Source organism: Marininema mesophilum (genome assembly GCF_900106775.1).
Classification (GTDB): domain Bacteria; phylum Bacillota; class Bacilli; order Thermoactinomycetales; family DSM-45169; genus Marininema; species Marininema mesophilum.
In genome coordinates this window covers 57672-115342 of record NZ_FNNQ01000001.1, presented here as the reverse complement: position 1 = coordinate 115342, position 57671 = coordinate 57672, and the positions used below count along the sequence as shown (strand labels likewise).

61 protein-coding genes (2 of these 61 cut by a window edge) are annotated in these 57671 nt (G+C 45.9%); 52 read left to right on the top strand and 9 right to left on the bottom strand.

Translation table 11 applies throughout. The features are described from left to right. The 6 genes from pknB to spoVM form a co-directional block, all read left to right on the top strand. Nucleotides 1-977 carry the 3' portion of a Stk1 family PASTA domain-containing Ser/Thr kinase gene (pknB, locus tag BLV90_RS00495; protein WP_177167819.1) on the top strand. Its footprint begins 805 nt before the window's first position, so the window shows 977 of its 1782 coding nt (coding positions 806-1782); its start codon lies off the left edge, out of view; its stop codon occupies nt 975-977. 95 nt (nt 978-1072) lie between these two features. Beyond that, nucleotides 1073-1951, top strand: coding sequence for a ribosome small subunit-dependent GTPase A (gene rsgA / locus BLV90_RS00490; protein ID WP_091734605.1), 879 nt, complete (start codon nt 1073-1075; stop codon nt 1949-1951). A 3-nt stretch (nt 1952-1954) separates the two neighbouring features. Then, nucleotides 1955-2632, top strand: a complete 678-nt coding sequence (gene rpe / locus BLV90_RS00485) for a ribulose-phosphate 3-epimerase (protein ID WP_091734603.1) — start codon at nt 1955-1957, stop codon at nt 2630-2632. A 44-nt stretch (nt 2633-2676) separates the two neighbouring features. Further along, nucleotides 2677-3222, top strand: coding sequence for an energy-coupled thiamine transporter ThiT (thiT, locus tag BLV90_RS00480; protein WP_091734601.1), 546 nt, complete (start codon nt 2677-2679; stop codon nt 3220-3222). Then, complete coding sequence (locus tag BLV90_RS00475; protein WP_091734599.1) at nt 3222-3875, top strand: thiamine diphosphokinase; 654 nt, start codon at nt 3222-3224, stop codon at nt 3873-3875. The genes thiT and BLV90_RS00475 overlap by 1 nt, the downstream gene beginning before the upstream one ends. Before the next feature lie 220 nt (nt 3876-4095). Further along, nucleotides 4096-4179 carry a stage V sporulation protein SpoVM gene (gene spoVM / locus BLV90_RS16785; protein WP_091734597.1) on the top strand — a complete coding sequence of 28 codons (84 nt, stop codon included), beginning with the start codon at nt 4096-4098 and terminating at the stop codon, nt 4177-4179. A gap of 201 nt (nt 4180-4380) precedes the next feature. On the opposite strand, the gene rpmB is transcribed toward spoVM, so the two are convergent. Beyond that, nucleotides 4381-4569: a 50S ribosomal protein L28 gene (rpmB, locus tag BLV90_RS00465; RefSeq protein ID WP_091734595.1), complete on the bottom strand. Its 189-nt coding sequence runs from the start codon at nt 4567-4569 to the stop codon at nt 4381-4383. 31 nt (nt 4570-4600) lie between these two features. On the opposite strand from rpmB, the gene BLV90_RS15895 reads away from it, so the two are divergent. The 12 genes from BLV90_RS15895 to BLV90_RS00410 all read left to right on the top strand — a co-directional run bounded on the left by BLV90_RS15895 (nt 4601) and on the right by BLV90_RS00410 (nt 16098). Then, nucleotides 4601-4819, top strand: coding sequence for a hypothetical protein (locus BLV90_RS15895; RefSeq protein ID WP_143034961.1), 219 nt, complete (start codon nt 4601-4603; stop codon nt 4817-4819). A gap of 27 nt (nt 4820-4846) precedes the next feature. Next, on the top strand, nt 4847-5212 hold the full coding sequence (locus tag BLV90_RS00460; protein WP_091734593.1) for an Asp23/Gls24 family envelope stress response protein: 366 nt from the start codon (nt 4847-4849) through the stop codon (nt 5210-5212). Nucleotides 5213-5221: 9 nt separating this feature from the next. Further along, a complete protein-coding gene (locus BLV90_RS00455; RefSeq protein WP_425433846.1) occupies nt 5222-6916 on the top strand; it encodes a DAK2 domain-containing protein in 1695 nt (564 codons plus the stop codon). Between the two features lie 18 nt (nt 6917-6934). Then, entirely contained in the window at nt 6935-7792 is an 858-nt protein-coding gene (locus BLV90_RS00450) for a DegV family protein (RefSeq protein ID WP_091734591.1), read from the top strand. A 57-nt stretch (nt 7793-7849) separates the two neighbouring features. Continuing rightward, entirely contained in the window at nt 7850-8512 is a 663-nt protein-coding gene (gene sdaAB / locus BLV90_RS00445) for an L-serine ammonia-lyase, iron-sulfur-dependent subunit beta (RefSeq protein WP_091734590.1), read from the top strand. A gap of 243 nt (nt 8513-8755) precedes the next feature. Continuing rightward, nucleotides 8756-9646, top strand: a complete 891-nt coding sequence (gene sdaAA / locus BLV90_RS00440) for an L-serine ammonia-lyase, iron-sulfur-dependent, subunit alpha (protein WP_091734589.1) — start codon at nt 8756-8758, stop codon at nt 9644-9646. Beyond that, nucleotides 9627-11696: an ATP-dependent DNA helicase RecG gene (recG, locus tag BLV90_RS00435; RefSeq protein WP_245726200.1), complete on the top strand. Its 2070-nt coding sequence runs from the start codon at nt 9627-9629 to the stop codon at nt 11694-11696. The genes sdaAA and recG overlap by 20 nt, the downstream gene beginning before the upstream one ends. Nucleotides 11697-12261: 565 nt before the next feature. After that, nucleotides 12262-12579, top strand: a complete 318-nt coding sequence (locus BLV90_RS00430; RefSeq protein ID WP_091734587.1) for a hypothetical protein — start codon at nt 12262-12264, stop codon at nt 12577-12579. A 136-nt stretch (nt 12580-12715) separates the two neighbouring features. Continuing rightward, nucleotides 12716-13393, top strand: coding sequence for a hypothetical protein (locus BLV90_RS00425; protein WP_091734585.1), 678 nt, complete (start codon nt 12716-12718; stop codon nt 13391-13393). A 320-nt stretch (nt 13394-13713) separates the two neighbouring features. Continuing rightward, entirely contained in the window at nt 13714-14295 is a 582-nt protein-coding gene (gene rsmD, locus BLV90_RS00420) for a 16S rRNA (guanine(966)-N(2))-methyltransferase RsmD (protein WP_091734583.1), read from the top strand. Then, nucleotides 14292-14774, top strand: a complete 483-nt coding sequence (gene coaD, locus BLV90_RS00415; protein ID WP_091734581.1) for a pantetheine-phosphate adenylyltransferase — start codon at nt 14292-14294, stop codon at nt 14772-14774. The genes rsmD and coaD overlap by 4 nt, the downstream gene beginning before the upstream one ends. A gap of 544 nt (nt 14775-15318) precedes the next feature. Continuing rightward, nucleotides 15319-16098 (top strand): hypothetical protein, encoded by a 780-nt coding sequence (locus BLV90_RS00410; protein ID WP_091734579.1) that lies wholly within the window; start codon nt 15319-15321, stop codon nt 16096-16098. Between the two features lie 208 nt (nt 16099-16306). Here the strand turns inward: BLV90_RS00410 and ylbJ are convergent, their stop codons facing one another. Continuing rightward, a complete protein-coding gene (gene ylbJ / locus BLV90_RS00405) occupies nt 16307-17560 on the bottom strand; it encodes a sporulation integral membrane protein YlbJ (protein ID WP_091734577.1) in 1254 nt (417 codons plus the stop codon). Between the two features lie 143 nt (nt 17561-17703). Between ylbJ and BLV90_RS00400 the strand changes: the two genes are divergently transcribed. From BLV90_RS00400 to BLV90_RS15885, 15 genes are all read left to right on the top strand, one after another. After that, a complete protein-coding gene (locus BLV90_RS00400) occupies nt 17704-18501 on the top strand; it encodes a patatin-like phospholipase family protein (protein WP_091734575.1) in 798 nt (265 codons plus the stop codon). Further along, nucleotides 18491-19561, top strand: coding sequence for a SepM family pheromone-processing serine protease (locus BLV90_RS00395; RefSeq protein ID WP_091734573.1), 1071 nt, complete (start codon nt 18491-18493; stop codon nt 19559-19561). Before BLV90_RS00400 ends, BLV90_RS00395 begins: the two co-directional genes overlap by 11 nt. A gap of 70 nt (nt 19562-19631) precedes the next feature. After that, entirely contained in the window at nt 19632-20159 is a 528-nt protein-coding gene (locus BLV90_RS00390; RefSeq protein WP_091734571.1) for a YceD family protein, read from the top strand. Nucleotides 20160-20200: 41 nt separating this feature from the next. Next, on the top strand, nt 20201-20374 hold the full coding sequence (gene rpmF, locus BLV90_RS00385; RefSeq protein WP_091734569.1) for a 50S ribosomal protein L32: 174 nt from the start codon (nt 20201-20203) through the stop codon (nt 20372-20374). A 156-nt stretch (nt 20375-20530) separates the two neighbouring features. Continuing rightward, the gene (gene fapR, locus BLV90_RS00380) at nt 20531-21088 is read left to right on the top strand and encodes a transcription factor FapR (RefSeq protein WP_091734567.1); all 558 of its coding nucleotides are present in this window, start codon (nt 20531-20533) and stop codon (nt 21086-21088) included. Continuing rightward, the gene (plsX, locus tag BLV90_RS00375) at nt 21089-22078 is read left to right on the top strand and encodes a phosphate acyltransferase PlsX (RefSeq protein WP_091734565.1); all 990 of its coding nucleotides are present in this window, start codon (nt 21089-21091) and stop codon (nt 22076-22078) included. It abuts the gene before it with no gap. Between the two features lie 5 nt (nt 22079-22083). After that, the gene (locus BLV90_RS00370; RefSeq protein WP_218142275.1) at nt 22084-23067 is read left to right on the top strand and encodes a beta-ketoacyl-ACP synthase III; all 984 of its coding nucleotides are present in this window, start codon (nt 22084-22086) and stop codon (nt 23065-23067) included. A gap of 42 nt (nt 23068-23109) precedes the next feature. Continuing rightward, nucleotides 23110-24045: an ACP S-malonyltransferase gene (gene fabD, locus BLV90_RS00365; RefSeq protein ID WP_091734561.1), complete on the top strand. Its 936-nt coding sequence runs from the start codon at nt 23110-23112 to the stop codon at nt 24043-24045. 17 nt (nt 24046-24062) lie between these two features. Further along, nucleotides 24063-24806, top strand: coding sequence for a 3-oxoacyl-[acyl-carrier-protein] reductase (gene fabG / locus BLV90_RS00360; protein ID WP_091734559.1), 744 nt, complete (start codon nt 24063-24065; stop codon nt 24804-24806). A gap of 83 nt (nt 24807-24889) precedes the next feature. Beyond that, the gene (locus BLV90_RS00355; RefSeq protein WP_091734557.1) at nt 24890-25123 is read left to right on the top strand and encodes an acyl carrier protein; all 234 of its coding nucleotides are present in this window, start codon (nt 24890-24892) and stop codon (nt 25121-25123) included. A gap of 91 nt (nt 25124-25214) precedes the next feature. Beyond that, a complete protein-coding gene (fabF, locus tag BLV90_RS00350) occupies nt 25215-26462 on the top strand; it encodes a beta-ketoacyl-ACP synthase II (protein ID WP_091734555.1) in 1248 nt (415 codons plus the stop codon). 21 nt (nt 26463-26483) lie between these two features. Further along, entirely contained in the window at nt 26484-27176 is a 693-nt protein-coding gene (gene rnc, locus BLV90_RS00345) for a ribonuclease III (RefSeq protein WP_091734553.1), read from the top strand. A 349-nt stretch (nt 27177-27525) separates the two neighbouring features. Beyond that, a complete protein-coding gene (locus BLV90_RS00340; RefSeq protein WP_091734550.1) occupies nt 27526-29172 on the top strand; it encodes a PTS transporter subunit IIBC in 1647 nt (548 codons plus the stop codon). A 175-nt stretch (nt 29173-29347) separates the two neighbouring features. Continuing rightward, nucleotides 29348-29656: a hypothetical protein gene (locus BLV90_RS15890; protein ID WP_143034960.1), complete on the top strand. Its 309-nt coding sequence runs from the start codon at nt 29348-29350 to the stop codon at nt 29654-29656. Nucleotides 29657-29708: 52 nt separating this feature from the next. After that, the gene (locus tag BLV90_RS15885) at nt 29709-29990 is read left to right on the top strand and encodes a hypothetical protein (protein WP_143034959.1); all 282 of its coding nucleotides are present in this window, start codon (nt 29709-29711) and stop codon (nt 29988-29990) included. Between the two features lie 36 nt (nt 29991-30026). Here the strand turns inward: BLV90_RS15885 and BLV90_RS00330 are convergent, their stop codons facing one another. Beyond that, the gene (locus tag BLV90_RS00330; protein WP_091734546.1) at nt 30027-30509 is read right to left on the bottom strand and encodes a DUF2975 domain-containing protein; all 483 of its coding nucleotides are present in this window, start codon (nt 30507-30509) and stop codon (nt 30027-30029) included. A gap of 265 nt (nt 30510-30774) precedes the next feature. Between BLV90_RS00330 and BLV90_RS00325 the strand changes: the two genes are divergently transcribed. The 3 genes from BLV90_RS00325 to ftsY all read left to right on the top strand — a co-directional run bounded on the left by BLV90_RS00325 (nt 30775) and on the right by ftsY (nt 35977). Further along, a complete protein-coding gene (locus BLV90_RS00325) occupies nt 30775-31053 on the top strand; it encodes a transposase (RefSeq protein ID WP_091734544.1) in 279 nt (92 codons plus the stop codon). Between the two features lie 324 nt (nt 31054-31377). Further along, a complete protein-coding gene (gene smc / locus BLV90_RS00320) occupies nt 31378-34968 on the top strand; it encodes a chromosome segregation protein SMC (RefSeq protein WP_091734542.1) in 3591 nt (1196 codons plus the stop codon). A gap of 13 nt (nt 34969-34981) precedes the next feature. Next, a complete protein-coding gene (ftsY, locus tag BLV90_RS00315) occupies nt 34982-35977 on the top strand; it encodes a signal recognition particle-docking protein FtsY (protein ID WP_218142271.1) in 996 nt (331 codons plus the stop codon). A 206-nt stretch (nt 35978-36183) separates the two neighbouring features. Here the strand turns inward: ftsY and BLV90_RS00310 are convergent, their stop codons facing one another. The 3 genes from BLV90_RS00310 to BLV90_RS00300 all read right to left on the bottom strand — a co-directional run bounded on the left by BLV90_RS00310 (nt 36184) and on the right by BLV90_RS00300 (nt 40768). Further along, nucleotides 36184-38154, bottom strand: a complete 1971-nt coding sequence (locus BLV90_RS00310; protein ID WP_091734538.1) for a YhgE/Pip domain-containing protein — start codon at nt 38152-38154, stop codon at nt 36184-36186. After that, entirely contained in the window at nt 38151-38795 is a 645-nt protein-coding gene (locus BLV90_RS00305) for an ATP-binding cassette domain-containing protein (protein ID WP_177167818.1), read from the bottom strand. Before BLV90_RS00305 ends, BLV90_RS00310 begins: the two co-directional genes overlap by 4 nt. 173 nt (nt 38796-38968) lie before the next feature. After that, entirely contained in the window at nt 38969-40768 is a 1800-nt protein-coding gene (locus tag BLV90_RS00300; RefSeq protein ID WP_091734536.1) for an ABC transporter substrate-binding protein, read from the bottom strand. Between the two features lie 104 nt (nt 40769-40872). On the opposite strand from BLV90_RS00300, the gene BLV90_RS00295 reads away from it, so the two are divergent. After that, nucleotides 40873-42183 (top strand): MDR family MFS transporter, encoded by a 1311-nt coding sequence (locus BLV90_RS00295; RefSeq protein WP_091734534.1) that lies wholly within the window; start codon nt 40873-40875, stop codon nt 42181-42183. A gap of 53 nt (nt 42184-42236) precedes the next feature. Here BLV90_RS00295 and BLV90_RS00290 read toward each other — a convergent pair whose 3' ends face one another. Together BLV90_RS00290 and BLV90_RS00285 are read right to left on the bottom strand one after the other, a co-directional pair. Continuing rightward, entirely contained in the window at nt 42237-43949 is a 1713-nt protein-coding gene (locus BLV90_RS00290) for an ABC transporter permease/substrate binding protein (RefSeq protein WP_091734532.1), read from the bottom strand. After that, entirely contained in the window at nt 43946-45157 is a 1212-nt protein-coding gene (locus tag BLV90_RS00285) for a quaternary amine ABC transporter ATP-binding protein (RefSeq protein ID WP_091734530.1), read from the bottom strand. The genes BLV90_RS00290 and BLV90_RS00285 overlap by 4 nt, the downstream gene beginning before the upstream one ends. A 220-nt stretch (nt 45158-45377) precedes the next feature. Here BLV90_RS00285 and ylxM point away from each other — a divergent pair, with 220 nt between their 5' ends. The 11 genes from ylxM to BLV90_RS00230 all read left to right on the top strand — a co-directional run bounded on the left by ylxM (nt 45378) and on the right by BLV90_RS00230 (nt 52244). Further along, a complete protein-coding gene (gene ylxM / locus BLV90_RS00280) occupies nt 45378-45707 on the top strand; it encodes a YlxM family DNA-binding protein (RefSeq protein WP_091734528.1) in 330 nt (109 codons plus the stop codon). A 38-nt stretch (nt 45708-45745) separates the two neighbouring features. After that, the gene (gene ffh / locus BLV90_RS00275; protein WP_091734526.1) at nt 45746-47095 is read left to right on the top strand and encodes a signal recognition particle protein; all 1350 of its coding nucleotides are present in this window, start codon (nt 45746-45748) and stop codon (nt 47093-47095) included. A 37-nt stretch (nt 47096-47132) separates the two neighbouring features. After that, complete coding sequence (gene rpsP / locus BLV90_RS00270; protein ID WP_091734524.1) at nt 47133-47405, top strand: 30S ribosomal protein S16; 273 nt, start codon at nt 47133-47135, stop codon at nt 47403-47405. 43 nt (nt 47406-47448) lie between these two features. Next, nucleotides 47449-47676, top strand: a complete 228-nt coding sequence (locus BLV90_RS00265) for a KH domain-containing protein (RefSeq protein ID WP_091734521.1) — start codon at nt 47449-47451, stop codon at nt 47674-47676. Between the two features lie 40 nt (nt 47677-47716). Further along, on the top strand, nt 47717-48235 hold the full coding sequence (rimM, locus tag BLV90_RS00260; RefSeq protein ID WP_091734519.1) for a ribosome maturation factor RimM: 519 nt from the start codon (nt 47717-47719) through the stop codon (nt 48233-48235). A 15-nt stretch (nt 48236-48250) separates the two neighbouring features. After that, the gene (gene trmD, locus BLV90_RS00255) at nt 48251-48991 is read left to right on the top strand and encodes a tRNA (guanosine(37)-N1)-methyltransferase TrmD (RefSeq protein ID WP_091734517.1); all 741 of its coding nucleotides are present in this window, start codon (nt 48251-48253) and stop codon (nt 48989-48991) included. A gap of 121 nt (nt 48992-49112) precedes the next feature. After that, nucleotides 49113-49457: a 50S ribosomal protein L19 gene (gene rplS, locus BLV90_RS00250; RefSeq protein WP_091734515.1), complete on the top strand. Its 345-nt coding sequence runs from the start codon at nt 49113-49115 to the stop codon at nt 49455-49457. 185 nt (nt 49458-49642) lie between these two features. Continuing rightward, entirely contained in the window at nt 49643-50194 is a 552-nt protein-coding gene (gene lepB / locus BLV90_RS00245) for a signal peptidase I (protein ID WP_091734513.1), read from the top strand. Nucleotides 50195-50207: 13 nt separating this feature from the next. Then, nucleotides 50208-51107: a ribosome biogenesis GTPase YlqF gene (ylqF, locus tag BLV90_RS00240; protein WP_091734511.1), complete on the top strand. Its 900-nt coding sequence runs from the start codon at nt 50208-50210 to the stop codon at nt 51105-51107. Further along, complete coding sequence (locus BLV90_RS00235) at nt 51076-51846, top strand: ribonuclease HII (protein ID WP_091734509.1); 771 nt, start codon at nt 51076-51078, stop codon at nt 51844-51846. The genes ylqF and BLV90_RS00235 overlap by 32 nt, the downstream gene beginning before the upstream one ends. Next, on the top strand, nt 51798-52244 hold the full coding sequence (locus BLV90_RS00230; RefSeq protein ID WP_091734507.1) for a YraN family protein: 447 nt from the start codon (nt 51798-51800) through the stop codon (nt 52242-52244). Before BLV90_RS00235 ends, BLV90_RS00230 begins: the two co-directional genes overlap by 49 nt. Before the next feature lie 87 nt (nt 52245-52331). On the opposite strand, the gene BLV90_RS00225 is transcribed toward BLV90_RS00230, so the two are convergent. Then, entirely contained in the window at nt 52332-52898 is a 567-nt protein-coding gene (locus tag BLV90_RS00225; RefSeq protein ID WP_091734505.1) for a hypothetical protein, read from the bottom strand. Between the two features lie 414 nt (nt 52899-53312). On the opposite strand from BLV90_RS00225, the gene BLV90_RS00215 reads away from it, so the two are divergent. The 4 genes from BLV90_RS00215 to BLV90_RS00200 form a co-directional block, all read left to right on the top strand. Further along, the gene (locus tag BLV90_RS00215) at nt 53313-54935 is read left to right on the top strand and encodes an alkaline phosphatase D family protein (RefSeq protein WP_091734501.1); all 1623 of its coding nucleotides are present in this window, start codon (nt 53313-53315) and stop codon (nt 54933-54935) included. 223 nt (nt 54936-55158) lie between these two features. Continuing rightward, complete coding sequence (locus BLV90_RS00210; protein ID WP_091734499.1) at nt 55159-55845, top strand: IspD/TarI family cytidylyltransferase; 687 nt, start codon at nt 55159-55161, stop codon at nt 55843-55845. A 2-nt stretch (nt 55846-55847) separates the two neighbouring features. Continuing rightward, on the top strand, nt 55848-56612 hold the full coding sequence (locus BLV90_RS00205) for an SDR family oxidoreductase (protein WP_091734497.1): 765 nt from the start codon (nt 55848-55850) through the stop codon (nt 56610-56612). An 87-nt stretch (nt 56613-56699) separates the two neighbouring features. Beyond that, nucleotides 56700-57671: the 5' portion of a CDP-glycerol glycerophosphotransferase family protein gene (locus tag BLV90_RS00200; protein WP_091734495.1), read on the top strand. It continues 387 nt past the right edge of the window; 972 of the gene's 1359 nt are visible here — the first part of the coding sequence; it begins with the start codon at nt 56700-56702; its stop codon lies beyond the right edge, outside the window.

The following is a 57671-nucleotide window of genomic DNA, read 5'->3' as shown; positions in this document are numbered from 1 at the left end:
TTTTTAATACAGGAAACTCGATGGATGAGCCACGCTGGCGTACAGTAGATGGAGATGATTTAGCAACAAAGCCGATGAATACAGTAAATAGTGGCATCGGTGTGCGTTCGAGTGAAGAATCCCAACGCTCTCAGGTAGGACAAGAAACGCTGGCAAATTTGGAGCGTTTACGAAATGTTCCTGCAGATAAAGATAAAACCGTACTCGAGCGGACGGTTGTATGGCTAGAAAATGTGCAAACCAACATGCCTTGGTGGCAAAAAGTGCTCTTTGGTCTCTTTACAATGATTGTAATTATATGTCTTGCTTTGCTTGGTTTTGATGCGGTGTGGGGTGTTTTTAATAATAGTGCTGAAGTTCCTGATTTAAAAGGGAGAACGGTGGCTGAGGCGAAAGCGGTCTTAAAAGATGAAGACCTCAATATAGGCAAAGTCGAATCTGTTTTTAATTCAGCCAAAAAAAATACAGTAGTTCGACAGGGTGAAGAAGCAGGCAGAGAGGTCGAGAAGGGGTCCGGAGTGGACCTCTTCGTCAGTTCCGGCTCGAATAGCGGGAAGATGGTTAGCACAGTAGGATTAAAGGTGCGCGCTGCAAAAAAGAAGCTGCGGGAAAAGGGTTTCCAAAATGTTAATATCGCTAGAGAAGGCTATGACTCCAAATATGGAGAAGGCGAAGTATATAAGCAGACCCCTAGTTCAGGGAGCTCCGTAAAAAGTAATGAGTCGATTACGTTGTATGTGAACGATAAAAATGGAACGGTGAAAGTACCTAACTTGGTTGGAAAATTTCAGAGCAGTATAGGGGGTAGTGGACTCCGTACGAAACTGATCTTCTGGCCAAAGCCAGGAACGCCGCGGGGGAAAGTATTTGCCACGGATCCTGCGCCTGGCGAGCGCGTGAAACGAGATGGTGTGGTGAAAGTCTGGATTGCAGATTCTAAAAAAGGGCGGGATGCAGAGCCCCCACCTAATCGGTAACCAGGAATGACAACGTGGTTTATAGAACATCATGTGAACGAGGCGGGAGCCTCGTTTTCCTTTCGTTTTTCAAGCTTAAATCGAGGAGGGATGGTATGCCTGAAGGGCGTATTGTCAAGGCAATCAGTGGTTTCTATTATGTACGGACGCCTAAAGCGGATATTCAGTGTCGTGCACGAGGCGTTTTTAAAAAACGAAAATGGTCTCCGTTGGTCGGCGATCTCGTTACCTTTGAGGAGACGGAGAATGGAGAAGGTTGGGTGACAGATATCCATCCTAGGAAGACTGAATTGATCCGTCCCCCGATTGCTAATGTAGAGCAAGCCGTAGTGGTTGGATCCTTACGTCAACCCGAGTTATCCTTTGATTTACTTGACCGTTTCCTTGTTCATGCGGAGCGAGAAGGATTGGAGATTTTGATCTGCCTTTCAAAAGTGGACCTCGTGGACGACCCAAAAAAACTGATTGATCGTGTGCGAGGGATCTATGATCCAGCAGGATATCCGATTCTCACCACCAGTGTAGAGAAGGATACGGGTATCGATGAATTGAAGAAGGAGCTGTCAGGCAAACTCTCTGTTTTTGCGGGTCAGTCTGGAGTAGGGAAATCTTCTCTTCTTAATTCGATACTCCCCTCCTTGGGCTTAGAGACAGGGGAAGTGAGTCGAAAGCTGGGCCGTGGTCGCCATACGACGCGTCAAATAGAACTACTGGATCTGCCAGGCAGTGGACAAGTGGCGGATACTCCTGGTTTTAGTCAACTCAGTTTTACGGGGATGGAGGAGACAGAGCTTTCCGCTTGTTTCCCTGAAATAGCGTTACGCGCACCCCGATGTAAGTTTCGCAGTTGCCTGCATAAAAATGAACCAAGTTGTGCAGTGTTAGAGGCATGTGATAAAGGAGAGATTGATAAAGGACGGCACCAACGGTACCTTCAGTTTCTTGAAGAAATAAACGATAATCGGAGGTATTAACGAATGACTAAGATCGCACCTTCTATTCTTTCAGCAGATTTTGCTCGCCTCGGTGAAGAGATTAAGGATGTAGAACAGGGAAAAGCAGACTGGATTCATGTGGATGTGATGGATGGGAAATTTGTTCCCAATATCACCATTGGTCCACTGATCGTGAAAGCGATTCGTCCACATACAGAATTGCCTCTTGATGTTCACTTGATGATTGAGGAACCAGATCGATATATTCCAGCCTTTGCCGAAGCGGGAGCAGATTATATTTCAGTCCATATGGAGGTATGCCGTCATCTGCATCGGACGATTCATTTAATTAAAGAATCTGGGGTAAAAGCGGGTGTTGTGCTCAATCCAGCTACGTCTGCGGAAACTCTTGAACCGATCCTAGCTGACTTGGATTACATCCTCTTGATGACAGTAAACCCCGGGTTTGGTGGACAAGCATTTATCCCGAGTGTGGTGGATAAAATCGTGACGGTCAATCGAATGGTAAAAAGTCGTGGTTTAAATGGGATAGAGATCCAAGTTGATGGTGGGGTAGATTCTAAAACTGCGGAGCTGTGTACTGCTGCTGGAGCTACCAATTTGGTAGCGGGTTCGGCTATTTTTGGGAAAGAAGATCGTGGGGCTGCGATTGCTGCGATTCGCCACAGTGCGGAAAAAGGGGTTAAGTCGGCTCTTTAAAGTTGTAGATTAGGGTTGTTCGGTTGGTTTTAAGGGGGATAAAGATGGAACGCGAACGTTTGCTTATCATGATGGAAATTGCGATTATGGCAGCAATCGGTGGGATACTTAGTAACTATGTGGCAATACAGATTTGGCCCCAAGGGGGTTCGGCCAGCTTGGTTATGGTCCCGATTGCTATCCTAGCATTTCGGCGTGGATGGGTTGCGGGTATGGTGACGGGTTTATTAGTAGGACTTATTAATTTGATGATTAAACCATATATAACTCATCCAGTGCAGGTTATTTTGGATTATCCGCTCGCCTTTGCGTTATTAGGTCTAGCTGGTTTGTTTAGCCTGAGCAATAAAAAAGCGGAGATTAACATGAAGAGGATGTCTCTAGGGGTTGTGGTAGCAGGGTTAGCCAGGCTCTCTTCTCATTTTATTTCTGGGGTAGTCTGGTTTGGTAGCAATGCTCCCAAGGGGTGGCCAGTAGCACTCTATTCCTTGTACTACAATGCTACTTATATGGTGATTGATATATCGGTCACGATTGCTATCATGATATTTCTATTAAAGAAAGCCCCTCATTTGGCGGTGCGTCGCTAATGAATGATCGGGTGGTAATCGTGGTTGGTGGAAAGATCGATCAAGGGGATCTTGAGAAGATCCTGCCACAGGATACCGTGATTGGAGTGGATGCAGGTGTCCTTCCCCTTCTAGATGCCAAGATGCCGATCCATCTTGCTGTGGGTGATTTTGATTCTGTTGGGGAGCTTGTTCTGAAAGATCTATCCGATCAGGGAGTCCCTGTAAAACACCTTCCAATGGCCAAAGATGTAACGGATACCTATTTTGCAGTGGACGAAGCTCTTTTGCAATCTCCTAGTGAGCTCCTTCTACTCGGGGCTTTAGGTGGGACGAGGATCGATCATGCCTTGGCAAACCTCGTTCTACTAGAGAAGATTGAAGCAGCAGGTGTGAAGGGAATTATCAGTAATCATGATAATAATATCCGCCTGTTGACGGCGGAGAAGGGAATGATGACCCTCTTCAAGGATCAGCGTTTTCGCTATGTATCACTTCTCGCGCTAACCGATCAAGTTGAGGGCGTGACGATTACGGGATTTGCCTATTCTTTAACCAATGCGATTCTTACACGAGTGGATTCGCTTGGCATTAGTAATGAACAAATTGAAGCAGAAGCTTTTATTCAGATTCGCTCGGGGAAACTGATCATCATCGAAAGCAGAGACGGCTAGACGCATGGGTTAGTCGTTTTTTCGTTTCATGGGCCAACCTACTTTAAGCGTACATAACAAAAGGGGAGTCAAGTAAGGAGGCCAACACAGCCTAAGAAAATCCAATCGCGTCAATTTAGGCCGTGGTCCTTTCCGGTTCTAGGTACACGATCCCACCTATAGAATATAAATAAGTGTGGCGGGATGAGCACGCTTCGACCAAGTTGAAGGAGGGGTAGGGGTGAAATTCTACACCATCAGACTCCCAAAGTTACTCGGTGGGATGGTCAAGGCTCTACTGGGCGTATTTAATAAAGAAAAATGACCCCCATCCGCCGAATCCTTCGGTCGGGAAAAACGGACTGATCTCTAGTGATCATAATTGATCGTCAGCATGATAAAGGCGATCCCCTTTCCCCATTCAACCCGGCGAATGGGATTAAAAACCCGGCCTACTATGAGGCCGGGTTTTGGCGTACCCTATAAGACGAAACGGCAAAAAGCACCAAATGGTGCTTCTCCGGTTTTAGACGCGGGTCACTTTGCCTGATTTCAGGGCTTTGGTGCTCACGTATACACGTTTTGGTTTTCCATCCACAAGGATGCGTACCTTTTGGACGTTAACGCCCCATTTGCGGCGATTTTTCCGGTTGGAGTGGCTTACCTTGTTTCCGGTTTTGCCTACTTTGCCGGTGACGAAGCAACGACGTGACATATTCCCCACCTCCTAAACATCGTTTGGGAGGATGCGATCCGAGGGCGATCCCGCCCGCTCTCCCGAAGCTGAATCCAAACCGGTGGCTATGTACCGGTCGGTTTTCCTGCCAAGGACAGCCCTTGGCGGCAAAATACTTACCCATTTTAGCACACGCATAGATCCCTTGCAAGAACGGAGAGGCTTGAGTATGATGGTTGTGGCACTTTTTTTCCGCAAACTGTTATTGTACAATGGGTTTAATGTATAAGGATACCATTCCGGGGAGGAACTATTGATGACTTTGGATGTTTCTACCAACTATGGCCAGATCGAAGTATCCAATGATGTAATTGCCACGATTTCCGGTGTGGCAGCGATGGATTGCTACGGGCTGGTTGGGATGGCTTCCCGCAAACAGCTGAAAGATGGCATTGCTGAACTGTTGGGAAGAGAAAATTGGAGTAAAGGCATTGAAGTAAAAAACGAAAACGATGAAATGGAAATTGATATGCACATCATCGTTGGTTATGGGACGAAGATCTCAGAGGTGGCTCATAATGTGCAATCAAAGGTGAAGTACACCCTTGGCCAGATGGTTGGGATTACCGTGAATCGGGTCAATATTTATGTACAAGGGGTTAGATTGGTTAGCGAAGAGTAAGGGGGATCTCTGTTGGTACAGCAGATTGATGCAACTCTATTCACAAATATGGTTCGGGCTGGGGCGGAGCGACTAAACGAACATGTCGATATGGTCGATGCTCTAAACGTGTTTCCTGTTCCGGATGGCGATACCGGAACGAATATGAATCTTACGTTAACCTCGGGAGCGCAAGAGCTGGTGCGTAAGTCCGCCTCTACCTCCCATGTGGGAGAGTTAGCTGAAGCGCTTTCCAAAGGACTCCTGATGGGTGCGCGGGGAAACTCCGGCGTGATCCTCTCTCAATTATTCCGCGGATTTGGTAAAGGCGTTGCAGAAAAAGAAGTTCTGACTGCTCGGTTCTACGCAGAAGGATTGAAAAAAGGAGTTGAAACCGCCTACAAAGCGGTGATCAAACCAGTGGAAGGCACTGTTTTAACCGTTGCTCGAGAAGCTGCGGAAAAAGGAGTGGCAAAAGCACGTAAGACAGAAGACATCATCGAAGTAATGGAAACGGTGTTACAGGAGGCACGCATCTCTTTGAGCAAGACTCCCAAGCTCTTGCCAGTTTTGGCCCAAGCGGGTGTTGTTGATGCAGGTGGACAAGGTTTGGTAACGATTTACGAAGGATTTCTCGGTGCTCTTAAAGGAGAAAAGTTACCCGCGCTGACTGCAGAGCCTGCTCAGCCCCAGGCTGTGAAGTCCCTAAGTGAATTGGCGCATCAAAGTGCCCAGTCTCATTTTGATACATCCACCATCGAACATGGATACTGCACCGAGTTTATTGTTCGCTTGGATGCAAAGAAACAGGATAAGGCCGGGTTTAACGAAGAATCATTCCGGGCCGATATGGGTAAATTCGGAGATTCGCTATTGGTTGTGGCGGATGATGATTTGGTTAAAGTACATGTCCATGCTGAGAATCCAGGGGATACCCTTTCCTATGCCCAAAAATATGGAGAGCTAACTCGCATCAAGATTGAAAACATGCGTGAACAGCACTCCACGATCCTGGAACAGGGAGGGAATACATCAGGGCACACAGCACCAGCAGCTCCCAAGGAGAAAAAGCCCTATGGCTTTGTTGCAGTGGCTGCTGGAGAAGGAATTGCTGAGATTTTTAAAAGCCTTGGTGTGGATGCTGTGATTCAGGGCGGGCAGTCGATGAATCCGAGTACCCAAGAAATTTTAAAGATGATCGAAGGGATTCATGCAGATCAACTATTTATTCTTCCTAACAATAAAAATATTATCTTGACGGCAGAGCAGGTAGTAGAGTTGGTTAAGACGCCTGTATCGGTATTGCCCACCAGGACCATCCCACAAGGGCTGGCTGCTCTCCTTTCCTTTAGCCCAGAGGAAGGGGCAGAGGAGAACATGACTCGGATGATGGATAGTGTGCGTTCTGTTCGCTCTGGTGAGGTTACCTATGCTGTGCGCGATTCCCAATATGATGGTGGAGAGATCCATGAAGGTGATTTTCTTGGGATTCAAGAAGGAAAGATCCATCATGTTGGTGGAGAACTGATCACCACCTCACGAAATTTGCTTGAGGAGATGATGGCAGATGAAGCAGACGTGGTCACCATTTTATATGGTCAAGATGCTTCTTCTGAACAGGTGAAAGAATTGACTGATTATCTGGAAAAGCATCATCCCGACGTCGAATGTGAAGTGCATTACGGAGGACAGCCCCTCTATTACTTCTTGTTCGCTGTCGAGTAGAAACCAGGGGTGTCGAGAATGGCAAAAGTGCACGTGATTACCGATAGTACTGCTGATATCCCCGATTCCCTCCGTGACGAACTAGGAATTGGTCTTGTCCCATTGAAAGTACACCTAGGTAATCAATCCTATCTGGATCGAGTGAACATTCATCCCCAGGAATTTTATACACGCCTAAAAGAAGTGGATGATATGCCAACCACTTCACAACCCTCTCCGGTCGATTTTGTAGAAGCTTACCGGGAGGCAGCGAAGGATGGAGATAAGGATATTCTCTCGATTCACTTATCTTCCTCTCTGAGTGGAACTTATCAATCTGCTTTATTGGCACAATCCATGGTTGAGGATGAATTGAAAGTGACTGTGATCGATTCGAAAAAAGCATCCTTTACCATTGGGTTAGTCGTCGTCGAAGTAGCTCGTGCAGCAAAAGCAGGAAAAAGTATTGATGAATGTGTTGAATTGGCTCATCGATTGTTCCAAAGTCAGCAGGTTTACTTCCTTGTAGATACCTTAGAGTATTTACAAAAGGGTGGACGGATCGGTAAAGCTTCTGCTGTTCTTGGTTCTTTACTCAATATCAAGCCGATTCTTTCTCTCAATTCAGAAGGGGTTGTCTACCCAGTCGATAAAGTGCGCGGGAAAAATAAAGCCATGGCAAAAATCCAAGAGCTTCTACGGGAGCAATTTGGTGATCAACAAGTCCAAGCAGCCGTTCTTTGTACGGATAACCTCGCTGAGGGAGATCAGTGGGAAAGAAAGTTAGTGGATGAATTTAATATCCGCGAAACGAATCGTGCAGAGATTGGGCCTGTGATTGGGGCTCATGTGGGACCTGGCACATTAGCCGTTGTTTTTCAACCGATAGAAGGGTAAAATCCCTTCTCTCATCGTCCCGTTTCTGCTTTTGAGAAGACTAAGGAGGGGATTTCCGTGAAGTATCGTTCTGTTTTTGATATTATCGGTCCCGTCATGATCGGACCCTCTAGTTCCCATACGGCAGGTGCGGCACGGATCGGGAGTGCGGCACGTTCCCTTTTCGGACGAAAGCCACAACGTGTCACGATCACTCTCTATGGTTCCTTTGCTAAAACCTATAAGGGTCATGGGACGGATATCGCTATTGCGGGAGGACTTCTTGGATTTGACACCTCTGATGAACGCATCGTGCAATCCTTAGAGATCGCTCGTGAGGAAGGGGTAGAGATTACCTTTATTGAGTCAGAGGAGAAGTCCGATCATCCAAACACGGCTCGTCTTCTATTGGAGGATGAAGAAGGGAGAGCAGAAGTAGTTGGCATCTCCATCGGCGGTGGCAAGATGGAGATCGTCGAACTAAATGGATTTGAGTTGCGTCTATCTGGCTCAGCTCCTGCGCTTCTCATTATGCACCATGATCGATATGGTGCTATTGCCAAGGTGGCAACCGTGTTGGCAGAGAACAAGATCAACGTCGGATATATGCAAGTTTCTCGTAAAGAGCGAGGTTCCCATCAAGCCTTGATGATCATCGAGACCGATCAGTCCGTTGGTGAAAAGGTACAAAGGGAAATTGAACATCTAGAGGATATCACTAGTCTAACGGTTCTTTCCTGAGGGAACACACGACTTTCAAAACCGCTAACCGGCCAGAATGGCGGTTGGCGGTTTTTGTTGTGTACCATATGATACAATGATCCTAAGCCAATGTATACGATAGCATTTAGCAAAAAAACTTCTTTGCCCCAATGGAATGCTGTAGCAGTTGACCACCCGCATTAGTTCACCCCACCTTCTTAACCTGAATTACGTGACAGGTGCGGTGTTCCACTTATATTTTGAAAAAAGGAGCCGGTCCAGATGGATTTTCGTACCATTGCGGAATTGGTCGAGCTGGCTGAATCGAAGGAAATTCCAATTTCCGAAGCAATGATTCAAAAGGAAATGAAGATATTTGACCGTTCGCGTGAAGAAATTATCGCCCAGATGGCAGGTCATCTTGACGTTATGGAAAAGGCTATCGAAAGAGGATTAAACGAAGAAGATCTTCGATCACCAAGTGGCCTATCCGGTGGGGATGCCCAAAAAATACGTGCCTATATTAACGAGGGAGGCCCTCTTCTTTCCGGTGCAGATGTATTGGATACGGTTTCACGATCCATGAGTGTCTCTGAAGTAAATGCTGCGATGGGAACCATTATCGCCACGCCTACAGCAGGAGCCTGTGGAATATTACCTGGTTGCATCTTTACCGCCGCTGAGCGATTAAAGGCGGATCGTGAGGCGATGGTGCGTGCACTCTTTGTTAGTGGTGCGATGGGTTACTGCATCGCCAATAACGCCTTTATTTCTGGTGCAACAGGAGGTTGCCAGGCCGAAGTTGGTTCTGCGACGGCAATGACGGCAGCAGCCGTTGTGGAGATGGCGGGTGGTACGCCAGCTCAGTCCGCCCAAGCCCTGGCAATCGCTCTTAAAAATATGCTGGGATTGGTTTGCGATCCAGTGGCAGGGTTAGTGGAAGCTCCCTGTGTCAAACGAAACGCGATGGGTGGTGCGATTGCTATGGTCGCAGCAGATATGGCGATGGCAGGGGTGGAGAGTGTAATTCCACCGGATGAAGTTGTCGGTGCAATGTTCCGTATTGGTCGAGATATGCCGACAAGTCTAAAAGAAACAGCCTTAGGTGGGCTGGCTGCGACCCCAACGGGTAAGCGAATCGAGAAAGATATTTATGGAGAGTCGGTTGAGTGAGATGGGGCTAGACCAACGAAAGGTCACTGAAGTAGAGGGAGTAGGAGCCAAGAGAGCTGAGGAATTAGCACGACTTGGTATTCATCGTGTAAAGGATCTCTTTGCCCATTTTCCCTATCGATATGATGACTACCGATTGCTATCGCCAGCTGATGCTATACACGAAGAAAAGGCTACCTTTCGTGGGTTGTTGTATGGTGAAGCGAGCAACCGTTGGTATGGAAAAAATAAATCCCGGCTCACCGCTCGTTTGGAAGTAGAAGGGGTTCATATTCAAGTAGTGTGGTTTAATCAGGCTTTTTTGCGCAAAAAATTGATCCCAGGGAAACCGATTATCGTCTCTGGAAAGTGGGATGCTCATCGTCTTCAATTGACCGCAGATCGGACATTTACCAGTCAAGCAGACCAAGAACAGCAGGCAGGCCGTTTAGAACCCGTCTACTCAGTTACCGACAGCATATCCGTAACGTGGTTACGTAAGGCTATTCGTCGTGCCTTCGTTCAATTTAGTGAAGAAATCAATGAAGTACTGCCACAGGAATTATTGGACGAGTACCGATTGATGTCCAGAGCAAAGGCGATGTATTTGCTCCATTTTCCTAAGGGGAAAGAAGAGGGGCGACTGGCGCGGCGACGAATGGTTTATGAAGAGTTATTTTTGTACGAGATGAGGCTACTATGGCATCGTCGTCGTCAAAAACAGGAAGAGAAAGGAATGTCCCGTACCTTTGATCGGGTCAAACTACAGTCGTTTATCGAACAGCTTCCTTTTCCACTAACGGCTGCTCAGAACCGTGTGGTACAGGAAATTTTGACGGATCTAGTGAGTAAGGAACGGATGAATCGACTATTGCAAGGGGATGTCGGTTCCGGAAAGACTGTCGTTGCTGCGATTTGTCTCTATGCCAACTATCTAGCGGGCTTTCAAGGGGCGATGATGGTTCCTACGGAAATTCTCGCTGAGCAACATCTACGATCCCTTGAACCGCTATTAGCACCTATGGGAGTACGGGTGATCTCATTAACGGGTCGAATGATAGCTAAGGAAAAGCGGGAAGCCCTCGGTCAAGTTCAGATGGGACTTGCGGATATTGTGGTTGGAACCCATGCACTCATCCAAGAACCTGTCGTTTTTCGTTCACTAGGCTTCGTGATTACCGATGAACAACACCGCTTTGGTGTCAATCAACGCTCTCTTCTCAGAGAAAAGGGAGATGCTCCCGACGTTCTCTATATGACAGCAACACCCATTCCACGAACCCTGGCTATTTCTGCCTATGGAGATATGGATGTCTCTACAATTGATGAATTACCAGCAGGACGGTTACCAGTGGAGACCTATTGGGTAAAATCAGGGGTATGGTCACGGGTCGTTGAATTTATTCGTAAACAGTGTGATTCTGGAAGACAGGCTTATGTTATCTGTCCATTGATTGAGGAATCGGAAAAAATGGACCTGGCGAATGCATACTCCGTTTTTGAGTCGATCACTCAGGAGCTAGCACCCATTCGTGTAGGTCTTTTACATGGGAAGATGCCACCAGGGGAAAAGGAAGACGTAATGAAGGGCTTTGAGGCCAACGAAGTAGAGGTGCTCATTTCCACCACGGTTGTAGAAGTTGGGGTGAATGTACCCAATGCCACAGTGATGGTTGTCTATGATGCGGATCGTTTTGGCTTAGCTCAGCTTCATCAGCTAAGGGGGCGTGTAGGTCGTGGGGGTGGTTCAGCTACCTGTATTCTTCTCGCTGATCCTCGTTCGGAAATGGGTGTAGAACGGATGAGGGTGATGACTGAGACGACAGATGGTTTTGAGATCGCCCGTCGAGACCTGGAATTACGTGGTCCCGGAGATTACTTTGGTGTCAAACAGAGCGGTGTACCAGACTTTAAGGTAGCGGATTTGATCACAGATTTTCGTGTACTGGAGATAGCTCGTGCCGATGCAGCACGACTGCTTGCGCAGGAGTCCTTTTACGAGGAATCCGCTTACGCTTGGCTTAGGGGCTATCTACATGATTTTGAAAAGAACCAAGCAAATTTGGATTGATCGGTGGTAATTCCCTCATCATTTCATATATTGAGATTGTGACCCAAAAACCCGAAGGGATATTCCTCCGGGTTCGGGTGAAGAGGGGTATGGCCCTGCCTACAGGTAAGGGCTTTTTTTTCGACTCTTTCGTTTTGCTCTCTGCCCGTAGCGTTGTGATAGCTGCGTCAAAGTCTCGACCATTCTGACGACCGCAGAGAAGAGTAAGATCCATCTCTCCACGTTCGTACCCTCCTTTCGGACATGTTCCGACGGTCGAGGATCATGTGCCAACTCCAGCATAGATGCTTATAGGCTGACGCAAGGAGGAAGGAGAGTGTTGTGTCACAGGGGGTAAAAAGGACAAAGGGGCAAAAAAATTGGGGAATTGGCCTAATTCTAATATACCAAATAAGTGCAATGTTGTAAATACATAGAAAAAACATTTTTTCAATGGTGTTGCTTCCCATATAAATAGAAGCCTGCATAAGGGAGTTCTTCTTTATTGAATGAGGGAAGCAAGATCGTATTAACAGAGTTATGCATAGGTATAGAGGAGAGAGAAGGAGGAGGGGAGTTTTAACAGATGAATACTGTTAAAAAAGCGCTATATCAGGATCTTACACAAACGGTAAACCAGGCCATTGGTCGTAAAGCGATCTCTGTGCAATTGTTGATGAAAACGGTGGAAGAAGCACGGATGATTCGGCAGATGCGAGGGCTCTTTGCACTTATTACGTACTTGAATCAAATGGCAGATCAGGTCTTCACTGCAGAAGAGATGGATATATTGAAAGCTCACCCACGAAGAAAAGAATTAGTTAATCGGATAGCAGATCATCTGATCAAGGAAAAAGTGATCACCTTTACTGAATCGTTAATGTTAAAGCGGATGCTTTCTTAGGGGTGTGTGGGATTTTTTCCTGATTTTGGGTGGGAGGATAGGCTGATGCCGGGGACAGGCAAAGGTCACTGGTCATATGGTAATAGTGAAAACTGCAACCTAGGCAGATTCGCCTATGGAAAGGAGGATCCACTCCGTGAAAAATCAACAACCACGTCGGTCTTCACAAAAAGATGCTTCCCGCTGGGAATGGTTGAAGAACAAAATGGAGAAGTTCGTGGAGAATCGCCCCCCTGGAAATGAAGAGAAAATGGAGATGATGGATCTACCTCAAAATGCTCCTAGAGGTTACTCCTCAGAACCGCCTGGTTACAATAGGGACCAGGAGTGGGGGATGGAGAATGCATTCGGATTTCTAGGTATGGCTCCGCCACCACCACCGCCACCTACCCGTTCTAAGAATGATGATAGGAATGAAGAGGGGTCCCAGGTTCGTCAACAGCCAGAATGGGAAAGTATGTGGGGTTGGGATGGACCACCACCGCCTCCACCTGAGGGGATGAATCCATCTCCACCTGGGAATCAGGGTCAGAAATCTACTCGCGGACCCGCAATACCTGAACCCGGCAAGAAGCCGGAACAAACGATGCGATTAGAGAACGAAGGAGAGGCGGACAGATCTAAGGATTCCAGGAAATCGTTAGGATCACCTACTCATCTGAATAGAGATCGTTCATGGGAAGATCTCCCTATGGCGATGTTTGATGAACCCGAGAATACTCCCCCTCCGATTGCAAAAACGACTCCTGTAGAAAATGATAAGGCAACTGTAGGTCGTCGTCACCGCGGTAATCATCGGCGTAGACACCGCTAAGCCGCCTATATTGTCCTCCTGCGGAAATCCGCAGGTTATTTTTTGTATAAAAAATAGCCCTCCAGGGGGAGGACTCATGGTATCTGGTATATACCAGATACTGAATGGGAGAGGAGAAACCGGAGAAAGAGCTTATGGGGAAACGTAAGTCTTCTCCGCGGTTCGACAGCATCACCTGACGCTGTCTTTCCTATCTTTTCCGGGTACAGGTTTTCTATACATCTCTCTTTTAAATTTTTTGAGTCGAATTGGATTTGTTTTCAACTTAGGAAACTTTGTGATAGGATGGAAACTGTTAATTCGGCGAAAGAGGTGACCCCATGCGTATCATCGCCGGTAGTGCTAAAGGAACGCGCTTATATTCTGTACAAGGGTTTTCCGTACGTCCTACGACGGATCGGGTAAAAGAATCTTTATTTCAAGTGATTGGCCCTTTTTTTGCAGGAGGATGGGTATTAGATCTTTTTGCAGGTTCGGGGTCATTGGGTTTAGAGGCATTGAGTCGTGGAGCAGATCGCGCAATTTTTATCGACCAAGCCCGTGGAAGTATTGAAGCTGTACGCAGAAATGTTAAAGCGACACGGATGGAAGAGAAAGCGGAGGTTTATAAACGAGATGCCCGAGCTACTCTCCGGACATTAAAGGGTCGAGGAGTCTCTTTTCAACTAATATTCCTCGACCCCCCATATAAGGATGGGATATTGCCCGATATCATTCAATCCATCGATGAGGGCAATCTTTTGGCTGAAGATGGTTGGCTCATTGCAGAGCATGGAAGAGATGAAACATTACCTGCAGCAGTAGGTAGTTTGGTCCAAGAACGTACCCTTACTTATGGTGATATTCAAATTGCCCTTTTTACTAGAGAACCAGTAGGAGAAGAAAGAAGGGGTGGCCAATGAAGAAGGTGGCTGTGTATCCAGGTAGTTTTGATCCGATAACCCAGGGGCACCTTGATATTATCCAGCGCGGAGCGCGGGTATTTGATCATGTGGTTGTCGCGGTATTACATAATTCACAAAAGAAGCCCCTCTTTACTGTTGAAGAGCGAGTCCATCTTATTCGCGAAGTGACACAGGAGATTGGCAATGTTGAGGTGGATCACTTTGAGGGTCTACTCGTGGATTATATTCATAATCGCAAAGCGACCAATGTGATTCGTGGCTTGCGAGCGATTACAGACTTTGAATATGAGCTGCAATTTGCTTCTATGATGAAAAAGCTTGACGTTAACATTGAAACCTTGTTTATGATGACGAATAATCAATACTCTTTTTTGAGTTCAGGTATCGTAAAAGAAGTGGCGCAATATGGTGGAGATGTGGGGAACCTCGTCCCGGCTATCGTGGAGGAAGCGTTGAAACAAAAGTATATGAAATAAACAACAGGTTAATTGTGAGTCACGATATCATTCTCATGATTAACTTTTTTTGAAGAAAAATTACTTTGTTACTATCTGGAACCAACACTCTTTCCTTTTAAGGAAGGGGTGTTGTTGTTTTATATGAGGTTTCCTGTTGATTTTTTCAAGGAGGCTGAGAGGGAGGAGGAGTGAGGGTTTTTGAGGGGGTAAATCGAGATGAATAAAAAAAAATATTCGTGAGCGATTACCCATTTATAGGAAAAATGCTTTGCTACAGTGGGTACCTATCTAAGAACTAGTGTGGGATTAATGGATAGTTTCATAATATCGAATAGGCTAAATTATCTAATAGTTGAATAAAAAGCGTATAAAAATTATTTATTCAACCAATTGAATAAAAATTTTATTGATTTATTAATATTAGCTGGATATAATGACTCTAGTTTTTATTACAAGATAATGCACACACAAAAAACGCAAACAAAATCTAACTAATTTATAGTTTAGGATATTTATCTGGAGGTATTGAGAATTATATAGACAAAAAAAGGAGTGAGGAGCAGTGAAAATGAGAAATTTGGTTACAATTTTTTTGGTGGCTTTTATTGGATTGGCTGGGTCTACATGGGGAACGACAAATGCGGCGGTAGCGGCTCCCGATGATGTACCACCTGGTGACTTTTATCCTACGATTAAAATCAACGATACTTTCAATGAAGGAACACAAGGGTGGACTGGGGAATTTGCTGATTTGCCTCACACGGTTGAGAATCCTGCTTTATACCAGGTCAAGTTTGATCATGAGTTTTTACCTTTGGAGATAGACTCTTCTCAAAAAGGACTTTCCCTAACAGGGATGAACCGTAGTGATGATTTGTTCATGTTTGTTAAGAAACAAATCAAGGTGAAACCCAACACCCGTTACCAGGTTGATTTTAACTTTGATATTGCAACGAATGCGGTATCAGGGATGATGGGAGTTGGGGGCTCTCCTGGAGAGAGTGTGTATGTAAAAGCAGGAGCTTCTTCCAATGAACCTAAACCTATCATTGACGGTGACTATTATCGCTTAAATTTAGATAAAGGGAATCAAACTGTGGATGGTATCAATGCGATCAAGTTAGGAAATTTAGCTAAAATCCAGGATAAAAAACCAACGTATCAAGTGAAGAACTTTAATAATCAAGGGAAACCCTTTTATGCAGAGTCAGATTTTAAAGGCAACCTATGGCTCTTCGTTGGAACGGATTCAGGGTTTGAGGGCTTGACGAAAATCTATTTTCCCAGAATTGAAGCCACCTTAACTGAACAACCGAATATTGAACCGCCACCTAACTACTGAGGATTGATGACTGAACATAAGGAAAATAGAAAATAATATAATAAAAAGGAGATTGATTGAAAGAATGCAATAGGCATTCTCTGTCAGTCTCCTTTTTTATGTTTAGCTTAGTATAATGGAAGTTAGCTGTGAATCGATGATCCAATCGATTCTCGTTTCCTTTTCTGCATGGGTGGTGGGCAAATTTGTTGATGAGGAATAGAATGTCTCAAAGAGAATCTTTAAAATAACGATTTTTAATTCTCTCCCATAGGGTAGCCGTAAGGGTGAGTAATCCGAGAAGCAAGAGAATACACCATCCCCAATGAATACGAATTGACCATTCACTCCATTCAGGGGCGGGTAGGGCTCTGAGAAAAACAGGTAACGTTGTCATCTTCGATGAAACTAAATAGTGCTGTATAGGCTCCCAAGCAATGAAAGTGATCCATCCTGCAAGGACGCCATGGATCAAGCGAGCAATGCAGTAGGGTCCGTAACGAATATCTGTTTTACTCAAAATATTGGCTACCTGGGCGTGTACGGAAAATCCACTCCAGGCAATGACAGCACTGACAATGGCCATTTTATATGAAATATCTACATGAGCAGGTACTTGAGAAGCAACCTGTGCACCTAGGGTGATTTCAAACAACCCTGCTATAACGGAAGCAGAAAGTTCGGTGGGTATACCGATCGCGAGTAGGAGAGGGGAGATGGCTGCTATCAAGAGGTTTGTGATACCAATCCGGCCAAGTACCTCGATAACAACAGAAAACATGATGATAAAACCACCAATGATGAGCAAGGTTTTGATTGAGGTGCTGATAGCATCCCCCATTAACTGACCAAATCCTCGACCATCTGCTAAACGTGCACGATGCATGGCACGCAATCCCCGGATAAGAAAAAAAGAAGAATCAGCGGGTGGTGGTGGTGTGGACGGCCCATTTGGCTCATGAAAGCGCATCAGAATTCCTAGTAGGAGACTCGCTACATAATGAGCAACTACTAGGATGACTCCCAAAGAGACATCGTGAAAAAAACCGACGGCTACAGCACCAAACATAAATAAAGGGTCTGCGGTGTTGGTGAAGGATACAAGTCGTTCGCCCTCGGTGCGGGAGATTAGCCCATCTTCCCGAAGTCGTGCAGTCAATTTGGCACCAATGGGATATCCGGAAGCGAGTCCCATCGCCAATACGAAAGCCCCCACTCCTGGTACACGGAATAGAGGGCGCATCAATGGCTCAAGTAAGACACCAAGAAAATGAACAACACCAAAGCCTATCAGGATCTCTGATGCGATGAAGAAAGGCAGTAAAGCAGGGAAGACAATTTCCCACCAAATTTTTAGTCCCTTTAATGAGGATTGAAACGCTTGTTCAGGATATAAAATCAAGGAACATACCAAAAATAGGGCAATCGCTCCATATAAGATGGAGTAAACTTGACTGCGGAGGACGGGGCTGATTGGACGCATCGAGATCCTCCGTTCCTAGGGGATTTTTAATAACATGTCTACGCGTGCCCTTCCTAAAATAGACCGCTTGTCTTTCAGCTCTTGAGGGGATTCTTCGGTTCAGGATAGTAAGAGCGATTATAAGGTGGGAAGGATGGTCGGGGATGACGGCTAGAGCAAAAGTAGGTCTCGCCTTAGGTTCAGGTGGTGCGCGGGGGATGGCCCATATTGGTGTGTTGAAGGTGCTTCAGCAAGCAAATATTTCTGTAGATTATGTAGCGGGAAGTAGTATCGGCAGTTTGGTAGGCGTGTTGTTTGCCGATGGGTTGGATCTGGAGATGATGGAGAGCCTGGCTACTCACTTGAAGAGGAAGTATTGGTTGGACCTTACTGTGCCTAAGTTTGGCTTTGTAACAGGAACAAAGGTGAAAGAGTTAATTCATTTTCTTACAAAGGGGAAGCATATCGAAGACTTACCCCTTACAACAGCTGTTGTCGCAACGGATCTCGTTGAAGGAAAACGAGTGGTTTTTCGCTCAGGTCCAATTGATGTGGCGGTACGATCAAGTATTTCGATTCCTGGCATTTTTGAGCCAGTGATATTGGATGGACGCACGCTGGTGGATGGGGGAGTGGTTGATCGTATTCCCATCACGGTAGTGAAGGAGATGGGAGCAGATATTGTGATCGCGGTGGATGTGGTTCCAAAACGATCCTCTGTTCAAATTCGTACGATATTTGATGTCATTACACAGACTTTGAATGTGATGGAAAGGGAAATACTAAATCAGAAACTCTTGGCGGCGGATGTACTAATCCATCCCGATCTAGCGGACATCAGCCCATCGGCCTTTTCCCGCGTCTCGGAGTGTATCCAGCGAGGAGAGGAAGCGGCCGTTATCCAGGTAGAGCGGATCAGGAGTGTGATCAATAACTGGGAGGAAAAACAGAATGGCGGATAAACAACCTAGGTATCGTAATACATGGATCATTTCACTCATCGCTGTTGTAGTGATAGGGGCTATATTATTTTTAGTTCCAATTCCGTACTTCCTTATGTTACCTGGATCGGCACTAGAAGTGCGTCCCATGGTAACTGTGCAAAAAAAATCTCCCGGTGAGGAAAAAGGATCCTTCTATTTAACTACAGTGGCGCTGCGTCAGGGAAATATCTATGGTTGGCTAGCAGCTCAGGTAAATTCCAACTATGAATTGATACCAGAGAAAGAGGTTTTGGGGCCTGGGGGCAATTCCGAGGATTATGATCGACGGCAAAAAGAGATTATGAAAGAATCTCAACAGGATGCGATTTTAGCAGCATTTCACGCTACCTCCCGCCCAGTAGAGGAGAAATTGTTAGGAGTAAAAGTCCTATCCTTGATTAAAAATATGCCTGCTGAGAAAGTGTTACATAAAGGAGATATTATCGAAAAGGTGGATGGGAAATCAGTTCGTCGTGCAGAAGAGTTGGTCGGTTATTTAGCGGGGAAAAAGATCGGAGAAGATGTACAGCTGGCCTTTAAGAGAAAGGGGATGAATTTAGAGCGAAAAGTAGAATTGGGAAGTCTCCCGGTTTCCAAGGGTATGAAACGTCCCGGACTGGGAATTCAACCTGTTACACAACGTGAGGTGAAAACATCCCTCCCTGTGAAAATCAAGGCAGGAGATATTGGTGGTCCCTCAGCAGGTCTGATGTTTTCCCTCGAGATTACTAATCAGTTAGGGAGAGAGGATTTGACGAGAGGATATCAGATTGCAGGAACCGGGACTATTACGTCTAAAGGCCAAGTCGGACAAATTGGTGGTATTCAGCATAAGATTGTCGCGGCAGATGATGAAGGAACCGATATCTTTTTTGTACCAGCAGATCAAAAAACGGAGGATATTAACCAAAAAGTAGCAAGCAAAACGGTGCAAAGGATTGGTTCAAAGATGAAGCTGGTTCCGGTACGCACCTTAGGAGAAGCAATCTCTTATTTAAAGAAGCTCCCTAAGGAGAAAACAGGAAAAAAAGCGGCGTAAACGAGAGAAACATTGACAGAGTACGTCAAAATCCCATATAATTTATCTGTTTGGTAAGGGAGACGGTATCATGCGAATAACCTTCCGAGAGTTGGACTATAAGCCCGGTCCCATTGAAAAAGAGGGAACGGTTATGCTGGAGGGGCTGGAAAAAGAAACACCCGACCTTCTCCGGCTAGATCCCTTGAAGGTGCGTGTGACGGCCTGGAAGGAGCAGGAGGTCTATCCTGTTCAGGGGAAGCAATCAACGAATGTAGAGCTACGTTGTTCAAGATGCCTTACATCCTTTGATCAATCTCTTGAAATGGATTGGTTTGAAACCTTTGCTGATAGCAATCAATCTCGCTCTGAGGTTGTTGGGGAGGAAGAAGAGGATGAAACCCTCTATGTCGATATTCATCAGCCAACGGATATCACACCTGTGATCGAGCAAGCATTGCTCCTTTCTTTACCATTCGCACCGATTTGTACCGAGACTTGTAAGGGGTTATGTCCCCACTGCGGAACCAACTGGAACCATGAGTCTTGCCAGTGTGATCGTCGGCGCGTTGATCCGCGCATGGCCAAGCTGGAAGAACTCTTGAAACGGGAGGACTAATCCCGTATCATCGGATATGTAGCTTTCAAGGGGGTGAAAACATGGCGGTACCTTTTCGACGGACATCTAAAACCCGTAAACGCAAGCGCCGTACTCATTTCAAATTGAGCGTGCCCGGGATGGTGAAGTGCCCCCAATGTGGTGAGCTGAAACTTTCCCACCGTGTCTGCAAAGAGTGTGGACATTACAAAGGGAACGAAGTAGTAAACAACTGATGTTTTATTGAGCACGGACTTCCTAGGAAGTCCTTTTTCTATGTTACAGGATTGTGGCTGGGTATTTTCATGCTTGTCTTTAAGACAGGGTTTCAGCTATACTGAGTTAGTACTAGGTATTAATAGGTGGTACCAATAAGGTGGTGATTTTCTCACGTGCGTCTGTCAAAAAAAGAGCGACAACAAAAATTATTAGAGGCGTTAGAGATCGAGCCTTTTTTGACGGATGAGGAAATGGCCCGTCGGTATCATGTCAGCATCCAGACGATCAGACTCGACCGGATGGAACTAGGCATTCCAGAATTACGAGGTCGGATTAAAGATATGGCTGAGAAAAATTTTGACCGGGTCCGTTCTCTCTACCCTGACGAGGTTATCGGGGAAGTGACGGAGTTGACACTGGATGTCGGTGCTACATCTTTTTTAGAGATCTGTGAGGAACATGTTTTTACTCGCAACGGAATTGCGCGTGGGCATCATCTGTTTGCCCAGGCTAACTCGTTGGCGATTGCGGTAGTGGATGCCGAGACGGCACTGACTGCAACAGCTAGCCTCCGTTTTGTACGGCCCGTTCAGTTGGGGGAGAAATGTGTAGCACAAGCTCGAGTTACACAGCAAACCGGCCGTACTCAGGTAGCTGTAAACACCTTTGTCGAAGAAGAGCTTGTTTTTCAAGGTGTTTTCGATGTGTACCGCGCAAAGGAGGATGAATAAGTGCGTATTGCCTTTGACGCAATGGGAGGGGACCACGCACCTACAGCGGTGATCGATGGTGTATTGCAAGCGGCAAAATCTTGGCCAGATACGGAAATTGTTCTCGTTGGGAAAGATGAGGTAGTCACCCCTGTTTTAGAGAGAGCTGCCATGGATCATCTATCCATAAGGACGGCCACCGAGGTGATCAATGCCGAAGATGAACCTGTTCGGGCGATTCGTCGGAAGAAGGATTCTTCGATGGTAGTTGGATGTGAAATGGTAAAGGAGGGTGCTGCTGATGCCTTTATCAGTGCTGGAAATACAGGAGTATTGATGGCGGCAGGCCTTTTTTCCACAGGAAGAATCCCGGGGATTGATCGGCCAGCCCTTGCCCCTAGTTTCCCTACAGTAACGGGGGGAAAGGTATTGGTTTTAGATGTCGGAGCCAATCCAGAAGCGCGTCCGGAACATCTACAGCAGTATGCCCTGATGGGTAGTGTCTATGTTGAGAGTGGATGGGGGATCGCGCGACCTCGTGTAGGTCTATTAAATATCGGGACAGAGGAGAACAAGGGCACCTCCTTACAGAAAGAAGCCTTTGGTTTAATTAAAGAGCTACCCATTAACTTTGTTGGTAATGTTGAAGCAAGAGATGTACTTGAAGGTGTCTGTGACGTGCTTGTTTGTGACGGGTTTTCTGGTAACATCTTGCTCAAAAATACAGAAGGTGTAGCAAATGCTGTGTTTGTAAAATTGAAAGAGGAATTTACACGCAATCCATTAAATAAATTAGCCGCTGCTATATTAAAGCCAAGTCTGAAGCGTTTTGCCTCCAGTATGGATTACAAAGAGTATGGTGGAGCACCCCTTCTTGGTTTGGGTGGAGCGATTATCAAGGCGCACGGCTCTTCAGATGCTCGAGCAATTTATAATGCTGTTCGCCAAGCCCGTTTGTTTATAGAGCGAGGTGTGATCAGGCGGATTTCGGAAGATCTAGAGAGGAGTTGAGGATGATGAGATCGGTGGGCATTTTAGGAACTGGCTCCTATCTACCTGAGCGAGTACTGACGAACGCTGATTTGGAAAAGATGGTGGACACCAGTGATGAATGGATCGTCTCTCGCACAGGAATTCGGGAGCGTAGGATCGCTTCCGATGAACAGGCATCCTCTGATCTCGCAGTAGAGGCAGCTCAGCGAGCATTGGATGCTGCTGGGATTACAGCAGAACAGTTGGATTTGATCGTGGTGGGAACGGTTACTCCAGATATGGTGTTCCCAGCGACGGCTTGTTTGGTTCAGGATAGGCTAGGAGCAAAAAAAGCAGCTACTTTTGATGTGTCTGCGGCGTGTACAGGCTTTATCTATGGCATTAGTGTCGCTGCTCAGTTTATCCAGACAGGCGTTTATAAGCATGCTCTGGTGATCGGGGTAGACTGCCTCTCTCGAATTACTAACTATACGGATCGAAACACCTGTGTTCTTTTTGGTGATGGTGCTGGTGCCACCGTCCTTGGTCCGGTGAATGAAGGAGAAGGATTCTTATCCTTTGAATTAGGTGGAGATGGCGCAGGTGGTCACCTTCTCAAGCAAGAGGGAGGTGGCTCAAGGATGCCTGCCAGCCAAGAGACTGTGGCTAACAATTTGCACACGATTGCGATGAATGGACGCGAAGTTTTTAAATTTGCAGTACGCGTTATTGGTTCTTCGGCTGAGGAGGCTCTTAGCAAAGCAGGACTGACTAAGGAAGACATTGATTTCCTCATCCCTCATCAAGCCAATATGCGTATCATCGATGCTGCAGTGGATCGACTTGGAATCCCAAAAGAGCGCACTGTAGTTAACTTGGACCGTTGTGGCAATATGTCTTCTGCTTCCGTGCCTGTCGCCCTGGATCAAGCGGTACAGGAAGGACGAATTCATAAGGGAGATACAGTCGTCCTTGTTGGGTTTGGTGGAGGAATGACATGGGGAGCAACCGTTGTTAAATGGTCATAACTAGTAGGTTGAAAGTGCAAGGATTTACAAGGAGGGAATGCTTTGGGTAAACTCGCATTTTTGTTTCCTGGGCAAGGCTCTCAGACGGTAGGAATGGGACAGACTGCTGCCGAAGGGGATGTCCGTGTAGGGGAACGATTTAATGAAGCGGATCAGATTTTGGGATACTCCTTGTCCAAGCTTTGTTTTACAGGCCCTGAGGATGAACTGCGTCTGACGGCAAATGCTCAACCAGCTTTATTGACGACGAGTGTGTCACTTTTGCCGTTCTTTGCGGATGAGGGGATCGTGCCCGACTATGTTGCAGGCCATAGTTTAGGTGAGTACTCGGCACTTGTTGCGGCGGGGGCAATAAGTTTCAAAGATGCCCTCACCACCGTGAGACAGCGCGGCCTGCTGATGGAGGAAGCTGTTCCTGCGGGGCAAGGAGCGATGTCTGCCATTGTTGGTTTAGAGCGAGAAGCGGTGGAGAAGGTGTGCCAGGAAGTAAAGGATACTGGGGCTATCGTTGAACCAGCTAATTATAACTGTCCTGGACAAATCGTGATTTCTGGCGAAGCTAAAGCCGTAGCAACCGCAGGGGAAGGTTGCAGAACAGCGGGGGCCCGGCGGGTTTTACCTCTTTCGGTAAGTGGTCCCTTTCATTCTAGCTTGATGCAGCCCGCTGCTAAGCGCATGGAAGCTGTGTTGCAGCAATGTGATATACAGGATGCGTCTGTTCCTGTAGTGGCTAATGTATCTGCTCGTCCTGTACAAGCTGCGGATGAGATTCGCCACTCACTGGTGAAACAAGTGGCGGCTCCAGTACTGTGGGAGGATGGAATCCGGCGGATGATTGCCGATGGTGTAGATACCTTTATCGAGATCGGGTCAGGGAATGTCCTGACGGGATTGGTAAGGAAAGTGGATCGTAAGGCAGTTGCTCTATCTGTGCAGGATCAGGATTCTTTTACTAAAGCATTGGACAGACTGTCATGATTGAAGGAGGATTTCCTATGCTGAAGGAGAAGGTTGCACTTGTGACTGGTGGCTCCCGAGGAATTGGGCGAGCAGTTGCCCTTGCCCTTGCAAAGGCAGGGGCTGATGTAGCCATTGTATATGCTGGAAACCAAAACGCAGCAGAGGATACCGCTACCGCCATCCGTGATGAGGGACGACAAGCGATTACGATCCAAGCGGATGTCTCGCAAAGTGCAGATGTAGATCGTGCGGTAAAGGAAACAATGAGCGCATTGGGTCGAGTGGATATCTTAGTCAATAACGCTGGAATCGCAAGGGATAACTTGATGCTTCGTATCAAGGAGGAAGATTGGGACCAAGTCCTGGATACCAATCTAAAGGGAGTCTTCCTCTTTACGAAGGCAGTTACCCGTTCGATGATGAAACAACGGAGTGGCCGGATCATCAATGTTAGCTCGGTGGTTGGGCTGATAGGCAACCCTGGACAGGCTAACTATACAGCGGCTAAGGCTGGTGTGCTAGGGTTGACGAAGTCAGCGGCCCGCGAGTTAGCGTCGCGAAATATTACGGTCAATGCAATTGCACCGGGTTTCATTGAAACAGATATGACCGAGAAGCTAGGGGATGAAGCAAAGGAAAATATGTTAGAGCAGATTCCTCTTTCCCGTATGGGTAAACCTGAGGATGTAGCCCAAGCGGTTGTATTCCTCGCTTCAGACTATGCATCGTATATTACAGGCCAGACGCTAAATGTAGATGGTGGTATGGTAACGATGTAGTTTAGTAAAGAATGCTATTATTCTTGTATGTTACTCGATTTTCAGATAACCGCTTGTATACTAAATAAGGGAGGTGAAGGAAAATGGCCGATACATTAAGCCGTGTACAACGCATCATTGTTGATCGTTTGGGTGTGGATGCAGCTGAAGTGACTCTTGAAGCTTCCATCACGGAGGATTTGGGAGGCGATTCTTTGGATAGCATGGATCTCATTCTAGAATTAGAAGATGAGTTCTCCATTGAGATTTCTGATGCAGATGCTGAAAAGATCAAAACAGTAGGAGACATTGTCACATACATTAACTCCCACTCTTGACAGAAGATGCGAAGTCCCGTTTCATAACGGGACTTTCTCCCCCTTTTGTGGCGTTCTTTCTTATGTTTTTGAACAAAGGCGGTGAAGAATCATGGCGAAGCGGGTTGTAATTACCGGTATGGGCGTTATTTCACCAATTGGTAGTGATGTCCCTACCTTCTGGAACAATGTGATAACGGGTCAATCAGGGATTGGGCCGGTAACCCGATTTGATACTAGCGATTATCCGACAAAAATCGCTGGTGAAGTGAATGATTTTGATCCAGCGAATTATATGGATAAAAAAGAGGCTCGCCGTATGGATCGATTCGTCCAATTTGCGGTCGCTGCTTCGAAAGATGCGTTAACACATGCGGATCTTGAAGATTTGTCTTCATTGGATCCTAATCGCGTTGGCGTGTATATCGGGTCTGGCATTGGTGGCATATCTACCCTAGAGGAAGAGCATCGCAAACTATTGGAGAAGGGACCCCGTCGTGTAAGCCCCTTTTTCATTCCGATGATGATTCCAAACATGGCGGCGGGGCAGGTTTCCATCTTCCTTGGAGCGAAAGGACCAAATAGCGCAGCGATTTCCGCCTGTGCGACGGGTACGAACGCCGTTGGTGATGCTACGAAGATTTTGGAACGGGGCGAAGCGGATGTGATGATTGCTGGTGGTACGGAAGCCACGATCACTCCGATGGCCTTTGCAGGTTTTTGTTCAGCGAAAGCCATGAGCACCCACAATGATGAACCGCAAAAAGCGAGTCGTCCCTTTGATAAGGAGCGAGATGGTTTTGTCATGGGTGAAGGGGCAGGTATTCTAATCCTGGAAACCTTAGATCATGCACTCTCTCGTGGAGCGAAGATTTATGCTGAGGTGGTTGGATACGGAATGACCGGGGATGCCCATCATCTCACTGCACCAGCTCCTGAAGGAGAAGGAGCGGGACGGGCGATGAAGAGTGCTCTCGCTAGTGCTGGTCTATCTCCAGAAGATATCGGGTATATCAATGCCCATGGTACATCTACAGATCTAAATGATAAGTTTGAAACGATGGCGATCAAGTCCATCTTTGGTGACCATGCATATCAATTGGCGATCAGTTCGACAAAGTCGATGCATGGTCATATGTTAGGCGCCACTGGTGGCATCGAAGCGATCATCACAGCACTTGCATTGAAGGAGGGTATTTTGCCTCCAACGATCAACTATGAACATCCAGACCCTGAGTGTGATTTGGACTATATAGCCAATGAATCACGGAAGGTTCAAGTACGTGCGGCACTATCCAATTCCCTCGGCTTCGGTGGACATAATGCGACCCTTGCGCTAAAAGCGTATGAAGAGTCGTAATGGGTAAGGGGTGATCAGGGGATGAATCTGGCCGAATTGGGACAGTCGATCGGCCTATCTCTTCAAGATGAAGAATTGTTTCTCCAAGCGTTCACCCACACATCCTACGCCCATGAGCGGAAAGGGGAGAAAGGACAACCAGATAATGAGCGGTTGGAATTTCTCGGTGACGCGGTGTTGGAGCTAACGGTGTCCGAACATCTTTATCGCCGGTTCCCGAATCTACACGAGGGAGATTTGACACGTATGCGAGCGCGAATTGTTTGTGAACCCTCCCTCGCTGTTTTTGCCCGGGGATTGGACTTTGGCAAGCACGTTCGATTGGGCAAGGGTGAAGAGATGACGGGTGGGCGAAATCGCCCCTCGTTGTTGGCAGATGTCTTTGAAGCCTTTATTGGAGCGTTATATTTAGAAAAAGGGCTCGATGGGGTGAAGGATTTTCTCCAGACAACGATCTTCCCGTTAATTGATGATTGTTTTCTCACCCAGGCAACCGATGCAAAAAGTCAGTTGCAGGAAGCAGTTCAACAGGATCGCCTCGGTTCCCTCGAATACCAAATCGTCGATGTTCAAGGTCCAGCACACGATCGACAGTTTGTCGCTGAAGTCTGGTTAGCGGGCAAAAAGCTTGGGACGGGAACAGGACGTTCCAAAAAAGAAGCTGAACAAAGAGCGGCTGCTGAAGGATTAAAACAGTTTCAAAAGAAAGCCTGAGTAAAAATCACCGGGGAATAAACCGGTGATTTTTTATAACTTTAATATTCAATAAGGTAAAAGAGTATATATCCATCTATTCCTAGATATAGGATAATCGACAACCTCCGATAAAACAAATACATTCATGTATATATTACCAATTAAACCAACTATTCGCCCTTGATTGCCATGAATAAAACGCTTACAATTATCTCATTAAAAAAGGAGGGACATAAAACCCCAATAAAATTTTGTCTTTTTCAGTAAAAAAAGACAAAATTTTCACGCGTATAAAGTAAGTTCACGAAAGACATCCTAATGCATTCCACCTACTTACTATTGCAATATGAGATGGAGGAAACAACAGATGAAAATTACATCTTTTGATTTTTGGCAAAAGTTCGGGAAATCATTGATCGTAGTAGTTGCAGTTATGCCAGCTGCAGGGTTAATGATTTCTCTTGGTAAATTAATTGGTATGTCAGCTGGCGATATTAGTTTTGTGCTTACAATCGGAAGGGTTATGGAAGATATCGGTTGGGCGATTATTACCAATTTAAACATTTTATTTGCCGTAGCAATCGGGGGGTCTTGGGCGAAGGATCGAGCGGGTGGTGCATTTGCAGCGTTACTAGCATTCATTTTAACAAACCGAATTACAGGAGCGATTTTTGGTGTAAACGCTACCATGTTAGCGGATTCAAAGGCGAAAATCTCTTCCCTATTCGCGGGAGATTTACTTGTAAAAGATTACTTTACGTCTATACTCGGTGCACCAGCACTTAACATGGGCGTTTTCATCGGTATTCTTTCGGGCTTCATAGGAGCTATAATATACAATAAATATTATAACTTCGACAAATTACCAAATGCGTTGGCATTTTTTAATGGAAAACGTTTTGTTCCATTTGTAGTAATCGTTAGTTCTACAATCATTGCTATTATTTTATCCTTTGTATGGCCATTCATTCAAAGTGGACTAAATGACTTTGGCCGTTGGATTGCAACGTCAAGAGATAGTGCCCCCATTATTGCGCCATTTATATATGGAACATTAGAACGTTTATTACTACCCTTTGGATTACATCATATGATAGTGATTCCAATGAACTACACAGAGCTTGGCGGTACGTACCAAATATTGACAGGTGCCAAGGCAGGGCAAATTGTTGCGGGACAAGATCCATTGTGGCTTGCATGGATTACAGATTTAAACAACTTTTTAGACAAGGGTGATATGAAATCCTATAATCAATTACTAAACAATGTCATTCCGGCACGTTTTAAAATAGGACAAGTTATTGTTTCCACAGCAGGATTAATTGGTATTGCCTTCGCGATGTACCGTAATATCGATAAAGAAAAACGTCATAAATATAAGTCAATGTTCTTCTCTGCAGCCATAGCAGTAATTCTCACAGGTGTAACCGAACCGATTGAATTCATGTTTATGTTCATCGCACCCGTATTGTATATTGTATATGCAATTACAACTGGATTAGCATTTGCTCTAGCAGACATGATTAACCTACGTATTCATGCGTTTGGATTTATCGAGTTGTTAACTCGTACACCGATGATTATCAAAGCAGGTTTAGCAAGAGACCTCATCAACTTTGTTATTGCATCAGCTGCATTGTTTGGATTAAATTACGCACTAGCCAACTTCATGATTAAAAAGTTCAATTTACCAACTCCAGGGCGTGCTGGTAATTACATTGAGAATGAAGATGGCGCAGAAGAAGATGAAGTGGTTGCTGGAAGTGCAAAAGAAGGCTCCTTAGCAACATCAGTTATTGAAATGTTAGGCGGAAAAGATAATATTGTTGATATAGATGCTTGTATGACACGTTTACGTGTAACAGTGAAGGACCTAGATATTGTTGCAGAAGAAGCGAAGTGGAAACAACATGGAGCTTTAGGGTTAATTGTAAAAGACAAAGGTGTTCAAGCAGTGTATGGACCGAAAGCTGACGTATTAAAATCAGACATTCAAGATATTTTAGGGATTTAACACCCCCATGATAAAAAGTGATTAAAGAAGGGGCCTGGCCCCTTCTTGATGGTCCTCCGATGTCAGTTCGGAGGTTTTTTTCTGTCTAAGAACCCAACTTGGCAATAGACGAGCCATTCTTTAGATCTTCTCATTTAAGAAGGGATAGACGTTGACGATGGAATGGTGAATCACAATGAGTGAGTTGGAGATTTTCTTGCCCGATAATCCTGGGGCTTATAAGTATATAAAAAAACCTTACCTGGACTTGATATTCATAACTGTACTGTTTGTAATTACAGAAATGAAATGTCGCAGTGAAAAGGATGGATGTCCATCTACACAGGCGACTAAGAAAGAATACCAAACGGCAATGAAGGAGGCGGAAGATCAATTGGCCAATCATGATGGTGAAGAAAACTTGGTATATATCGTCAGTGATGGATTGGAAACCTGCGGCGGAGATCCTGAAAGGAAGCAGAAAACCTGCATCAACAAGATATGAAAGCAGTTGTAAATATCATTGGTTTGATGTAGATAATCAAGGACAAACTGCGTTGGAAGCTGTTGCAGACGCAGGTGGAGGAGAGTTTAATTCAGTAGACTCGGATGAGGATTTAAAGGCATATTTCGAGGCGGAAAAAGAGCGCTTAGCTGATGAATGGAACTGTTGGCAAAGAGAAAATGATGATAAAATTGCTCGTGTAGGGAGTGCGAAGTATGATCAGCTACAAGATAATTCGGATTCAATTTATGCAGCTTCGGAGAGAGAAGATAAGAGATTTGATCAGATGACCGATTATCTTGAGAGGAAAAAGAAGCTCCATCGTGTAGAGTAATTTTGAAGGGACAACTTCAAAAACCACACACAAACGTTAATCATTTTCTGGTTTTAATTCAAGGATGTTTTTTAATGGCTTTTGAAGTGCGTCCACAATGGCTGTAATGATACTTGTTGCTAAAATTCCCATTAGACTTAATGATATAGGACCTGCTGGATCATCACCTGTAACTTTAGCAAGCACTTTTAAGCTTACTATTCCTAACAAAATAAGGAAAATGACTGTAAAAGCACATATCTTTATAATCTTCAAAGATTTAAGGGATAATTCAGAGAAAACATTGTTATTTTCGATGTAGGTTAATAGTTTATATGATTGATACAACGCAACAGAAAACGCAATACAGAATCCGTATGAACATACTAAAAAGGGGATTAGGAAGTAAGCCGTATCTGGATGGACTTTTGCATCTCTAACGGCTATCACAGGCAACCAGATACACGAAGCAAGCACTGCAATTCCAGCCAGAAAAATAATTACCTTTAAGAAAGTGGTTGAACCTCGTTTAACATTCATTTAAAACACCTCACTTAATTAATGACAACCAGGGCTGTTGATCAGCCATATTTTAGGGTAAAAAAGTAGAGTAGTTTTAAAGGGCCCACCTCAAACAACGCACAAAGGAGCATTCTTATCAAGCAGAGTACGCTACTTCTCGATATTTTGCAAACCTTATATAGTCAAGAAGAAACGTTTAGAACTCACTCGTGCTTATGAGTACAGGGAAGGTGCTCGCAAATTTAGCTCCTACGATGGTTTACGATTTTGGGTCGCTGCATCGATGGGCCGCTGGAGAGGTTTTCGCGACAGTGAAAAGAGGATGAGGAATCATCCAATTCTCCCTTCGGTCGATCATTCCACGATTGCCAGGAAAGCGAGTGAAATTCCTTTATCGTTTCACGATGAACAGGGCAACGAGATCCGTGTGGCTACCAATCTGATGACAATCTCTCCAGAAACCATTGCAGACTGCTATCGCGCTCGATGGCAAGTGGAACTACTTTTTCGTTGGATGAAACAACATTTGAACGTTACCCATTTATTTCCTGAATTAGGTTAATCGACAGCCCTGATAAATATGATTTTATAATTAAACATAAATAATAGAGGCTCCTTGTGTATAGTTACGAGAAGTTGTAAATCTCAGAACTGAACCAGGGAGCCTCTTTATGAACAATTTTTTAGAATGGAAAAGGGTTTCTCTTGATGTTAGGGTTTTTGACCAAAAGGGGATAAGTGCCCGTACAAAAGCCAGTAGCTCTTCTTATCTTGAAGGGGTTTTTCGTGGTAAACTGAAGTGTCGGAGTGAGGGAGAACCCCGCTCTTTCTAAAATGGTGCAAATTGGTAGGGAAGGTTTTCTAGAGCAGGAAGGAGGGGAGTTCATTGCATCTTAAACGGTTGGATATAGTTGGTTTTAAATCCTTTGCGAATCGAACCGAACTGGAATTTGTTCCAGGAGTGACAGCGGTCGTTGGTCCGAATGGAAGTGGCAAATCCAATGTGACTGATGGCATGCGGTGGGTGTTGGGCGAACAGAGTGCCAAAAGCTTACGTGGAGCCTCAATGCAGGACGTGATCTTTTCAGGAAGTGATTCCAGGAAGCCTGTTGGTTATTGTGAAGTGGCAATCACCTTTGACAACAATGATCAGAGATTAGGGATCGATTATGCAGAGGTTACTGTAGCACGGAGAGTTTACCGCTCTGGAGAAAGTGAGTATTACATTAACAAACAGGCTTGTCGACTGCGCGATATCACCGAGTTGTTCATGGATACAGGGATTGGGAAAGAGGCCTACTCCATGATTGGGCAGGGACGGATCGATGAAATTCTCTCTACCAAATCAGAGGATCGCCGGGTGATCTTTGAAGAGGCGGCGGGGATTGTCAAATATAAATCTCGCAAACGCGAGGCTGAAAAAAAGCTGGATGCTTCCGACCAGAACTTATCACGCATTCAAGATTTGGTGAGTGAGCTAGAAGATCAGGTTGCCCCTCTCACTGAGCAAGCAGAAAAGGCAAAGCAATATAAAAAACTGAAAACTGAGCTTACACAGACGGAGATTGGACTGTACGTACATAGAATAGAAACTCTTCACCAAAATTGGCAGAAAGCCGATGAAACCCTGGGGCATCTGCGTGAAAAGCAGGCACTTCTGGCAGCAGATGTCTCCAGTCATGAGGCTGAATTAGAAAAGATCCGCTGGATGATTGGACAAAAGGAACGACAAGTAGAATCTTTACAAGGAGAGCTCCTGCAAAGGAGTGAGGAATTAGAAAAAACCGAGGGACAGCGAGAAGTCCTGATGGAACGCTCCCGTAACCGTGTTGCGGCGATCGATGAATTGAATGAACGTATTCAAACGTTGACAGTTGCCAAGAATGATCGAGAAGCCGAATGGAAGCAACAACAGGAGCGACTGGTTGTAAAAGAAACAGAGCTTGCCGATATACAAGGAAAGCTAGATGGAGCACTTGAACGGTTTGCAGCCTCCGTTGATCGTGGTGTCACCAATCTGGACGATTTGAAACAACGCTTATCTACTCTTCTTAACGAACGTACTCGCTTGGACAGTGAATCGCGTCATATTCAGGAACAGTATGAGCAGGCAAAGAAAAACGAGGAGGAATTGATCGAGCGGGAAGAAAAAGAAGCAGAAAAAGCTTCGGAACTACAAGGTCGAAAAGAATGGCTGGATCGAGAACAAGCAGAGGTTGAGAATGCCCTAGAAGTTTGCACGACCCAGATGAAGGAGTTAGTAGAGGATCGCAGGGAACTAGAGAAAAGCATTCAGGAAGCGGCAACGTTACTTCGCCAAGCAGAACAAAAATTGGACAACCTCCGCTCTCGCCGTGAGATCGTTAAGGATATGGAAGCAGGACACGCAGGTTTTTTCCAAGGTGTAAAGGAGATCCTCAAGGCATGGGACCGTGGTGCTACGGGGCTAGCCGGGCTTCATGGGGCTGTTGCTCAATTGATTCAAGTTCCTGCAGAGGTTGAAGTGGCAGTTGAAACCGCTTTGGGTGGGGCAATGCAACACTTAGTAGCGGCAAATGAAGCAACCGCTCGTGCAGGGATCCGTTATCTTAAAGAGCAACGGGCCGGTCGTGCTACCTTTCTTCCTCTGGATGTGATCAAAGGGCGCTTCTTCCCTGGACAGGAAAAAGCGGAATTGGAGCAGATGGATGGTTTTGTCGGCATTGCTGCTGATCTAGTGAAATGTGAGCAACAATACCGGAAGGTTGTCCTTAACCTACTCGGACAAGTGGTTGTAGCACGTACGCTGGAACAAGCTAATGGAATTGCTCGCCGCCTCAGCTATCGGTATCGCATCGTTACCCTTGACGGAGAGGTGGTTAATCCGGGTGGATCGATGACTGGGGGAAGTCAGCAAAAAACGAAAAATAATCTCCTGGGTCGTTCTCGTCAAGTAGAAGAATTGGAGAAGGAGGTCGTGGTGGCTCAATCCGCTTGGGAGGAGGCGCTTGAGGATCATAAGGAACTACTCAGCCAGCAACAGGAGTTGGATGAGGAGTTGGAGGATCTACGAGAAGAAGGAGAAGCACTGCGCCACTCCCAACAAGAGCTTAAGGGTACTGAGCGTGAGTGGATGGTGGAAAATCGTACCCATCTTTCTCAACAAGAGCTTACCAGAACTGAGAAAGAACGATTAGTGGAGGAATTAACACGGATTCGTGATCGACAGACAGAATTGAGCCAACAGACGAAGGAATCAGAAGCCGAGGAAGATCGTCTGAAAAAATCGATTCATGTTTCCCAGGAACAAGTGGAGCAACACGCCTCTGAGATGGATGCGGCCAATAAAGAGATCACCGATTGGAAAATTGGTGTTGCTCGTCTTACCCAGGAACAAGAGTATTTAGCCCTCGATTGTGAGCGACTTGCGGGGGAGACAGCCAAGGCGGAAGAGGCGATTCAAGAGGCGCACTCACGCTTAAATCGCCAGAAATCTGGTGAAGAAGATGGTGGCGAAGAGGCCCGTGCCCTCGCTGTGAAAGTGGATGAACTCCGTGAGCAAAAGGAGTCGATCCAATCCTCCCTTACCAGAGCTAAGGAAGAACGAGACGCTTCACATAGCAATCGTGGGGAGCGGGAAGCGGAATTAAAAACGATGCAACAGGGTCTTCGTAAACACGAAGAAGAGTTGCATCAGCAGGAGGTACGAGCCAATCGTCTCGATGTAGAGTTAAATCATTTACTGGAGAAACTAGCAGAGGAGTACGAGGTGAGCTATGAGTTAGCTAAGACTCGTTATGAACGTCCAGAGGACCCTAAACAAGCGGAGCGTGAGGTACGATCATATAAAGGGAAAATTGCCTCCTTAGGTGAAGTGAACCTGGGTGCAATCGAAGAGCACGGTCGTCTAACCACGCGGCTTAATTTTCTCATTGGACAACGGGATGATCTTCTCCAGGCGAAAGAAACACTCAAACAGGTGATTCGAGACATCGAGGCAGAGATGTCCAGTCGATTTTCCCAAACCTTTGAAGCGATCCGAGTTGAGTTTACCGATGTATTTGCTAAAATGTTTGGGGGTGGGCAGGCGGATTTACGTCTGACCGAACCGGATAATCTACTAGAGACTGGCATTGAGATCACCGCACAACCTCCAGGGAAAAAGCCGCAAAACTTGGCGCTTTTATCAGGTGGGGAGCGGGCGCTCGCTGCTATTGCACTATTATTTGCTGTCCTGCGTTATAAGCCCGTTCCATTTTGCGTATTGGATGAAGTGGATGCGGCCTTGGATGAAGCTAATCTTTCCCGTTTTACGAGCTACCTACGGGAGTTTTCCCAAAAAACGCAGTTTATCATTATCACCCACCGGAAGCGGACAATGGAGGGTGCAGATGTGATGTATGGCATTACGATGGAGGAAGCGGGTGTCTCCAAAATCGTCTCTGTCAAGCTGGAGGATTTTGATGGAGAGCGAGAAGTTGCCGCCGCAAAGGAATGAGGAGGAAAGTAAAATGAGTTTTTTCAAACGCTTAAAGGAGAGCGTCTCCAAAACGACGGGATCCGTAACACAAAAGTTTAAGACGGGGCTATCGAAAACAAGTGCCTCCCTTGCTGGAGCGATGGATACGGTCTTTATGCGTAGCAAAATTGATGAAGAGATGTATGAAGAACTAGAGGATGTGTTGATTAGTGCAGATGTTGGAGTTAACACTACGTTAGAAATTGTGGAGCGTTTGCAAAAAGAAGTGAAGGAGCGACGGATTAAAGAGCCAGCTGAGCTGCAACCTCTCATGTCAGAGATCCTAGCGGACATCTTGAAAGGGGATGGAGATGGCTCCTCCTCAGAGATGAATATCCAAGAGGGAGAATTGACGGTTGTTCTGATGGTAGGTGTAAACGGCGTTGGTAAAACAACTACTATTGGGAAGCTGGCACATCACTATAAACAGCAAGGGAAAAAAGTACTCTTAGCGGCTGGTGATACCTTCCGTGCTGGAGCCATCGAACAGCTTCAGGTATGGGGGGAACGGGTCGAGGTAGATGTCATTCGCCATCAAGCAGGGTCTGATCCTGCGGCGGTCATTTTCGATGGAATACAAGCGGCAAAAGCGCGAGGAGGCGATGTACTTCTCTGTGACACTGCTGGCCGATTGCAAAATAAAGTAAATCTGATGCAAGAGCTTGCAAAAGTACATCGGGTGATTCAACGAGAGATACCTGGAGCTCCACATGAAACGTTATTGGTCTTAGACGCAACTACAGGTCAAAACGCCTTACAGCAAGCGAAGATTTTCAATGATGCCACAGGATTAAGTGGGATCGTATTAACGAAGATGGATGGCACAGCTAAGGGTGGGATCGCGATTGCGATTCGCCGTGAACTGGCTACTCCTGTGAAATGGATCGGGCTAGGCGAGAAAATGGACGATCTACAACCCTTCGCCGCTGATCAATTTGTACATGCTTTGTTCGCGAATGTGATCGAAAAAGAAGAAGCAATGCATTAATTAAAACAAATGAGTAGCTGGTGTAAAACCCAGCTACTCATTTTTTACTCACTCTATACAGAAGGATGGCCCTTCCATAGATGGATCCTAGTTCCTTTTTTTATGGTAGAACGTAGTATCTTTCTGGCTAGTTCAATGTGAAGCAGTCTAAAAATAAACAGATGGCTATACTTATCTCTGGTGGCGGTTAGGGCCCATTCAATTGGTTATGAGGATTCTAAGCGATCCGGTTTGTTTAGATCCTTGGGGGAGAATTGTTTTCGTTGCAGGGAAATCCATCCTATGAGTGTAGCTAGCCAGAAGGCGACGAGTACGAGAAAGGAATTCCGGATACCAGTGGGGTTGTCCAATGCAATCACATCACGTAAGCCATTTACGCCATAGGTCATGGGTAAAAAAGGGTGGATAATTTGGATGGGCCCCGGTGTTAGTTCGATGGGAAAGGTGCCACCACTGGAGATCAGCTGCAGGATCAACACGATGACAGCCAGCAAACGTCCAGGGCCACTACCACATACGGTTAATAAAAAACCAATGATGGAAGCGGACATCCATGCAATTAAAATAAGATAAGCATAAAAGGCGAAAGTGGAGCGCAAGGGAAGGCCAAGCCCCAGATGGATGACTGTCCCTGTGATGATCGCCTGTAACAGACCGATTGGTAAAATAGAGAGATACTTACCTACTGCAGTGAACGCGGGTGGATGAGGAACTAGCTTCCAACGCGTATCTTGATGGGGGATGATGAAAAAAATCATGAGGCTCCCTACCCAAAGGGATAAAGGTAGGAAGTAGGGAGCAAGCCCTGTCCCATATTGCTTAATTGGAAAAAGGCGTTTCTCCTTTGTCTTTACGGGCTCCGAGAAGACGGGTGCCAGTTTATCTGATGGAGCCTTTGCGTTGGCAACAGCCTGAGAAAGTTTTTTAGCTAACAAACGGTTACCAGAGGATAATTTTTTTGCCCCATTTGATAATTCATTCATCCCCGAGACGAGTTTACTCATTCCTGAGGAGAGTTGTTTCGCACCCTTGTTTAATTGAGTAGCTCCTTTTTCTAGTTTTTGTGCTCCCTGTGCTAAGAGATGGATGGAAGTGGTCAATTTCTTAATTTGTGTAGCTATCGTCAAAGGATTCATATCACCCGATAATAATTGAGGAAGGAGTTTTCCTACCTGATTTAGAGGGTCTTCGATGGAGGAAGAAGCTGTCTCCCATTTTTGCATTTGATCCATGGCCTCTTGATAAGAAGGATCTGATTCTAGTTGGGGATTATTTTGCGAAAGGGATTCAAGGTTGTTACGGATCTTTTCTTCTTGGGAGCGAAGTTGAGAAAATTTCTGCTGGATCGTGGAGAGCTGGGCGCGAAGTTGTTGTAAATCACGTGCCTCTTTGGAGCCACGAATGAGTGCTTTTGCATTTTGAGCTTTTTTGGTAATCCCCGATACTTCCTGGTCCAATTGGGTCAAACCTTGGGACAGTTTATGGATTCCTGTTTCCATTTGACCGGCAGCTTCTGCTAATTGTTTGGCCGCGGATGCAGCTTCGTTCGTCCCCGTTTTTAATCGTTGAATCCCTTGATCCAAATTTTCCGCTCCATCGGCAAGTTTTTCAGCGGCTTGAGCTGCTTCGTTGATTCCTCCTCTTGATTTCCCCACGATGTTAAGGAGGTTTTGGACATATTCACGCGTAAATTGGTTACTTACTTCTTCCCGAATTTGCGCTTCTAATCGGCGAGATATTTGCGTGGTGATGTAGTTTTTTCCTTCGTTAAGAGTGAAGAGGAGTTGAGCAGAACGTGGGTTGTCCCCTTCTACTGAGAGGATATCCTTGGTGAAGTTGGGGGGGACGCGTACAACTAAGTAATAATCCCCCCCCTTTACACCCCGTATTGCTGTCTCATTATTCGTTTCGTGCCATTCAAGATCGACATCCTTTTTTATGCTCTTTACAAAATCTTTTCCGTAGTGAATGGTTTCCCCATCTTTTGTTCCTCCTTCATCATCGTTGACGAGGGCGACAGGGAGGCGTTCTAGTGAACCGTAGGGATCCCAAAAGGCATACAGATAAAGCCCACTATATAACAGTGGAATTAGGATGACAGCGATCAGGCCAAGGCGGGCGATCTTATTGCGATATACGCGTCGCCATTCTGTTTGAGTGATCGTCCATGGGGTCATTGGAAGGCCTCCGTTGTTTGAGAGAAATCGAGCATATAATCACAGTTGGATACCGTATCATCGCGCATGGTTGTGGTAATCAACAATAGAGAGTGTTGCTGGATTTCTCTCATTAAATCCCCCCAAGGGTGTCTCCACTCACTTCCTGTCATGCCTTCTTCGGGATCATCGAGCAGAAGTATGTAAGGATGATGGGCAATCGCAACGGCGATGCCTACTCTCGTTTGCAGATGGCGATCCACATCTTTCACCCGTTGATGGCTTACATGAGAAAGTTGCCAATCCTGTAAAAGCTGATCGGTGCGTTTCTGGATGGATCCAGCACGAAAAAGGCGAATTTGCATCTTGATATGTTCTTCGATGGTGAGTGTAGGAAAAAGGGGGATCAGGTCACGAATAGGTCCAATTCCGATGTCACGAGCTTTAGGCGGGCGGGTCCCACCTTTTCCTTCGAGCAAGACTTCACCATGGGTAGGTGCCATAAGACCTCCTAGTGCAAGTAACCAGCTTGTACGTCCTGTACCGGATGGCCCATATAGTGCGACAGAGCTACTTCTTTTCCAAATAGCATCGATGGCTTGAAAAGAGGAGCTTTTTTCTTTTTTGACAATGCTAAATTGACGTAATACAAGCTGCTCCATAGCAATCCCTCCGACAGTCGGGTCTACCTTTCTTTCAGTATGAGTCTTGGAGAGGAATCCATGCATCACAGGATCGGGAGCTATACCATGGAACAGGAGTACCCACGAGGATCCTCGTGGGTACTCCTGTTCCAATAACGAAAATGGGAATGAAAAAATAGCTTTCATTTGGATTAGAGTGAACGTGGTTTCACCCATAGTTTACGAAAATCAATCCATCCAAAAGATTCCATGCGAACCTTTTGCAAGGAGCTAGGATAGGTCGCTTCTCGATTGAGGTGATATTGAAAGAGAAACAGGTGATCACGGTGAAACCAGTCTTCTATTTCGCCCCAAATAGCCATTCGCTCTGCGGAGGTTTTCCCCATAATGAATCGGTCAATATAATGACTGGCTATTTCCTTTTTTTCGGAGTCAAGAAGTTGGTGTAAAAGGGTTGAAATGGCTAGGAACATTAACAGGCTCATTTCCGGTTCTTGATCCAATACTTCATCGACGATAAACATATGCCCTTGATCGATCACTTTTTTTTGTTGAACGTTTCCAAGATTAAATGTTTCCAGTGGTTTATGAAGTAATTCAATGGCTACACCGATCTGAGCACATCGTTGTTGAATCCATCTTATGTCCTCCCATTGTTCTTGGGAAGGGTAGTGGTAGATCAGAGTGAGTTTCTCTCCTTGATATGTACTTTTGGCTAAAGCTTCTTTTGCCTCTGCTAGGGTACCTGAAGGAATGAATGACGGATCACTCCGGTCGGGAAAAAAGCTATTAGCAGGAGAAAGGCGATTCGCACCAAGCGCTCGAACCATCGCATGTCGATCTAGCGCAAGTCGGATGGCTTTTCGGAACGAGCGATCTTGTTGAGGGCCCGGAAGATTGGTGTGGAAAATCAGCATTTGAGTGGAGTTTTTTCGAAATCGTTTGATTGTCTCTGACTCTTGTTCGATATCCTCCTCAGTGTACTGGGTTTCTGCTGTGACCATTTGATAGTTAAGTGTGTGATGGATCTCCTTCGGAACTCGGAGGATTTCTACCTGATCGAGCCAAGCTCGCCCATTAAAATAATCCTCGAAGGCTACTAAAATCAGCTTTTGTTCAGTAAGAGTGCGCATGACAAAGGGACCAGTGCCGATTGCCTTTGTTAAGATGTCTACATCATAGGGAGTGATAGCGGTATTAACTGCGCACAGGATCCTCGGGAAAAATGGGATGGGTCTGTTGAATTGAAACTGTACGGTATGTGGATCCAGGACGATCACATTTTCTAGGTAGCGGCTCAACCAAGAGAGAACGCTAATTTGCGGGTCGATAAGACGTTGAAAGGTATGGGCAACATCCTCTGCTATGAGAGAACGGCCATGATGAAATCGGACTCCCTTGCGTAGATAGAATGTCCACTTCATATCGTCCTTGGTATCCCAACCAAGGGCCAGATGGGGAAGCACTCGTTTACGAGCAGGGTGATAGCGGAGCAAGGTATCATACATTTGCCGAACAAAGTGGCATTCTGATGCTGTGTAAACTTGAACAGGATCCATCGTTGCAAATCCACGATAGCGGGGAATTCGTAAAATGTGCCGATTTCCCATGGTAGAGCCCCCTGTTTGAAAGCCAAAACGCTGTCCAAGTTTAGCGGTAAGTGCTGTACGTGCATGAGGCGGTAGGGTGAATGTATTGAGAAAAGTCATCGCTTCTTCGAATCGGCCATGCTCGAACTGCTCTTCGATGTAAGACTCTACAACGGTAGTTAGCGGGCGTAAAAAAGTAAGTTGTGAATGATTTCCTCGGCCCCTTCCAGGCTTCCAACGAATCCATTCCCGTTCTTCTAGCTTGTTTAAGACCCCCTGGGCATTCCGCCTTGTACAGTTAAGCACCTGGACAATTTTCTTGAGAGATGTTTTTACTTCAACGTGAGTTTCCGCCTCTAGATGAGCCAGACGGATGGTGAGATAATGTTCAGTTACCTTCATGTAGTGCCTCCGAAAATAAAAGATGAAATAACTTTTCGATAACTTCTCTTTTTGTTCCTCTTTTCCCTCCTGATAATGGTAAGTAGAAAGAGGAGGCGATCGAGATGTTACTTCGTAACTTTCACCCCAATATTCGCATTCGTATCATGACTTCTTTTTTGACACGGATTGTGGGGACGATGGTGTTTCCATTTATGGCGATTTACTTTGCAGATGTGATGGGAGCCACTCTTGCTGGTCTCCTCGTCCTCAGCAATGTGGGAGTGGCTATGGTAGCTGGTTTTGTGGGTGGCCACTTGGGAGATCTAATCGGTCGTAAAAAAATGATGGTTATAGCAGAAAGCCTTATGCTGATCGCTTTTATAGGGATGGCCTTAGCCAATTCACCCTGGTGGTTCTCCCCATGGTTCACCTTTGTGATGATGATGCTTCATGGGATTTCATCGGGGATGATGAATCCAGTAGCGGAAGCGATGCTGATTGATGTAAGCACCCCAGAAAATCGGCGGCTGTTGTACACCATCAATTACTGGGCGATTAACTTATCGATAGCGCTTGGCTCATTAATCGGTGGACTCTTATTTAATACGCATAAGTTTGAGCTCTTTCTCAGTTTAACAGGAATCTCCTTATTTACATTGATATTGTTAATGGTCAAAGTAAAAGAGACGATTCCACTCCAGCGAGAGAAACGAGAGAAGAAACTTACGGTGGGTTGGAGCTTCCTATACTCTTATCGAAAAGTATGGGCAGATAAACCCTTTGTCCGTGTATTGCTCGCTGGCCTTTGTCTATATGCAGTGGAATGTCAAACGGTCAACTATATAGCGATTCGGATTAGCAATGAATTTGAGGTGCAAAAGTTATCATGGGATGGATGGTTCTCATTTCAACTAGATGGTTTGATGATGGGAAGTTGGATTCGTTTAGAAAATACCGTGCTGGTTATCTTAGGAGCGGTTTGGGTCTCCCGTTTGCTAAAGAGGTATGGGGATCAGCGAGTGCTTACCCTTGGTATTCTTAGCTATACAGTGGGTTATGCGGTGCTTACGGTGTCGAATGATCTTATTATATTACTAATAGCAGTATTGGCTTTTACCTTTGGAGAGCTAGCTTATGTCCCTGTTCAACAGACATTAATGGCTGATTTAGCCCAAGAGAATCTACGGGGGAGTTATATGGCCGTACGAAATCTATCCCATCAAGGGGGAAAGATGGCTGGGGCGATGGGGATTACTTTAGGAGCAGTAATTCCTTCATGGGGAATGGCGATGATTTATGTTGCCGTGTGTTTGACGGGGTTCGTTTTGTTTATGAGTGTGTTGACTAAGCTCCGTCAGGTAAGACAACAGGAAAGCTTAAAGAAGAATATGAGCAGAACAAAAGGGAGCCGTGTACTATCCTCGAATGGGTAGAGGCAATAATAAAGACCTGTCATTTACGACAGGTCTTTTATCTTCCTATGGATTTACTTCATCCATTCCTTGACTTTTTCTGGGTTCGCTTTAATCCAGTTCTTGGCAGCCTTAGAGGGTGAATCACCATTGCGGATATCGAGCATCACCTTCTCCATATCCTTAGGTTCCCAGTTAAACTGGTTCATAATCTTGTAAGCTTTTGGATTGTTGGATTGTAGGTCTTTATTTACGATGGTGTGAACCTTCTCTTTTTGACCAAATTCGTTTCTCGGGTCTTTGAGGAATTTAAGCTTCATCTTGGCAAACATCCAGTGAGGTTTCCATCCAACGACAACAACGGGTTTTTTCGCTTTATAGGCCTTCTCTAAAGTAGCGGCCATCGCTGCACTGGAACTTTCTACTAGCTTCATATCCAGTTTATAATCCTTGATCAGTTTTTCTGTCTGCTTCATCATATCGGAGCCTGCTTCAATACCGATGATTTCTTTTTTGAATTGGCCTTCGCTTCCCTTCATATCAGAAACCGAGTTGGCTTTCACATAGGAAGGAACGACAAGCCCTAAAGTGGTGCCCTCAAGGTTAGGGCCGAGGTCTTTGATTTGACTTTTATACTTATCCACATACAACTGATGTTGAACAGGTAACCAAGCAGCTACGGTCCCATCCGCTGCTCCGCTAGCTACCCCTGCAAACATCGGCCCAAGATCTACTTCCAATAGCTTCACATTAAAGCCTGCCTGCTCAAGGGCGGCTTTTAAAACATTGGAACTGGCAACTTCTGAATCCCAGTTTACATAGGTGAGTGTAACCGTCTTTTTAGCGGATTCTGGTTGATATGTAACAGGAAATACTAGTAACGAAAGGGCCAAAATTGATGCGACCGCTCCCCGCCAGTGATTTCTAAACCAGCCTATTGAAGCAACCTTGGTGACGGGTTTCTCAGAGGCGAGGCTTTGAGTAATACGATCCAGAAGAATTGCAATAACAACGATACAAAGACCGCCTTCAAACCCGACGCCTACTTCAAGGCGAGTGATGGCCCGTAGCACGATGGTTCCTAATCCACCAGCGCCGATCATCGAAGCGACGACGACCATGGAAAGAGAGAGCATAATGGTCTGGTTAATTCCAGCCATAATCGTAGTCTTCGCTAAGGGAAGTTGTACTTTAAATAATTTCTGAATCGAGGTAGCACCAAAGGCATCCGCCGCTTCAATCAATTCACTGTCCACTTGTCTGATCCCTAAATTGGTTAGGCGAATCGTTGGTGGCATCGCGAAGATCACCGAGGCGATGATGCCTGGTACTGTCCCAAGAGAAAAGAAGAATACTGCAGGAATCAGGTAAACAAAGGCAGGCATGGTCTGCATGAAATCCAAAAAGGGCATGATGACATTCTGTGCTCCGCGGCTCCGTGTAGCGATGATCCCCAGGGGAAGTCCGATGATGATAGAGATCGCTGTCGCTGTAAGAACCAAGGCGATCGTTTCTGCACTTTCGTTCCAATATCCTAATGACTCAATCAATGACAAGCCGACCAGCGTGTAGATCCCGATACGTAGACGAGTGATTAGCCAGACGAGGACGCTGAGGGCAAGGATTGCTACCAACGTAGGTGGTGTAGTCAATACGGATTGGAAAAAGTTAACTGTAGGTTCGATAATCCCTGATATGAAAGTAAACAGGGGTGTAAGGTTGTCCTGTAACCACTTCACAATCGCATTTATCCATTGATCCAGTGGGATTTTTTTAGGCAGAATCATTGGGTGCTCACTCCATTTCCATTTCCAGCAAGAGCAGCAAAGATCGACCCACGAACAACCACTCCACGTAATTTACCTTGTTCATCGGTGACAACTGCCGGTTGGGCAAACTGCTTCTCGGCCATTTGTTGTAGTAGTTCGCTGACAGGCGTATCCTCTGAGGCCGTTACCACATCAGTAATAAGAGACTTCTCCAGCGCCGATGCTTCTTCCTTAGCATCTAAAGCTTTTTTTGCTTCTTCAGCAGTGAGAATCCCGAGAAATTTACGGTCACGACCGACGACCATCAAGGTGGAAGTTCCCTTTTCACGCATTCGTTTTAAAGCCACACGAGGACCGTCTTTGCCTAGGACGAGTACTTCTGATCTTTTCATGATGGAACTAGCCGTAAGCACTTTGGTTAGATTCACGTCTTCGACGAACCGTTCCACATAGGCGTTGGCCGGATTGGTCAAGATTTCTTCGGGTGTACCCACTTGTACAATAGAGCCATCTTTCATCAGTGCGATCCGGTCACCGATACGAAGCGCTTCGTCCAAGTCGTGGGTGATGAAGATAACCGTTTTTTTCATATTGGCTTGTAGTTCTAGCAGCTCGTCTTGCATATCTTTACGAATTAAAGGGTCCAAGGCGCTAAAAGCTTCGTCCATCAAAAGGATGTCTGGATCGTTTGCTAGGGCACGCGCTAAGCCTACACGCTGTTGCATACCCCCTGAAAGTTGATCAGGGAAGCTTTCAGAATAGCTACCTAGCCCCACTAGCTTTAAGGACTGCAATGCTTTTTCTGCACGTTCTTGACGTGCAATCCCTTGAATTTCTAATCCATATTCTACATTTTCTTGTACAGTACGGTGGGGAAATAAAGCAAACTTCTGAAATACCATTCCCATCTTATTTCGGCGCATACGGCGCAATTCTTCTGCGCTCATTTTAACGACATCTTCCTCATCAATAAGAATGGAACCACTGGTTGGATTAATTAACCGGTTCAATAAACGAACCAATGTTGACTTTCCGCTACCAGAGAGCCCCATGATCACAAAAACTTCGCCTGTTTCGACGTGGAAGTTGGCACGGTTCACGCCGACGGTCATCCCAGTTTCTCGGTGGATGTCTTGCTTACTTTTCCCCTCATCTAACAGCTTCTGTGCTTTTGAGGGGGATCTACCGAAAATCTTGGTTAGGTCCCGGACTTCTACTTTTTTCATTGCAATCCCCCTTTTCAAGTAAGTTCCTTATCCCCTATTATGTATCGCTATTTTTTGATACAGAGTGGATGGAACTTGGTAAAGTATAACGGAAATAAGAAACAGAATCCAATCCTGGTCTGTATCAAGTAAAATACCTTGACAACCATATACCCACTTGATAAGATGATTAGCGTGTAAAGTGTTATACCTTGACAGAGGGATGCGAGGTGTTCTTACGGTGTTAGAGAAAACGACCCGCGTCAACCTACTGTATGATTTCTATTCTCCACTTCTCACCAAGAAACAACAACAAATTCTAGAATTTTATTTTCATGAAGATTGGTCGATGGGTGAAATTGCCGATCATCTAGGAATTTCGCGCCAAGCCGTCTTTGAAGGATTGAAGCGTGCACAGGGAGCCTTGGAAGAGTGGGAAGAAGCATTACAGCTTCTCCGTCGTCATCTTCAGCGGAGGGAGATTGCTGACCGGATTATAACCGAGACGAAGGATTCTCCTGAAGGTAAGAATGTGAGAAGTATGGTGCAGGAGTTATTAAATCTCGATTAAGACAATTGTAAGAACCTGAGGATCAGGGAGGCGGCACAATGGCATTTGAAGGATTGTCCGAACGCCTGCAATCTGCGCTAAAAAAACTGCGCGGTAAAGGGAAAGTGAACGAAGCTGACGTTAAGGCAGTGATGCGTGAGGTACGCCTTGCTCTTCTCGAAGCTGATGTTAACTTCAAAGTGGTGAAGGAGTTCGTTTCCCGGGTGAGCGAGCGAGCCGTCGGCCAGGAAGTGCTAACAAGTCTCACCCCTGGCCAACAGGTAATCAAAGTAGTTAATGAGGAACTGACCCAATTAATGGGAGGCACGCAAGCGAAGCTTTCGCTCGACTCCAAGCCATCAGTCATTATGATGGTTGGGTTGCAGGGGGCGGGGAAGACGACAACCAGTGGTAAGCTGGCTCATCATCTACAAAAGCAACATAAGCGCCCGTTTCTTGTAGCAGGGGATGTCTACCGACCCGCTGCAATCCGGCAACTAGAGGTGTTGGGAGAGAGCATCGAGATTCCGGTGTTTTCCCTTGGTGATAAAGAAGATCCGGTGAAAATCGCAGAACAAGGTGTTGCTCAAGCCAAAGAAGAAGGTCACGATGTAGTGATTGTGGATACTGCGGGCCGTTTGCATGTTGATGAAACGATGATGGATGAGTTGAAGGCGATTCGCGAACGGGTTCAACCGGATGAAGTGTTGCTCGTCGTTGATGCGATGACTGGGCAAGATGCAGTCAATGTTGCTGAGAACTTTAACCGAGAGATGAATTTGACAGGCGTTGTGCTCACCAAGTTGGATGGAGATACCCGAGGCGGGGCAGCTCTTTCGGTGAAGTCAGTGACGAACTGTCCTGTAAAATTTGCTGGGATGGGTGAGAAGGTAGACGCCCTCGAGCCTTTCCATCCTGAACGGATGGCATCGCGAATCCTCGGCATGGGGGATGTCCTCACCCTGATCGAAAAAGCTCAAGCGAACGTGGATCAGGAAAAGGCCCGGGAGTTAGAGCGCAAGATGCGCACCCAGGAATTTACCTTTGATGATTTTCTCACCCAGTTGGAACAAGTGAAAAATATGGGCTCCTTAGATGAACTCCTCGGTATGATGCCGGGGACGGGACAGATGAAAGGGCTCAAAAATATGCAAGTGGATGAAAAGCAACTGGGCAAAGTAGAGGCGATTGTTCGCTCGATGACTCGGGAGGAGAAACAAAGCCCTGATATTATCAATGCAAGTCGTCGCAAGCGATTGGCAGCGGGCAGTGGCACGACAGTCCAGGATGTGAATCGCCTGATCAAGCAGTTTATGGACATGAAGAAGATGATGAAGCAGTTTTCTTCCATGACCAAGGGCAAGAAGAAAAAAGGAATGGGACGCTTTAAGTTCCCGTTTATGCAGTAGAAAATTGGTTTACCCTGTAGAGGAGGTGAAGTTCTAAATGGCAGTGAAAATCCGCTTGAAACGTATGGGTGCGAAGAAAGCTCCTTTCTACCGTGTTGTTGTAGCTGATTCCCGTGCCCCTCGTGATGGTCGTTTCATCGAAGAGATCGGGTACTACAATCCGCTAACTCAGCCGGCCCAAGTGAAAATCAATGCAGAGAAAGCAATTCAATGGCTCTCTGATGGTGCACAGCCGTCTGATACGGTGAAAAACTTGTTCCGTAAAGAAGGTATCTTGAAAACAATCCATGAAGCAAAAAACCAGAAGTAAAGTTCCTTTGTTCCTATGAAGTGGACATAAGGGGGGAATCCCTTTGCAACAACTGATCGAAGCGATCGCCAAAGCGTTGGTGGATCATCCGGACCAGATCCGTATCAGAGCGCGTGAAGAGGAGGAGAGAGTGGTATACATCCTCTCTGTCGCTCCTGAGGATATGGGGAAGGTGATCGGTAAGCAGGGACGGATTGCCAAAGCTTTACGAACGGTAGTCGGAGCAGCTGCGGTCAAGGAGAAAAAACGCGTCATGGTGGAGATCGTCTGACGCGGCGACTGCGGCGAAACCCATGAAAGGAGGCCGGTCCATGTCTGAACCGGACTGGTTGACCGTCGGCCACATCGCCGGCACCCATGGGGTCCGTGGTGAAGTTCGCGTGGTCTCTCGTACGGACTACCCCGAACTCCGTTTTGTGCCCAAAGCAAAACTGATGCTCTCCCACCCTCAGCTCAAGGAGAATCTGGTCCTTACCGTGGAAAGCGTCCGTACTCATCAGAAATGGTACTTGATCCGTTTTCAAGAATGGCCAGATCTTACTGCGGCGGAGCCTTTCAAGGGGGGGACGCTGATGGTGGATCGTTCTCAAGGAGTTGAGGAAGAAGATGGTTTCTACCACTTTGAGATCATCGGTTGTGAAGTGGTGACGACGGAGGGAGAGTACCTCGGTACCATTACCAACATCCTGCAACCTGGAGCAAACGATGTCTGGGTCGTACGCAGTCCAAAAGGAAAAGAGCTCCTTATTCCCTACATCGATGATGTGGTGAAGGATGTGGATGTAACCACGAAGCGTGTGACCATCCAGTGGATGGAGGGGCTTGGGTGATCGAGGTGAAGGTAGTTGCGTTTTGATGTTTTGACGCTTTTCCCAGAGATGTTTACAGGATTTTTTTCCTCCAGCATTATGAAGCGAGCGATTGCCAAAGGTTTGATTACAGCTTCCGCTATTAATTTCCGTGATTATACGACGGATAAACACCGAACCGTTGACGATACGCCCTACGGTGGTGGTGGCGGGATGGTGCTGAAACCTGAACCATTGTTCCAGGCGGTGGAGGACCTGAAGCGGGATCAGACAGAGTCACCTCGCGTGTTGATGATGAGCCCTCAAGGCGAGCCCTTCACTCAGCATAAAGCAGAGGAGCTATCCACAGCCTCTCAGTTGATAATGCTCTGTGGCCACTATGAAGGATTTGACGAGCGAGTGAGGGAACATTTGGTGGATGAAGAGATCTCCCTTGGTGACTATGTTCTCACAGGAGGCGAGTTACCTGCGATGGTGATGATCGATAGCATTAGCCGCTTGTTACCTGGAGTGCTTGGGAACGAATCGTCAGCAGATGAGGATTCTTTTTCGACAGGTCTGTTGGAATATCCCCAGTATACCCGTCCTGCGGATTTCCGCGGGTTGAAGATCCCGGATGTGCTTCTTTCAGGTCATCATCGTCAAATCGAAGAGTGGCGTCGACATGAGTCGCTACGGCGTACATTTCATCGCCGTCCTGACTTATTGGAAACCGCTGATTTGACGAAGGCAGACCGCGCTTTTCTCGCGAAATTGTTGGAGGAAGAGCCTTCGTAAGAAGGCATCCTGCCAGTAAGGTCTCCAATTGTTCTTGATCACAATCCTGTGTTAAAATGGGTTTTGTGCTTTATAAGCCAACGGATCTAGTTGAACTAACTTTTGAAAGGAGGGAAACTACATGAATCCGGTTGTACGTGAATTGGGTGAGCAACAGTTGCGTAAGGAAATTCCTCTCTTTCGTGCTGGTGACACTGTAAAAGTACACGTGAAAGTTGTCGAAGGTAGCCGTGAACGGATCCAGCTCTTCGAAGGAGTTGTGATTAAGCGCCGTGGTGGCGGTATCTCTGAAACCTTTACGGTTCGGAAGATCTCCTATGGGGTAGGAGTAGAACGGACGTTTCCGCTTCATTCCCCTCGGATTGACAAACTGGAAGTTGCCCGTCGTGGTAAAGTCCGTCGTGCGAAACTGTACTACCTACGCGAACGTCGTGGGAAAGCGGCACGAATCAAAGAAATCCATTAATTTTCTAAAAGGGCTTGAATTCTCAAGCCCTTTTATGAGTTGTATAGAGTAGTCTGATTAATGAGGGAGTATTGACCTCATCCCCCGCTCCTGGATGAGGTCAATACTCGCTTCCGTATCTACTATCGCCATGAGGACTCTTCTTGGTGCGGGGGGTACGGTATGCGATAGTCAGGAGGAGCATCATGAGTGAGTTTGTCCCCCGTTCGGAGAAACATGGAAGGCAGCAGCGGGGAAGTGATGAGGCATGGGAATGGCTTCAAGCACTTGCCATCGCTGTGGTGTTGGCTTTGATCATCCGTGAGTTGGTTTTTTCGCCTTTCAGTGTTTCTGGATCTTCGATGATGTCAACAGTGCATGATAAAGACAAGGTTGTTGTTAATAAACTGATCTATCGAATCAGTGATATAAAGGTTAATGATGTGGTTGTCTTTGAAGCTCCTGAAAAGAAAGATTATATTAAACGAGTGATCGGATTACCTGGTGATGTGGTGTCCGCCCAAAATAATGTTGTTCGGGTAAATGGGAAAAGCATTGATGAACCCTATGTGGATCAGGGAAATCGAACAGAAGATTTTGGACCAGTGAAGGTACCGGCTAACCATATTTATGCTATGGGAGATAATCGGAGTAATTCCAAAGATAGCAGGGAGTTGGGGCCGATTTCGATGGATAAAGTAATCGGGCGAGCCGATGTAATCTTTTGGCCGATCAAAAATTACTCGTTTTTGTGGTGAAAAGGGTGATGAGATGAGTACCATTCAATGGTTTCCTGGACATATGGCAAAAGCTCGCCGTCAAGTTGAGGAGAAGGTTAAACAAGTGGACCTTGTTTTTGAATTGCTTGATGCAAGGCTCCCGATGGCTAGCGGTAATCCGATGATCGATGAAGTGCTCGGTGAGAAATTACGCGTGATTTTACTTACCAAGAGCGACCTTGCTGATCCCAAAGTAACAAAGGAGTGGGGTGATCATTTTCGCGCACACCATATTAAGGTGCTTCCTATCGATACGCTTTCAGGAGAAGGGATTAAAAAAATTCCATTAATCAGCAGAGAATTGTTAAAGGAGAAACTTGCAAGTCGAGATAGAAAAGGGATTAAAAGTGAGCGGATTCGGGCCATGGTTGTTGGTGTTCCCAATGTAGGGAAATCAGCTCTCATTAACCGCGTAGCCGGGCGAAGTATCGCTAAAACAGGAGACCGTCCAGGTGTGACTCGCACACAACAATGGATTAAAGTGGGAGATGGTATGGAACTCTTGGATACCCCAGGGATTCTCTGGCCGAAATTTGAAGATCAGATCGTAGGCTTTCGTCTGGCAGCAAGTGGGGCGATTCGAGAGGATATCCTTCCAGTCGATGAAGTGGGACTCTATTTACTCAATTACTTGGGCGAAAGGTACCCTGAGCTCCTTCGTGAGCGATATAAGATAGAAGAACCCGAGTCGATGGAAGGCCTCGCTTTACTTGAAGAAGTGGGACGCCATCGGGGTTGTATGCGACGGGGCGGTGAGATCGATTATGATAAAGCGGCGGATATCGTCGTCAAAGATCTACGTTCTGGCCGCTTAGGACGAGTCTCCTTGGAACGTCCTTCTGATTGGGAGGTTGAAGTGGATGAAAGTGACGGGGACGATTCGCGAGATTGAACAACGTTTAAAAAATGAAGAGGTAGATTCTCGCTGGGTAGAAGATTGTTTATTGGACACTCGTACAGGGGTGCAAAATCGAGCCAAGGCTTATCTGAAAAAACAAGATCGTATCCGCAAAGAGAAGGAGCGGATGGAGAAGTTATGGAACTTTGAACGTACATATTGGCAAATGGGTTATCGCATGATCGCAGGCCTTGATGAAGCAGGCAGAGGGCCGCTCGCAGGGCCCGTCACGGCTGCGGCGGTTATATTGCCGGAAAATTTCGATGTATCAGGCCTAGATGACTCCAAGAAGTTAAGCCCTGAATCGCGCCAAACCCTACGTACTCGAATTGAGCAGGAGGCGATAGCGGTGGGGGTTAGTATTGTGGATCATCAACGGATTGATGAGATCAATATTCTACAGGCGACTTATTTAGCGATGCGCCAAGCTTTACAATCCTTAGAGATGAAGCCGGATTTCTTGCTTCTCGATGCTGTGGAAATCCCAGAGCCACCCTGCCCCCAGAGAGGAATTATTAAAGGGGATGGAATGAGTCACTCTATCGCCGCAGCTTCGATTATCGCGAAGACGGTTCGAGATGAGTGGATGATGAAGGCGGCTGAGGAATTTCCGGAGTATGGATTTGATCGTCATATGGGATATTGTACAGCGGAGCATTTAGTCGCATTGGACAAGTGGGGGCCATGTGCGATACATCGCAGAAGTTTTGCTCCTGTCGGAGACCGGGTATAGAGGAGGATCATCCACACTGGACGGTGAGAAAAGTGGATCGGGATCAACGAAAAGAGACAGGTTTTCTCGGTGAAAAGATTGCCCGGCGTTATTTGGAAGAGAAGGGTTGGCGGATTCGCGAAACGAATTGGCGTACCCGACTAGGTGAGTTGGATATTATCGCGGAGCAGGATGGTTGGATCATCGTTGTTGAGGTGCGAACTACGCGGAGTCATCGTTATGGCTATGGCTTTCAATCTGTGGATCGGAAAAAACAACAGCAAGTTCGCCGATTGGCCACCCAATATTTGCGTCAAAAGCACCTTGATCATCACCTGGTGCGACTCGATGTGATCTCCATCTTGCTAGGGCCGACAGAAGAAGCGGTTCAGGTGGATCATTTTGAGGGCGCTTTTTGATAGGGTTAATCTAATACACCCGTGTGGGATTAGAGTGAGTATGATCGTTATAGGAAACGAAAAAACACCCATAGGGTGTTTTTTCGTTTAGACAGCTTCCAGGTGGGTATTCAATAGTTCTTGGTAGAGATCTTCGCCACCAATATGAACTCGGAAAGAGACAAGATCTTTCCCATTGATTTGCCACTGATGCAATTGCTGAAAGACAAGGTAAATGCTCTTTTTCACTTCGATATGGGGATACAACTTTAGATCTACAAATTGACTATATAAGTTAGGTTCCTCCACGCGGTGGGAACCTACTTTCATCCCTCGTAAACTCTCTTCAAGCCCTTTAAGTAGGTAGGAGAGCCACTCGGGACAAGTACCATCCTCTAAAAAATGGATGGTAAAACCCATCATGGGATATCGATGGATATCTGATTCAGAATACGCGCTTTCATCTTGGTGTGCGGCGTCATAGAGAAAAAACTCGATATGTATCTTGCGAGGTGCCACTTCCACATTCTTCTTACTCTTTTTCAACTTTTGTTGCAGTCGTAATTCATTGTTTTCTCGTTTTAAACGGTCGATTTCTTTGTGCAACCGTTCAGGTTCTTCCATGTGAGCAGGCTCCATCGCCGTATCGAAGAAGCGCTTCATCCATGAGAACATACATAACCGTCCCCCTTAGCGACCTTCTAACTTCTATTATACTTGACTAGGCGGAGTGAACCAAGATGATTCCCATAAAGTATTCTCTTTCAATATAGGAGAATCTGATTCTCTACCTGATAAATAGTAATTAAAGGGTTCTCTATCCTAATAATGGTGTGATCTGCGAGGGTTAGAAAATATAGTAGCCCCTTAGAGAGCGCCGTAAAACTCTTGGCTTCTGTGGTGGGATTTGACACTCTCACTGCTTTAGCAGTGGGAGCTCTATATGAATGAAGCATCAACAATAACCGCCTACGGGCGGTTTTTTTCTTTCTACTTATTTTTACGTATGGCAGATGGGAGTGGCGATCAAACTAATATGGTGGCCTGATTAGAAAACGGAACCGTTGAAAATAGAGAAGGGGTGGCCTCGTGGATGATGAGCGAGATCGGTTGCTAGCTTCAATAGAAAGATGGATCCCCTCGGCGGAGGTAGATCGGCGTGGCTTTCTTAAAGCAATTGGCAAAGGAGCCCTGCTAGCTTTGGTGTGGACGATTACGAATCCGTTGTCAGGAACACGGATAGAGGCAGCGCCGAGGTATCTTTCCCATCCCTTCCGTTTAGGGGTAGCCTCTGGAGATCCTCTTTCCGATGGATGTATCCTCTGGACACGGCTAGCAACAGATTCATTAAAGGGAGGCGTGATGGCTACTTACGATTTACCGGTACGATGGGAAGTAGCTCATGATGAGCATTTTCGAAGTGTTGTTCGGAGTGGTGCAGCCACAGCTCAAGCGAAACTGGGTCATTCTGTTCATGTGGATGTTCGTGGACTAAAACCAGGAAGAGAGTATTTCTATCGTTTTAAGTCAGGTTCAGATATAAGTGCTGTCGGAAGGACAAAGACGACTCCTCTTAAAGGATCTTCCATCAGTGATATGAGTTTGGCTTTTGCGTCTTGTCAACAATATGAGCATGGCTACTATACTGCCTATCGACACATGGCTCAAGAGGATCTCGATGTGGTATTTCATCTCGGAGACTATATCTATGAATATGGTGCTGGAAAATATGTGGCTAATAGTGGAAATGTGCGCCGTCATGAGAGCCAAGAGGTAAAAAGCTTATCGGAATATCGGAACCGATATGCTCAGTACCGAAAAGATCCTGATTTGCAAGCAGCCCATGCGGCTTTCCCGTGGATTGCCGTTTGGGATGACCATGAGGTAGACAATAATTATGCAGGCTCTCATCCTGAAAAAAACCAATCGCCCACTGCTTTTTTGCGTCGCAAAGCTGCTGCCTATCAAGCGTATTATGAATACATGCCGATGCGGCTTTCACTTCTTCCACACGGTCCTCAGATGCGAATCTATCGTCGGTTTACCTATGGGAATCTAGCCGAATTTAATATGTTGGATACACGCCAATATCGTGATGACCAAGTAAATGGGACGAAATGGAATAGAATAAGTGAGGAAGCGTCAGACTCTCATCGTACGATGCTGGGTAAAGCACAGGAAAACTGGTTAGTGAAGGGGCTCTATCAATCAAAAGCCCATTGGAATGTGCTTGCACAACAGGTATTCTTCTCCCGCTTAGATCATAGGGATGGACAGTCTCACATGAGAAACATGGATGCATGGGATGGCTATACAGCTTCTCAGAAGCGGCTATTGAAGCATTTTGCAGAATTAAAAGATGCTAATCCCATCATCTTAACAGGAGACGTACACTCCAACTGGGCATGTGATCTGAAGGCGGACTTTAATAATCCAGGTTCACCCGTAGTCGGTAGTGAATTTGTAGGAACCTCAATCACTTCTGAAGGCGATGGTTTTGATATAAAACCTCATTTCTCACGAGAGCTTTCACAAAATGACCATGTTCATTTTTTCAATGGTCAGCGTGGTTATGTTCGTTGTCATATTACACCCAAAAATTGGCGAACTGATTATCGTATACTTCCATATGTCAGTAAACCAGGTGCCCCTATTGTTACTCGGGAAACATTTGTTGTGGAAAATGGACGGCCAGGAATCCAGCGTGGATAGAAGAAAAATTACCATAAACAAATCCGCCGCTCCAGTTGCGGCGGATTTGTTTATGGTATAAAGTTAACTGTGCATAGCAAATTTTTATTGGAAATAATTTTAAAACAACAAAAAACGACAACAAAATTAACCCTTTCTGCGAATAACTACATGGGGGGGTATTTCATGAGTTGTAGCAGAGAGCTAGCCCCTAGGAAAAAATAAAAGAATAGGTAGGAGAACTATGAAGCGCTTAAGTATGATTTTGTTGTCTGGTGGTATTGGAACGCGTATGAAAGCGACGGTTCCAAAGCAGTTTCTACCAATCGGCGGTAAGCCCATGATCGTTCATGTCTTAGAAAAGATCGATCAAATGAACGCAGTTGATGAAATTATTATTCCTTCGCCGCAGGCGCACATTGAACGGACAGAGGAACTCATTCGTACCCATCAGTTTTCTAAGCGGATTCAAGTCATCGAAGGTGGAGCTACACGTCAGCAGTCGGTGATGAAAGGGTTGGCTAATGTTAGCCATCCAAGTGTACTCATACATGAAGCTGTACGTCCGCTTGTCCGTAAGGAAGAGTTTGAGAGATTGATCCAGAGTGAAGCCATCAATGCTACATATGGGACAGATATCCCTTTTACGGTGTTGGAAGGGGAAGCATGGATTGAGAAAACGCTGGATCGTAATCGACTGATTAATATTCAATTACCACAAAAATTTGATACTGCAAAGCTAAGCGAAGCGCATCAAAAGGCGGCTAAAGAACAACGTGGCTTTACAGAAGACGCGAGTCTCTTTTTCCATTACCACAAAGAAAATATTGCAGTATTGGAAGGAACCGAGTACAACATTAAGATTACGAAGCCGATCGATCAGCAAATCGGAGAAATCATATACAAGGATTATATCTTAGGGGGAGTATAGAGATGAAAACATGTATGATTAGTGGTGCGAGCCGTGGAATTGGACGAGCTATCGCTATCCGGCTTAGTGAAAGGGATGATATCCAGAATCTCGTGTTGCTGGCACGGGATGAAAATGAATTAAAAGAGACAAAAAGGTTGATGAACTCAGAGAAAAATGTTGAGATCTACCCAGTCGATCTTACCCAGGGAGAACGAATCGAGGAAATCGTCAAAGAAACAGGAAACCGTTACGGTGGCATCCACTTTTTGCTCAATGTAGCAGGCTATGCTGAACCAAAATCTCTCTTAGAGACCACCTTAGAGAATTGGGAAACCACGTATCAAGTCAATGTTCAATCGGTGTTCGTGATTACCCGGGAAGTTGTAAAATGGATGAAAAAAACGGGTGGGAAAATTTTGAACGTTGCTTCAACTGCAGGGATGAGCTCTCGTCCAGGGTGGATTGCTTACGCTTCTTCAAAGGCCGCTTTGATCAGTATGTCCAATACGTTATCCGATGAATTGGCGGAGTACGGAATTAAAGTTTACTGTGTCTCTCCAGGTCGTTGCGCGACGGATCTCCGCCGGACATTGGCCCCCGATGAGGATCAATCGAAGATCATGCAACCGGAAGATGTGGCGGATGTGGTACATAGCTTACTAGCCGATCATGGGCTATGTCTTGATGGTCAAAATATGATTATCCGTCAACAGCCAAACTATTACGAGAAACAAGTGAAACTAGTTGCTGCTGAGCAACTACAAGATCAGTCCGTTACGGCTTAACGGCAGTTCGATATACAGCTGGATCATTCCCCGCTACTGGCGGGGAATTTGCAGTTAACAACCTTATTAAGAGAGGAAGAAGATGCATTGTCGGATTGGACTTTTGTTGAGAAAATGGCACTTTTACAAACCATACTTTTATCGGTTATCCTGATCGGTGTTTTTCGGTCAACAATAAAAAGAATTATTAACGGGACGAAGGTGTTTGTACGGCGCTTTATTGGTGTCTGCATTTATCATGTGGCGCGGCTTATTCCCCGTGATCCAAAGTTTGTAGTTTTTGGGGCGGAAGCTGGGCAAGGTTTTCGTGGGAATACAAAGTATCTTTACCTTAAGGCGAAACAAGATGATCGTATTCATTGTGTTTGGGTGTTGAAGAATCCAATAGCAGTCAAGCAGATGAATCAAGAAGGAATGGAATGCTATTCGGTTCACTCCTTGAAAGGTATTTATTTTCAACTACGAGCAAAAACGTTTATTCATTCCCATTCAATCCATGATGATTTTAATCGATATCTACTGGGTGGGGCGACTTCTATCAATACTTGGCACGGAGTGGGCCTGAAAAAAGTATGGGGTGCGAACCAAAAAACGTATACCTACAAAGCTTTACACGAGAAAAATCCTATCAAACGTTGGTTGCATTCCTTTGTCGTGCGCACGCAAAATGCGTCTATCAGCTATGTGATTTCCACTAGTGACGTCGTCTCCTCATATTACCCTGAAACGTATTTAGTTAAGAAAGAAAACATCCTTCAATTGGGTCAAGCACGTAACGATGTGTTTTTCCATGAAACGGAGGAGGATGAGGCGGTTCCTTCTTTTATCAAGGAAAACCGAGTGATCACATATATGCCAACCCATCGCAATTTCGGGAAGTTGGATAAGGATATCAACCGGGTTTTGGATTTGAAAGAACTAGATGCTTTTTGTGAAGCTCATGGGTACAAGTTTTTAGTCAAGCGTCATATGTTTAGTAAAGGTCAAGTTCCGACTCGTCTCAAAAATGTGGTGGATATTAGTCATGAAAATATCGATCCACAGATGCTGCTCAAATAT

What these genes read in the sequence shown, in the direction of transcription:
- BLV90_RS00300 (WP_091734536.1), bottom strand. Translation starts at nt 40,768, where the DNA reads ATGAAGGTAACTGAACATTATCTCACCATCCGTCTGGCTCATCTAGAG.
- sdaAA (WP_091734589.1), top strand. Translation starts at nt 8,756, where the DNA reads ATGGATTTTCGTACCATTGCGGAATTGGTCGAGCTGGCTGAATCGAAG.
- rpmB (WP_091734595.1), bottom strand. Translation starts at nt 4,569, where the DNA reads ATGTCACGTCGTTGCTTCGTCACCGGCAAAGTAGGCAAAACCGGAAAC.
- BLV90_RS00370 (WP_218142275.1), top strand. Translation starts at nt 22,084, where the DNA reads ATGAGATCGGTGGGCATTTTAGGAACTGGCTCCTATCTACCTGAGCGA.
- BLV90_RS00400 (WP_091734575.1), top strand. Translation starts at nt 17,704, where the DNA reads ATGACGGCTAGAGCAAAAGTAGGTCTCGCCTTAGGTTCAGGTGGTGCG.
- BLV90_RS00225 (WP_091734505.1), bottom strand. Translation starts at nt 52,898, where the DNA reads ATGTTCTCATGGATGAAGCGCTTCTTCGATACGGCGATGGAGCCTGCT.
- recG (WP_245726200.1), top strand. Translation starts at nt 9,627, where the DNA reads ATGGAGAGTCGGTTGAGTGAGATGGGGCTAGACCAACGAAAGGTCACT.
- BLV90_RS00285 (WP_091734530.1), bottom strand. Translation starts at nt 45,157, where the DNA reads ATGAAAAAAGTAGAAGTCCGGGACCTAACCAAGATTTTCGGTAGATCC.
- rnc (WP_091734553.1), top strand. Translation starts at nt 26,484, where the DNA reads ATGAATCTGGCCGAATTGGGACAGTCGATCGGCCTATCTCTTCAAGAT.
- BLV90_RS00430 (WP_091734587.1), top strand. Translation starts at nt 12,262, where the DNA reads ATGAATACTGTTAAAAAAGCGCTATATCAGGATCTTACACAAACGGTA.
- BLV90_RS00340 (WP_091734550.1), top strand. Translation starts at nt 27,526, where the DNA reads ATGAAAATTACATCTTTTGATTTTTGGCAAAAGTTCGGGAAATCATTG.
- coaD (WP_091734581.1), top strand. Translation starts at nt 14,292, where the DNA reads ATGAAGAAGGTGGCTGTGTATCCAGGTAGTTTTGATCCGATAACCCAG.
- rsmD (WP_091734583.1), top strand. Translation starts at nt 13,714, where the DNA reads ATGCGTATCATCGCCGGTAGTGCTAAAGGAACGCGCTTATATTCTGTA.
- ftsY (WP_218142271.1), top strand. Translation starts at nt 34,982, where the DNA reads ATGAGTTTTTTCAAACGCTTAAAGGAGAGCGTCTCCAAAACGACGGGA.
- thiT (WP_091734601.1), top strand. Translation starts at nt 2,677, where the DNA reads ATGGAACGCGAACGTTTGCTTATCATGATGGAAATTGCGATTATGGCA.
- BLV90_RS00230 (WP_091734507.1), top strand. Translation starts at nt 51,798, where the DNA reads ATGTGCGATACATCGCAGAAGTTTTGCTCCTGTCGGAGACCGGGTATA.
- BLV90_RS00235 (WP_091734509.1), top strand. Translation starts at nt 51,076, where the DNA reads ATGAAAGTGACGGGGACGATTCGCGAGATTGAACAACGTTTAAAAAAT.
- BLV90_RS15890 (WP_143034960.1), top strand. Translation starts at nt 29,348, where the DNA reads ATGAGTGAGTTGGAGATTTTCTTGCCCGATAATCCTGGGGCTTATAAG.
- lepB (WP_091734513.1), top strand. Translation starts at nt 49,643, where the DNA reads ATGAGTGAGTTTGTCCCCCGTTCGGAGAAACATGGAAGGCAGCAGCGG.
- BLV90_RS00290 (WP_091734532.1), bottom strand. Translation starts at nt 43,949, where the DNA reads ATGATTCTGCCTAAAAAAATCCCACTGGATCAATGGATAAATGCGATT.
- BLV90_RS00210 (WP_091734499.1), top strand. Translation starts at nt 55,159, where the DNA reads ATGAAGCGCTTAAGTATGATTTTGTTGTCTGGTGGTATTGGAACGCGT.
- BLV90_RS00355 (WP_091734557.1), top strand. Translation starts at nt 24,890, where the DNA reads ATGGCCGATACATTAAGCCGTGTACAACGCATCATTGTTGATCGTTTG.
- BLV90_RS00460 (WP_091734593.1), top strand. Translation starts at nt 4,847, where the DNA reads ATGACTTTGGATGTTTCTACCAACTATGGCCAGATCGAAGTATCCAAT.
- rsgA (WP_091734605.1), top strand. Translation starts at nt 1,073, where the DNA reads ATGCCTGAAGGGCGTATTGTCAAGGCAATCAGTGGTTTCTATTATGTA.
- ffh (WP_091734526.1), top strand. Translation starts at nt 45,746, where the DNA reads ATGGCATTTGAAGGATTGTCCGAACGCCTGCAATCTGCGCTAAAAAAA.
- BLV90_RS00450 (WP_091734591.1), top strand. Translation starts at nt 6,935, where the DNA reads ATGGCAAAAGTGCACGTGATTACCGATAGTACTGCTGATATCCCCGAT.
- BLV90_RS00205 (WP_091734497.1), top strand. Translation starts at nt 55,848, where the DNA reads ATGAAAACATGTATGATTAGTGGTGCGAGCCGTGGAATTGGACGAGCT.
- rplS (WP_091734515.1), top strand. Translation starts at nt 49,113, where the DNA reads ATGAATCCGGTTGTACGTGAATTGGGTGAGCAACAGTTGCGTAAGGAA.
- BLV90_RS00305 (WP_177167818.1), bottom strand. Translation starts at nt 38,795, where the DNA reads ATGGAGCAGCTTGTATTACGTCAATTTAGCATTGTCAAAAAAGAAAAA.
- fabG (WP_091734559.1), top strand. Translation starts at nt 24,063, where the DNA reads ATGCTGAAGGAGAAGGTTGCACTTGTGACTGGTGGCTCCCGAGGAATT.
- rpe (WP_091734603.1), top strand. Translation starts at nt 1,955, where the DNA reads ATGACTAAGATCGCACCTTCTATTCTTTCAGCAGATTTTGCTCGCCTC.
- fabF (WP_091734555.1), top strand. Translation starts at nt 25,215, where the DNA reads ATGGCGAAGCGGGTTGTAATTACCGGTATGGGCGTTATTTCACCAATT.
- BLV90_RS00325 (WP_091734544.1), top strand. Translation starts at nt 30,775, where the DNA reads ATGGGCCGCTGGAGAGGTTTTCGCGACAGTGAAAAGAGGATGAGGAAT.
- BLV90_RS15895 (WP_143034961.1), top strand. Translation starts at nt 4,601, where the DNA reads ATGCGATCCGAGGGCGATCCCGCCCGCTCTCCCGAAGCTGAATCCAAA.
- BLV90_RS00395 (WP_091734573.1), top strand. Translation starts at nt 18,491, where the DNA reads ATGGCGGATAAACAACCTAGGTATCGTAATACATGGATCATTTCACTC.
- rimM (WP_091734519.1), top strand. Translation starts at nt 47,717, where the DNA reads ATGTCTGAACCGGACTGGTTGACCGTCGGCCACATCGCCGGCACCCAT.
- BLV90_RS00295 (WP_091734534.1), top strand. Translation starts at nt 40,873, where the DNA reads ATGTTACTTCGTAACTTTCACCCCAATATTCGCATTCGTATCATGACT.
- BLV90_RS00330 (WP_091734546.1), bottom strand. Translation starts at nt 30,509, where the DNA reads ATGAATGTTAAACGAGGTTCAACCACTTTCTTAAAGGTAATTATTTTT.
- BLV90_RS00390 (WP_091734571.1), top strand. Translation starts at nt 19,632, where the DNA reads ATGCGAATAACCTTCCGAGAGTTGGACTATAAGCCCGGTCCCATTGAA.
- ylqF (WP_091734511.1), top strand. Translation starts at nt 50,208, where the DNA reads ATGAGTACCATTCAATGGTTTCCTGGACATATGGCAAAAGCTCGCCGT.
- rpsP (WP_091734524.1), top strand. Translation starts at nt 47,133, where the DNA reads ATGGCAGTGAAAATCCGCTTGAAACGTATGGGTGCGAAGAAAGCTCCT.
- BLV90_RS00475 (WP_091734599.1), top strand. Translation starts at nt 3,222, where the DNA reads ATGAATGATCGGGTGGTAATCGTGGTTGGTGGAAAGATCGATCAAGGG.
- rpmF (WP_091734569.1), top strand. Translation starts at nt 20,201, where the DNA reads ATGGCGGTACCTTTTCGACGGACATCTAAAACCCGTAAACGCAAGCGC.
- ylbJ (WP_091734577.1), bottom strand. Translation starts at nt 17,560, where the DNA reads ATGCGTCCAATCAGCCCCGTCCTCCGCAGTCAAGTTTACTCCATCTTA.
- BLV90_RS00310 (WP_091734538.1), bottom strand. Translation starts at nt 38,154, where the DNA reads ATGACCCCATGGACGATCACTCAAACAGAATGGCGACGCGTATATCGC.